Source organism: Serratia sp. TSA_198.1, assembly GCF_052686505.1.
In genome coordinates this window covers 1-56,038 of record NZ_JBQZFP010000005.1, presented here as the reverse complement: position 1 = coordinate 56,038, position 56,038 = coordinate 1, and the positions used below count along the sequence as shown (strand labels likewise).

Annotated in this window: 54 protein-coding genes (1 of these 54 cut by a window edge); 41 read left to right on the top strand and 13 right to left on the bottom strand. The window is 57.1% G+C overall.

The genetic code is table 11. The annotated features are described in order from the left end of the window. Nucleotides 1-537: the beginning of a zinc/cadmium/mercury/lead-transporting ATPase gene (locus tag ACUTSW_RS18980; protein WP_445585087.1), read on the bottom strand. Its footprint begins 1,779 nt before the window's first position; the window shows 537 of its 2,316 coding nt (coding positions 1-537); the start codon lies at nt 535-537; its stop codon lies beyond the left edge, outside the window. A 682-nt stretch (nt 538-1,219) separates the two neighbouring features. Between ACUTSW_RS18980 and ACUTSW_RS18975 the strand changes: the two genes are divergently transcribed. Both ACUTSW_RS18975 and ACUTSW_RS18970 read left to right on the top strand, forming a co-directional pair. Continuing rightward, nucleotides 1,220-2,683 carry a serralysin family metalloprotease gene (locus tag ACUTSW_RS18975; RefSeq protein WP_073440518.1) on the top strand — a complete coding sequence of 488 codons (1,464 nt, stop codon included), beginning with the start codon at nt 1,220-1,222 and terminating at the stop codon, nt 2,681-2,683. 55 nt (nt 2,684-2,738) lie between these two features. After that, on the top strand, nt 2,739-3,116 hold the full coding sequence (locus ACUTSW_RS18970; RefSeq protein ID WP_197928943.1) for an AprI/Inh family metalloprotease inhibitor: 378 nt from the start codon (nt 2,739-2,741) through the stop codon (nt 3,114-3,116). A gap of 37 nt (nt 3,117-3,153) precedes the next feature. Here ACUTSW_RS18970 and ACUTSW_RS18965 read toward each other — a convergent pair whose 3' ends face one another. After that, the gene (locus ACUTSW_RS18965) at nt 3,154-3,780 is read right to left on the bottom strand and encodes a lysoplasmalogenase (RefSeq protein ID WP_004950964.1); all 627 of its coding nucleotides are present in this window, start codon (nt 3,778-3,780) and stop codon (nt 3,154-3,156) included. Between the two features lie 161 nt (nt 3,781-3,941). On the opposite strand from ACUTSW_RS18965, the gene ACUTSW_RS18960 reads away from it, so the two are divergent. After that, the gene (locus tag ACUTSW_RS18960) at nt 3,942-4,295 is read left to right on the top strand and encodes a DUF2500 domain-containing protein (protein WP_445585086.1); all 354 of its coding nucleotides are present in this window, start codon (nt 3,942-3,944) and stop codon (nt 4,293-4,295) included. A 1-nt stretch (nt 4,296) separates the two neighbouring features. Here the strand turns inward: ACUTSW_RS18960 and ACUTSW_RS18955 are convergent, their stop codons facing one another. Together ACUTSW_RS18955 and rsmD are read right to left on the bottom strand one after the other, a co-directional pair. Then, entirely contained in the window at nt 4,297-4,569 is a 273-nt protein-coding gene (locus ACUTSW_RS18955) for a DUF1145 family protein (RefSeq protein WP_006323063.1), read from the bottom strand. Beyond that, nucleotides 4,559-5,179, bottom strand: a complete 621-nt coding sequence (rsmD, locus tag ACUTSW_RS18950; RefSeq protein ID WP_062791193.1) for a 16S rRNA (guanine(966)-N(2))-methyltransferase — start codon at nt 5,177-5,179, stop codon at nt 4,559-4,561. The genes ACUTSW_RS18955 and rsmD overlap by 11 nt, the downstream gene beginning before the upstream one ends. Before the next feature lie 221 nt (nt 5,180-5,400). Here rsmD and ftsY point away from each other — a divergent pair, with 221 nt between their 5' ends. From ftsY to rpoH, 4 genes are all read left to right on the top strand, one after another. Then, entirely contained in the window at nt 5,401-6,948 is a 1,548-nt protein-coding gene (gene ftsY, locus ACUTSW_RS18945) for a signal recognition particle-docking protein FtsY (protein ID WP_445585085.1), read from the top strand. Between the two features lie 5 nt (nt 6,949-6,953). Then, complete coding sequence (gene ftsE / locus ACUTSW_RS18940; RefSeq protein ID WP_004950974.1) at nt 6,954-7,625, top strand: cell division ATP-binding protein FtsE; 672 nt, start codon at nt 6,954-6,956, stop codon at nt 7,623-7,625. Further along, the gene (gene ftsX, locus ACUTSW_RS18935; protein WP_445585084.1) at nt 7,615-8,568 is read left to right on the top strand and encodes a permease-like cell division protein FtsX; all 954 of its coding nucleotides are present in this window, start codon (nt 7,615-7,617) and stop codon (nt 8,566-8,568) included. Before ftsE ends, ftsX begins: the two co-directional genes overlap by 11 nt. 315 nt (nt 8,569-8,883) lie before the next feature. Continuing rightward, the gene (gene rpoH / locus ACUTSW_RS18930) at nt 8,884-9,741 is read left to right on the top strand and encodes an RNA polymerase sigma factor RpoH (RefSeq protein WP_004950979.1); all 858 of its coding nucleotides are present in this window, start codon (nt 8,884-8,886) and stop codon (nt 9,739-9,741) included. Between the two features lie 65 nt (nt 9,742-9,806). Here the strand turns inward: rpoH and ACUTSW_RS18925 are convergent, their stop codons facing one another. The 3 genes from ACUTSW_RS18925 to panM are packed head-to-tail and all read right to left on the bottom strand — an operon-like array spanning nt 9,807 to nt 13,481. Next, the gene (locus tag ACUTSW_RS18925; protein WP_445585083.1) at nt 9,807-11,888 is read right to left on the bottom strand and encodes a hypothetical protein; all 2,082 of its coding nucleotides are present in this window, start codon (nt 11,886-11,888) and stop codon (nt 9,807-9,809) included. Further along, entirely contained in the window at nt 11,875-13,092 is a 1,218-nt protein-coding gene (locus tag ACUTSW_RS18920; protein WP_445585082.1) for a DUF3142 domain-containing protein, read from the bottom strand. The genes ACUTSW_RS18925 and ACUTSW_RS18920 overlap by 14 nt, the downstream gene beginning before the upstream one ends. Then, entirely contained in the window at nt 13,089-13,481 is a 393-nt protein-coding gene (panM, locus tag ACUTSW_RS18915) for an aspartate 1-decarboxylase autocleavage activator PanM (protein WP_445585081.1), read from the bottom strand. Before panM ends, ACUTSW_RS18920 begins: the two co-directional genes overlap by 4 nt. 407 nt (nt 13,482-13,888) lie before the next feature. Between panM and ACUTSW_RS18910 the strand changes: the two genes are divergently transcribed. The 12 genes from ACUTSW_RS18910 (at nt 13,889) to ACUTSW_RS18855 (ending at nt 26,515) form a co-directional block, all read left to right on the top strand. Further along, entirely contained in the window at nt 13,889-15,004 is a 1,116-nt protein-coding gene (locus ACUTSW_RS18910; protein WP_013811084.1) for a branched-chain amino acid ABC transporter substrate-binding protein, read from the top strand. 241 nt (nt 15,005-15,245) lie between these two features. Further along, nucleotides 15,246-16,172, top strand: a complete 927-nt coding sequence (gene livH / locus ACUTSW_RS18905; protein ID WP_004950984.1) for a high-affinity branched-chain amino acid ABC transporter permease LivH — start codon at nt 15,246-15,248, stop codon at nt 16,170-16,172. After that, nucleotides 16,169-17,440, top strand: a complete 1,272-nt coding sequence (locus tag ACUTSW_RS18900) for a high-affinity branched-chain amino acid ABC transporter permease LivM (RefSeq protein ID WP_004950987.1) — start codon at nt 16,169-16,171, stop codon at nt 17,438-17,440. Before livH ends, ACUTSW_RS18900 begins: the two co-directional genes overlap by 4 nt. Beyond that, nucleotides 17,437-18,204: a high-affinity branched-chain amino acid ABC transporter ATP-binding protein LivG gene (gene livG / locus ACUTSW_RS18895; protein ID WP_004950989.1), complete on the top strand. Its 768-nt coding sequence runs from the start codon at nt 17,437-17,439 to the stop codon at nt 18,202-18,204. Before ACUTSW_RS18900 ends, livG begins: the two co-directional genes overlap by 4 nt. Before the next feature lie 2 nt (nt 18,205-18,206). Beyond that, nucleotides 18,207-18,908 carry a high-affinity branched-chain amino acid ABC transporter ATP-binding protein LivF gene (gene livF / locus ACUTSW_RS18890; protein ID WP_004950991.1) on the top strand — a complete coding sequence of 234 codons (702 nt, stop codon included), beginning with the start codon at nt 18,207-18,209 and terminating at the stop codon, nt 18,906-18,908. 134 nt (nt 18,909-19,042) lie between these two features. Beyond that, nucleotides 19,043-20,230, top strand: coding sequence for an aminotransferase-like domain-containing protein (locus ACUTSW_RS18885; protein WP_445585080.1), 1,188 nt, complete (start codon nt 19,043-19,045; stop codon nt 20,228-20,230). A gap of 190 nt (nt 20,231-20,420) precedes the next feature. Continuing rightward, nucleotides 20,421-21,740, top strand: coding sequence for a sn-glycerol-3-phosphate ABC transporter substrate-binding protein UgpB (gene ugpB / locus ACUTSW_RS18880; RefSeq protein WP_445585079.1), 1,320 nt, complete (start codon nt 20,421-20,423; stop codon nt 21,738-21,740). 149 nt (nt 21,741-21,889) lie between these two features. Next, nucleotides 21,890-22,777, top strand: coding sequence for a sn-glycerol-3-phosphate ABC transporter permease UgpA (ugpA, locus tag ACUTSW_RS18875; protein WP_004950999.1), 888 nt, complete (start codon nt 21,890-21,892; stop codon nt 22,775-22,777). Further along, nucleotides 22,774-23,619 (top strand): sn-glycerol-3-phosphate ABC transporter permease UgpE, encoded by an 846-nt coding sequence (gene ugpE / locus ACUTSW_RS18870; protein ID WP_006323078.1) that lies wholly within the window; start codon nt 22,774-22,776, stop codon nt 23,617-23,619. Before ugpA ends, ugpE begins: the two co-directional genes overlap by 4 nt. 16 nt (nt 23,620-23,635) lie before the next feature. Beyond that, nucleotides 23,636-24,712, top strand: a complete 1,077-nt coding sequence (locus tag ACUTSW_RS18865; protein WP_445585078.1) for a sn-glycerol-3-phosphate import ATP-binding protein UgpC — start codon at nt 23,636-23,638, stop codon at nt 24,710-24,712. After that, nucleotides 24,709-25,455: a glycerophosphodiester phosphodiesterase gene (gene ugpQ / locus ACUTSW_RS18860; protein WP_004951006.1), complete on the top strand. Its 747-nt coding sequence runs from the start codon at nt 24,709-24,711 to the stop codon at nt 25,453-25,455. Before ACUTSW_RS18865 ends, ugpQ begins: the two co-directional genes overlap by 4 nt. A 103-nt stretch (nt 25,456-25,558) precedes the next feature. After that, on the top strand, nt 25,559-26,515 hold the full coding sequence (locus tag ACUTSW_RS18855) for an AEC family transporter (protein WP_445585077.1): 957 nt from the start codon (nt 25,559-25,561) through the stop codon (nt 26,513-26,515). Here ACUTSW_RS18855 and ACUTSW_RS18850 read toward each other — a convergent pair. Beyond that, entirely contained in the window at nt 26,496-26,825 is a 330-nt protein-coding gene (locus tag ACUTSW_RS18850) for a hypothetical protein (RefSeq protein ID WP_062869238.1), read from the bottom strand. The two genes, ACUTSW_RS18855 and ACUTSW_RS18850, sit on opposite strands and share 20 nt — an antisense overlap. Nucleotides 26,826-26,977: 152 nt before the next feature. Here ACUTSW_RS18850 and ACUTSW_RS18845 point away from each other — a divergent pair, with 152 nt between their 5' ends. Continuing rightward, nucleotides 26,978-27,838, top strand: a complete 861-nt coding sequence (locus ACUTSW_RS18845; protein WP_004951012.1) for a carboxylate/amino acid/amine transporter — start codon at nt 26,978-26,980, stop codon at nt 27,836-27,838. Nucleotides 27,839-27,874: 36 nt separating this feature from the next. On the opposite strand, the gene metR is transcribed toward ACUTSW_RS18845, so the two are convergent. Continuing rightward, the gene (metR, locus tag ACUTSW_RS18840) at nt 27,875-28,825 is read right to left on the bottom strand and encodes an HTH-type transcriptional regulator MetR (RefSeq protein WP_004951014.1); all 951 of its coding nucleotides are present in this window, start codon (nt 28,823-28,825) and stop codon (nt 27,875-27,877) included. 105 nt (nt 28,826-28,930) lie between these two features. Here metR and metE point away from each other — a divergent pair, with 105 nt between their 5' ends. Continuing rightward, nucleotides 28,931-31,207 carry a 5-methyltetrahydropteroyltriglutamate--homocysteine S-methyltransferase gene (metE, locus tag ACUTSW_RS18835; protein WP_445585076.1) on the top strand — a complete coding sequence of 759 codons (2,277 nt, stop codon included), beginning with the start codon at nt 28,931-28,933 and terminating at the stop codon, nt 31,205-31,207. Between the two features lie 132 nt (nt 31,208-31,339). Here metE and ACUTSW_RS18830 read toward each other — a convergent pair whose 3' ends face one another. Continuing rightward, on the bottom strand, nt 31,340-32,176 hold the full coding sequence (locus ACUTSW_RS18830) for a dienelactone hydrolase family protein (protein WP_004951018.1): 837 nt from the start codon (nt 32,174-32,176) through the stop codon (nt 31,340-31,342). A gap of 509 nt (nt 32,177-32,685) precedes the next feature. Between ACUTSW_RS18830 and udp the strand changes: the two genes are divergently transcribed. From udp to hemB, 12 genes are all read left to right on the top strand, one after another. Beyond that, a complete protein-coding gene (gene udp, locus ACUTSW_RS18825; RefSeq protein WP_004951021.1) occupies nt 32,686-33,447 on the top strand; it encodes a uridine phosphorylase in 762 nt (253 codons plus the stop codon). 210 nt (nt 33,448-33,657) lie between these two features. Next, nucleotides 33,658-33,801 (top strand): hypothetical protein, encoded by a 144-nt coding sequence (locus ACUTSW_RS18820; RefSeq protein ID WP_445585075.1) that lies wholly within the window; start codon nt 33,658-33,660, stop codon nt 33,799-33,801. A gap of 96 nt (nt 33,802-33,897) precedes the next feature. Continuing rightward, nucleotides 33,898-34,428: a DedA family protein gene (locus ACUTSW_RS18815; protein ID WP_037432064.1), complete on the top strand. Its 531-nt coding sequence runs from the start codon at nt 33,898-33,900 to the stop codon at nt 34,426-34,428. Between the two features lie 131 nt (nt 34,429-34,559). Further along, complete coding sequence (gene rmuC, locus ACUTSW_RS18810) at nt 34,560-36,107, top strand: DNA recombination protein RmuC (protein WP_445585074.1); 1,548 nt, start codon at nt 34,560-34,562, stop codon at nt 36,105-36,107. 79 nt (nt 36,108-36,186) lie between these two features. After that, the gene (gene ubiE, locus ACUTSW_RS18805) at nt 36,187-36,942 is read left to right on the top strand and encodes a bifunctional demethylmenaquinone methyltransferase/2-methoxy-6-polyprenyl-1,4-benzoquinol methylase UbiE (RefSeq protein ID WP_445585073.1); all 756 of its coding nucleotides are present in this window, start codon (nt 36,187-36,189) and stop codon (nt 36,940-36,942) included. 13 nt (nt 36,943-36,955) lie between these two features. Continuing rightward, entirely contained in the window at nt 36,956-37,564 is a 609-nt protein-coding gene (ubiJ, locus tag ACUTSW_RS18800; protein ID WP_062869752.1) for a ubiquinone biosynthesis protein UbiJ, read from the top strand. Beyond that, entirely contained in the window at nt 37,561-39,192 is a 1,632-nt protein-coding gene (ubiB, locus tag ACUTSW_RS18795) for a ubiquinone biosynthesis regulatory protein kinase UbiB (protein ID WP_445585072.1), read from the top strand. Before ubiJ ends, ubiB begins: the two co-directional genes overlap by 4 nt. A gap of 80 nt (nt 39,193-39,272) precedes the next feature. Continuing rightward, on the top strand, nt 39,273-39,536 hold the full coding sequence (gene tatA, locus ACUTSW_RS18790; protein WP_006323098.1) for a Sec-independent protein translocase subunit TatA: 264 nt from the start codon (nt 39,273-39,275) through the stop codon (nt 39,534-39,536). A 3-nt stretch (nt 39,537-39,539) separates the two neighbouring features. After that, on the top strand, nt 39,540-40,118 hold the full coding sequence (gene tatB / locus ACUTSW_RS18785; protein ID WP_062790056.1) for a Sec-independent protein translocase protein TatB: 579 nt from the start codon (nt 39,540-39,542) through the stop codon (nt 40,116-40,118). Nucleotides 40,119-40,121: 3 nt separating this feature from the next. Continuing rightward, nucleotides 40,122-40,892, top strand: coding sequence for a Sec-independent protein translocase subunit TatC (gene tatC, locus ACUTSW_RS18780; RefSeq protein WP_004951035.1), 771 nt, complete (start codon nt 40,122-40,124; stop codon nt 40,890-40,892). A gap of 204 nt (nt 40,893-41,096) precedes the next feature. Next, a complete protein-coding gene (tatD, locus tag ACUTSW_RS18775) occupies nt 41,097-41,879 on the top strand; it encodes a 3'-5' ssDNA/RNA exonuclease TatD (protein ID WP_445585071.1) in 783 nt (260 codons plus the stop codon). A gap of 14 nt (nt 41,880-41,893) precedes the next feature. Further along, nucleotides 41,894-42,916, top strand: coding sequence for a porphobilinogen synthase (gene hemB / locus ACUTSW_RS18770; protein ID WP_062869245.1), 1,023 nt, complete (start codon nt 41,894-41,896; stop codon nt 42,914-42,916). A gap of 47 nt (nt 42,917-42,963) precedes the next feature. Here the strand turns inward: hemB and rfaH are convergent, their stop codons facing one another. Further along, nucleotides 42,964-43,452 carry a transcription/translation regulatory transformer protein RfaH gene (gene rfaH, locus ACUTSW_RS18765; protein ID WP_004951038.1) on the bottom strand — a complete coding sequence of 163 codons (489 nt, stop codon included), beginning with the start codon at nt 43,450-43,452 and terminating at the stop codon, nt 42,964-42,966. A gap of 245 nt (nt 43,453-43,697) precedes the next feature. Here rfaH and pepE point away from each other — a divergent pair, with 245 nt between their 5' ends. The 3 genes from pepE (at nt 43,698) to fre (ending at nt 46,759) form a co-directional block, all read left to right on the top strand. Further along, a complete protein-coding gene (gene pepE / locus ACUTSW_RS18760; RefSeq protein ID WP_445585070.1) occupies nt 43,698-44,423 on the top strand; it encodes a dipeptidase PepE in 726 nt (241 codons plus the stop codon). An 88-nt stretch (nt 44,424-44,511) separates the two neighbouring features. Beyond that, nucleotides 44,512-46,008, top strand: a complete 1,497-nt coding sequence (gene ubiD / locus ACUTSW_RS18755; RefSeq protein ID WP_153034554.1) for a 4-hydroxy-3-polyprenylbenzoate decarboxylase — start codon at nt 44,512-44,514, stop codon at nt 46,006-46,008. Nucleotides 46,009-46,057: 49 nt separating this feature from the next. Continuing rightward, nucleotides 46,058-46,759, top strand: a complete 702-nt coding sequence (fre, locus tag ACUTSW_RS18750; protein ID WP_004951041.1) for an NAD(P)H-flavin reductase — start codon at nt 46,058-46,060, stop codon at nt 46,757-46,759. A 172-nt stretch (nt 46,760-46,931) separates the two neighbouring features. On the opposite strand, the gene fadA is transcribed toward fre, so the two are convergent. Both fadA and fadB read right to left on the bottom strand, forming a co-directional pair. Beyond that, a complete protein-coding gene (gene fadA / locus ACUTSW_RS18745; protein WP_445585069.1) occupies nt 46,932-48,095 on the bottom strand; it encodes an acetyl-CoA C-acyltransferase FadA in 1,164 nt (387 codons plus the stop codon). A gap of 10 nt (nt 48,096-48,105) precedes the next feature. After that, a complete protein-coding gene (gene fadB / locus ACUTSW_RS18740) occupies nt 48,106-50,295 on the bottom strand; it encodes a fatty acid oxidation complex subunit alpha FadB (protein WP_445585068.1) in 2,190 nt (729 codons plus the stop codon). Between the two features lie 234 nt (nt 50,296-50,529). Between fadB and ACUTSW_RS18735 the strand changes: the two genes are divergently transcribed. The 5 genes from ACUTSW_RS18735 (at nt 50,530) to hemG (ending at nt 55,827) form a co-directional block, all read left to right on the top strand. Beyond that, entirely contained in the window at nt 50,530-51,726 is a 1,197-nt protein-coding gene (locus ACUTSW_RS18735) for an MFS transporter (protein ID WP_445585067.1), read from the top strand. Nucleotides 51,727-51,839: 113 nt separating this feature from the next. Continuing rightward, entirely contained in the window at nt 51,840-53,171 is a 1,332-nt protein-coding gene (gene pepQ / locus ACUTSW_RS18730; RefSeq protein ID WP_445585066.1) for a Xaa-Pro dipeptidase, read from the top strand. After that, nucleotides 53,171-53,785: an IMPACT family protein gene (locus ACUTSW_RS18725; RefSeq protein ID WP_445585065.1), complete on the top strand. Its 615-nt coding sequence runs from the start codon at nt 53,171-53,173 to the stop codon at nt 53,783-53,785. The genes pepQ and ACUTSW_RS18725 overlap by 1 nt, the downstream gene beginning before the upstream one ends. Before the next feature lie 34 nt (nt 53,786-53,819). After that, entirely contained in the window at nt 53,820-55,271 is a 1,452-nt protein-coding gene (gene trkH, locus ACUTSW_RS18720; protein ID WP_004951050.1) for a Trk system potassium transporter TrkH, read from the top strand. A gap of 22 nt (nt 55,272-55,293) precedes the next feature. Continuing rightward, the gene (hemG, locus tag ACUTSW_RS18715) at nt 55,294-55,827 is read left to right on the top strand and encodes a menaquinone-dependent protoporphyrinogen IX dehydrogenase (RefSeq protein WP_063202411.1); all 534 of its coding nucleotides are present in this window, start codon (nt 55,294-55,296) and stop codon (nt 55,825-55,827) included. The last annotated feature ends 211 nt before the right edge of the window (nt 55,828-56,038 follow it).

Genomic DNA, 56,038 nt, shown 5'->3' with positions numbered 1-56,038 from the left:
ATCGAGCACCCAACTGACCACCATCAGCGTGGTAAGCAACAGCAGCGGGCCGAATTCCTTCAGGCGCGATGCCTGGGGCGACTCGGCTTTGGTTGTCTGGGTGCCGAGCAGAGTAAAGCCGGCCTGTTGCACCGCGTCCTGGATGCGCAGGCTGACATCGGATTGGGCGTCGACCACCAGTTTTTCAGTGGCGAACAGCACGCGTGCGTTTTCTACGCCGGGAATGCCCGTAACGGCGTTCTCTATTTTTTTTGCGCAGCTTGGGCAGTCCATGCCGGTGACTTTCCAACTGTAACGCTGGCTGCCGGAAGGAGGGGCTGTAGCCAGACTGTGGCTTTCCTCATCCGGATCCTCATGATCGTCCGTGCTGCAACAGCTGGCGCCATGATCGTGCGAATGAGCATGGCCGGTTTCAACGGTGCCGATTTTTTGTTCGCTGCTGCAACCGTGCTGGGTTTTACCGTGGCTGTGATTGCAGCCGCAGGTACCTTCTGCAGGGTTATGTTCCTGATGATTATGATTTTTATGGGTATGCATAACGTCCCCCTCCGGGCAGTTAATGATGTTCATTGCGCTGACTCTACACCCTGGAGTCAACTCCAGAGTCAAGCGCCGGATGAGAATTATTGTTAACTGTAAGGCTGAGGGGAAATCGGCCGTTTCTTTCTGCCAATCATGCCGATTTCACTTTATCGGCGTTGCCGGTGAGTGTTAATCGGCGGGGCGACGCAGGGGCCATTAGGCAAAAAAAGAAAATGTTACTCCCGCAGGGACTAAAAAGGCCGGCCAGCTAATAATAAAGAGTTATTAATCTATAACGGTGTGGTTAAATTTAATTATTTTTATAAAAACAGCCAGCATGATTCTCTTGTGTCTGCAGGCCGCATTCTTATTGAAGTTTGTGACTAACTTATGCGTACTTGATTGCCTTTGATTTGTAAATATGACCAAAAAATAGCACAAATATCTTTCGTTATAAAAATATATGGTTGATTATTTTGTGTTCAATTTTAAGAGCCTGCCTATAATTGGAATCGATTACCATTTCTGTTGGTAATATTATTTACTGATATATATGCATTAATTCTATCTAACACACTGCCGGTAACGGCGCATAAACCCCTTCCAGCAAGCCGGTGATTCGTCTGCCGTGGCTTTCTGGCAGGTTATGTCTATCTGCCTGATTGATAACAATCAGCTAATGAGTGGAATCGAACCAATGCAATCAACTAAAAAGGCAATTGAAGTTACTGAATCCAGCCTCGCCGCTACCGGCTCCGGCTATAATGCTGTAGAAGATCTGTTGCATTACCACGAGCGTGGCAACGGGATTCAGGTTAATGGCAAGGATTCATTTTCTACCGAACAAGCTGGGCTGTTTATTACCCGTGAGAATCAAACCTGGAACGGTTATAAGGTTTTTGGTCAACCGGCTAAATTAACTTTCTCTTTCCCGGATTATAAATTCTCTTCTACCAATGTCGCCGGCGATACCGGGCTGAGTAAGTTCAGCGCCGAACAGCAACAGCAAGCTAAACTGTCGCTGCAATCCTGGTCTGATGTGGCCAATATTACCTTCACCGAAGTCGCCCCCAGCCAGAAGGCCAATATCACCTTCGGCAATTACAGCCAGGATCGTCCCGGCCATTACGACTACGACACTCAGGCTTACGCTTTCCTGCCTAACACGATTTATCAGGGGCAGAACCTGGGCGGCCAAACCTGGTACAACGTCAATCAGTCCAATGTTCAACATCCGGCAAGCGAAGATTACGGTCGCCAGACGTTCACTCATGAAATTGGCCACGCGCTGGGCCTGAGCCACCCGGGCGATTACAACGCCGGGGAAGGCAACCCAACCTACAACGACGCCAGCTATGCCGAAGACACTCGCGAGTTCAGCCTGATGAGCTATTGGAGTGAAACCAATACCGGCGGTGACAACGGCGGCCACTATGCCGCGGCACCGTTGCTGGATGACATTTCCGCCATTCAGCATCTGTATGGCGCCAACCTGTCCACCCGCACCGGCGATACCGTGTATGGCTTCAACTCCAATACCGGCCGCGATTTCCTCAGCACCTCCGGCAACGCGCAGAAAGTGATCTTTGCGGCCTGGGATGCGGGCGGCAATGATACCTTCGATTTCTCCGGCTACACGGCCAACCAGCGCATCAATCTGAACGAGAAATCCTTCTCGGACGTAGGTGGGCTGAAAGGTAACGTGTCGATCGCTGCCGGCGTCACCATTGAGAACGCCATTGGCGGTTCAGGCAACGACGTTATCGTCGGTAATGCGGCCAACAACGTATTGAAAGGCGGCGCGGGCAGCGACATTCTGTTCGGCGGCGCAGGTGCCGATGAACTGTGGGGCGGCGTCGGCAAAGATACCTTTGTTTTCGCCGCCGTCAGCGATTCCAAGCCTGGCGCTGCTGACTGGATCCGCGACTTCCAGAAAGGTACCGATAAAATCGACCTGTCGTTCTTTAATCAAGGGGCGCAGGGCGGCGATGCGATCCACTTCGTCGATCATTTCAGCGGTGCGGCGGGTGAAGCATTGTTAACCTACGATAGCTCGAGCAACGTCAGCGATTTGGCGCTGAACATTGGCGGGCATCAGACGCCGGACTTCCTGGTGAAAATTGTCGGGCAGGCGGACGTCGCCACCGACTTTATCGTGTAACAGTGAACATCATAACGCCCGGCGCAGTCTGGCCGGGCGTTATGCAGGAGTTAACATGAAAGGCAGTTTAGCGCGCGCCGCCGTGGTGGCGGGGGGCATGATGGTGACGGGAGCCGTTATGGCCGGCAGTTTGGTTCTTCCCTCCGCGAAGTCGCTGGCGGGGCAATGGCTGATCGCCGATGCCGAACGACAGTGCCAGATTGAATTTTTGGCTAGCGAACAAAGCGAAATCAATGGTTATCAGTTGGTGGACAGTCAGCACTGTCTGAAAAAGGTGTTTACGGCGGAGGTGGTCGGCTGGCGCCCGGCGCCGGATGGCATCGCTCTGTTGCAGGCCGATGGCAGTACGCTGGCGTTCTTTTCGCGCGACGGCGAGAGTTACCGCAATCAACTTGGGGCGGATGACGGCCTGACTCTGAAAGCGCTGGCGTAATGAAACGGGTTCGGTCGCCCGAACCCGCTCTGGATATTTACAGGTACAACGAGCGTACGATCAGGAAATGGCCAGAGAAGTAGCAGAACGCCACCAGCGCATCCGCCGCCCGGAAACTAAAACGGTAGCGGTTAATCAGCCATACCACGTTGGCCAGCAGCAGCAATGAGGTGCCCGCCAACAGCGAGAAACTGAAATCGGTGCTGCGCATAAAGTAATGTTCACCCGCCAGCCACACCATCAGCAATGTCATCGCCACGTAGGTGGCAATTGGCCAGCGCATTTCTTCCAGCCGGGTCCAGATAGTCGCTAGCAGCAACGCGCCGATAATCAGCAGCGCCAGCGGCAGCGGCCAAAACAGGCTGAAGCTCATCTGGCTGGCGAAGCTCAGGGTATAAAGCAGGTGCGAAAGGAAAAATGCACCGATGGCGTACAGCACGCGCTCACGCGGCAGCAGCAGCAGGGCGTCGGCGATCAACGTCGCCACCAGGCCGAGGACGATCAGATACCCTGCGGCGCCCAGCACCGGCGCTTGCCAGGCCAGTAATAGCAGTAGCAGCAGAGTAAGCGGTTTAAACACCCAACGCTGCCAGCGTGGCCCGCGATAGGAGGCGTCTACGAACAACCAACCGGAAAAGAATACGGCAAGGAACGGCCAACTCATTGTGTCTTCCTTATTCATTATGGGAACCGCAGAGTCCGGCTCCAAATTGTCACCAGTGTCACTTCCTATGTGCAGTGTAGGCAGCGCACCTGCAATCGACAATGCTTTCTTGAGAATGCTATGTTTACGCTGATTTAGCCGCGAAGGGAATGGGAAGAAAGATGAGTAAGCCGCCGCTGTTTTTTGTCGCCGTGATTGCGTTGATCGCCGTGCTGGCGACGCACCGTTACTTCAACCAGCGCCGGGCTGAGGCGGAAAATGACCGCGCGCCGGTGAGCAGCTTGCAGGTCAAGGTTAGCGACAAGCGCGAATATCCCGTGGCGACCACCCGTTCGCGCCAGCGCGAACAGAGGGTCAATGAGCCGATGCATTATGAGGTGGTGTTCAGCCCGTTGCGCGGCGGCGAGGACATTCGGCTACGGCTGAAACAGTGGCAGTACAACCCGATCGAAAAGGGCGCGCAGGGCACGTTGAGCATGCAGGGCACGCGCTTCGTCTCCTTTACCGCCCAATAACCTATTTCCTTTTGATCGGCGGCTGTTTTTTCTGCCATGCCAGCAGCTCGAAGACGCCAAAGACGAAGATCTTGGCTTCCTGCCAGTAGCTTATCGGCTGATCTTTCGGCTGGGTAGACTTCAGCAACACCAGTTGCAGCCCGTGCATCACCACCATAAAGAACAGCGCCACGTCGATGAAATATTTCAGCGGCTTGGGAAAAGGGTGGAACAGATTGGAGAGCAGAAAGCCCCATACGCACAGCATCAGCAGGCGGCCCAGATTAATCAGCATTGTTGGTTTTCTCTTGCGAACGAACATAAAGCCGGTAAGCCACCTGACCGGCGACTTTTTCCCGGTGTAATTGCCAGTTGGCCGGCACGTCAGCCGCAGCGCTTTCCGCTTCGGCCTCTACGTAAATCCAGGCCTCATCGGCCAGCCAACCTTGCTGTTCCAGCAGGGTGACGGTTTCTGCCAGCAGCCCTTTGCGGAACGGCGGATCGAGAAACACCACGTCAAACGGCTGGCCGTTGCCTGCCAACCAGCTCAGCGTGTTGGTGTTGACCACCGTGCCTTTACCCTGCAGCAGTGCCAGGTTTTTCTCCAGTTGCTGCGCTACCGGGCGTTCAAACTCCAGCAGCGTGGCGCTGCCGGCATAGCGTGACAGCGCCTCCAGCCCCAATGCGCCGCTACCGGCAAAACAGTCCAGGCAGCGTGCGCCCTGAATGACTGGCGCCAGCCAGTTGAACAGGGTTTCGCGGACGCGATCGGTGGTCGGGCGAAGCCCTGGGCTGTTCGGCACCGGCAGTTTACGCCCGCGCCATTGGCCGCCGATAATGCGGATCTGCCCGGCTGCGGCCTGGGGCGGTTTTTTGGCCGACGCCCGTGGCGTTAGTCTTGTCATAGGTTTGCTTTGTTTCTTTCTCTGGCCGTGAGGCCGCACGAGTTAACGAAAAGTTGCACCTATTCTACCGGTGAGAGGCGCCGGGGGGAACGGTAAAACTTTGTTGCCTGATTTCACAGTGGAAAGCATACCGGATGCGTGTTGCTGCGCGAGGGAAAGTGATAGACTCGGCGGATTATTGTCAGCATAAGCAAGCCTTAGGTACGGAGTAGAGTCATCACATGGCAAAAGATAAGAAACGTGGGTTTTTCTCCTGGCTGGGCTTCGGCCAGAAGGAAGAAGAGCAACAGCAACCTGAACCGTCGGTAGAGCAGACGGAAAATCAGGCCGTGGAGACACCGGCTGAACCGGTTGCCGCCCCGCTGGACGACAAGCTCCCCGCCCAGGAATCTGAACCTGCCGCCTCCGTCGATACCCCAGGGGAATGGGACGGCAGCCTGACCGGCGAGCATATCGCCGAAAGCGTACCTGTCGTCGCTGAGCATTCCACCCCGGCGCAAGCGTTGGCGGAAGAGGTTGTCACCCTCACCGAGCAGGTGGCGGCGCAGCAGCAGCCGGTTATTGAAGCGATCGCCGAGCCGGTTGCGATCATGGTCCCTGAGCCAGCCGTTGAACCTGAACCCATCGCATCTGCGCCTGCTGTCGAGCCTGAGCCGATCGTTGAGCCTGAGCCGGAAGTGGTTGAAACTGCGGGTGAGCCAGAGCCAGAGCCTCTGCCGGCCAGCGTTGCGCTGGAGCCGGTTATCATCGCCCCGGCCGCGGTTGAAATAATAGAAGAGCAAGAGCCTGAATCGGCGGAAGCGGACCTGCCGGCCCCGGCGGTAACTCAAGAGCAGGAACGCCCGACCAAAGAAGGCTTCTTCGCCCGCCTGAAGCGCAGCCTGGTGAAAACCAAGCAGAACCTGGGTTCCGGTTTTATCGGCCTGTTCCGTGGCAAGAAAATCGACGACGATCTGTTTGAAGAGCTGGAAGAACAGCTGCTGATTGCCGACGTCGGCGTGGAAACCACCAGTAAAATCATTACCTCTCTGACCCAGCACGCCAGCCGTAAGCAGTTGAAAGACGCCGAGGCGTTGTACGGCAAGCTGAAGGAGGAAATGTCTGAAATTCTGACTAAAGTTGAACAACCTCTGGATGTTGGCGGTAAAAACCCCTATGTCATTCTGATGGTTGGGGTGAACGGCGTGGGTAAAACCACCACCATCGGCAAGCTGGCTCGTCAGTTCCAGGCGGAAGGCAAATCGGTGATGCTGGCGGCGGGGGATACCTTCCGTGCGGCGGCGGTGGAGCAACTGCAGGTGTGGGGCGAGCGCAACCGTATTCCGGTGGTGGCGCAGCATACCGGTGCAGACTCTGCTTCGGTGATCTACGACGCGGTGCAGGCCGCCAAGGCGCGTGGCATTGACGTGCTGCTCGCAGATACCGCCGGCCGCTTGCAGAACAAGGCGCACCTGATGGAAGAGCTGAAGAAGATCGTCCGCGTCATGAAAAAACTGGACGACCAGGCCCCCCATGAGGTTATGCTGACTCTGGATGCCAGCACCGGACAGAATGCTGTCAGCCAGGCGAAATTATTTAATGAAGCCGTGGGCTTAACCGGTATCACGCTGACTAAACTGGACGGTACCGCCAAGGGCGGGGTGATCTTCGCCATTGCCGATCAGTTCGAAATCCCGATTCGCTATATTGGCGTTGGGGAAGGTATCGAAGATTTGCGGCCATTTAAGGCTGACGATTTTATTGAGGCACTTTTTGCCCGAGAGGATTAATACGGATGATTCGCTTTGAACAGGTCAGTAAAGCTTATCTGGGCGGACGGCAAGCGCTGCAGGGGGTAGATTTCCATCTGCGCCCGGCGGAGATGGCGTTTCTGACCGGCCATTCCGGCGCGGGGAAGAGTACCCTGCTGAAACTGATTTGTGGTATCGAACGACCAAGCGCCGGCCATATCTGGTTTGGTGGCCACGACATCAGCCGGTTGAAAAACAGTGAGGTGCCGTTCCTGCGTCGTCAGATCGGCATGATTTTCCAGGATCACCATCTGCTGCTGGATCGCACGGTCTACGACAACGTGGCGATGCCGCTGATCATCGCCGGCGCCAGCACGGAAGACATCCGCCGCCGCGTATCCGCCGCGCTGGACAAGGTCGGGCTGCTGGATAAAGCGAAAAACTTCCCGATTCAGCTGTCCGGCGGTGAGCAGCAGCGCGTGGGCATCGCCCGGGCGGTGGTGAACAAACCGGCGGTACTGCTGGCGGACGAACCCACCGGTAACCTGGATGATGCGTTGTCGGAGGGCATTTTGCGCCTGTTCGAAGAATTTAACCGTGTTGGCGTTACCGTGCTGATGGCCACTCACGACACTGGGCTTATCGCCCGTCGCAATTACCGCATTCTGAGCCTGAGCCAGGGCCGTATGGCTGGAGGAGCGCATCATGGCGAATAATGCAAAAAACGCCAAGAGCAAGGCGCTGCGCGGCGGCTGGCGTGAACAATGGCGCTATGCCTGGATGAACGCCATCAAGGATATGCTGCGTCAACCGTTGGCGACGCTGCTGACGGTGATGGTGATCGCCATCTCCCTGACGCTGCCGAGCCTGTGTTATATCGTCTGGAAAAACGTCAGCACTGCGGCTACCCAGTGGTATCCGACGCCGCAGCTGACGGTGTATCTGGATAAATCTCTCGATGATGACGCCGCAGTGAAAGTGCTCGACGCCATCAAGGCGGAAGCCGGCGTAGAGAAGGTGAATTACCTGTCGCGCGAAGAGGCCCGGGGCGAATTCCGCAACTGGTCCGGCTTTGGCGGTGCGCTGGATATGCTGGAAGAGAACCCGTTGCCGGCCGTGGCCATCATCACGCCGAAGATGAGCTTCCAGAGTTCGGAAACCCTCAATACCCTGCGCGATCGCGTGGCGGCGGTTCAAGGGGTGGACGAAGTGCGGATGGATGACAGTTGGTTTGCCCGTCTGGCGGCGCTCACCGGGCTGGTTGGGCAGGTGGCGGCGATGATCGGCGTTCTGATGATTGTGGCGGTGTTCCTGGTGATCGGCAACAGCGTGCGTCTGAGCATTTTCAGCCGCCGTGACACCATCAATGTGATGAAGCTTATCGGCGCGACCGACGGCTTCATCCTGCGGCCGTTCCTGAACGGCGGGGCGATGCTCGGCTTTTTCGGCGCGCTGCTGTCGCTGCTGCTCTCCGGGGCGCTGGTGTGGAAACTGGAGTCGGTGGTGACCGGCGTGGCAAAAGTGTTCGGCACCACCTTTACCCTGCATGGGCTGGGGTGGGATGAGGCGCTGTTGCTGCTGATTATCTCCGCGATGATCGGCTGGATTGCCGCCTGGCTGGCGACGGTGCAACATTTACGCCGATTTACACCACAATAAAGTTTTTTTGGTATACTCTTCTTCTGCTGCTCCGAGCGTGTTGCGGGAGAAGAGTTACCGGCAGTAAAACAAGCACCATCCAGTCTCTTCTTAGCGCACAAATTCCCTATCGGTCTCAACCTTCGTCACGTATTGTCATGTGCAATGCTGTCGAAAAACAGTGAACTTATAGGGCGGAACACGGTCAAAATTTGCAGCAAAATGTTAGGGTGCCCGGCGTGTGGACCGCTTTTGCAACAGCAACTGCCGTAAAATCAATCTTTCCCCGCCGTGAATCATCACCTGCATGACCTGTTTTCTCAAGAGAGGGTTTGAATGACCAAAGAAATGCAAACTTTAGCTTTAGTGCCCCAGGGCAGTTTGGAAGCCTATATCCGGGCCGCCAACACCTATCCGATGCTGACGGCAGAGGAAGAGCGGGAGCTGGCTGAACGGCTGCATTATCAGGGCGATCTGGAAGCCGCTAAGCAGCTGATCCTGTCTCACCTGCGCTTTGTCGCTCATATCGCCCGTAATTACTCTGGTTACGGCCTGCCGCAGGCAGACCTGATTCAGGAAGGTAATATCGGCCTGATGAAAGCTGTACGCCGCTTCAATCCGGAAGTGGGTGTGCGTCTGGTGTCCTTTGCGGTGCATTGGATCAAGGCAGAAATTCACGAATACGTGCTGCGCAACTGGCGTATCGTCAAGGTTGCCACCACCAAAGCACAGCGCAAGCTGTTCTTTAACCTGCGTAAAACCAAGCAGCGTCTGGGCTGGTTCAATCAAGACGAGGTGGAGCTGGTGGCTCGCGAGTTGGGCGTGACCAGCAAAGACGTGCGTGAGATGGAGTCGCGTATGGCGGCGCAGGATATGACCTTCGATCCTACGCCGGACGACGATGCGCGCGACGGTCAGTCGATGGCGCCGGTTCTGTACCTGCAGGACAAAAGCTCGGACTTCGCCGAAGGCATCGAGGAAGATAACTGGGAAAGCAACGCCGCAGACAAACTGGCCTACGCGCTGGAAGGTCTGGACGAGCGCAGCCAGCATATCATTCGTGCCCGCTGGTTGGATGATGACAACAAATCCACCTTGCAGGAACTGGCCGATCAGTATGGCGTTTCCGCCGAGCGCGTACGCCAGTTGGAAAAGAACGCCATGAAGAAACTGAAAATGGCGATCGAAGCCTGATCCCGCGTCAGCGTTAAAAAACCCGTTCATTGCTGAACGGGTTTTTTTGTGCCTGAAATTCGGCGTTACTGGCCTGCCGCGGCAAAATCCGGTGCAGGGCAGTCGTAGCCAAACTTGCTGGCCCAGGAATAACGGGTGCCGGTGTTGATATAGCGCTGATACAGCGCCTGGCCGGTTTTCGCGTCGCGTTTAATAACCCAGCCGGCGGCATTGCACAGCACGGCAGCATACGCCTGGCTTTTGGGCGGCAACAAGTCGGCGGCCTGTTGGGCAAGGTCGACGGCCTGCCAGCGATAATGCAGGAAGCGATTGTCTTGTGCCGGTAGCGCCGCTTTGGCCCGCGCCGCCTCGGCGCTGCCGATCCAACTCTTGTGTTTCAGCTCGCGGGTATCAAAGGCATCCCCCAGGTACGAATAACCCGCGTCATAAATGGCGTAATCCGGCGTCATCTCATAGCCGGTGAACGCCAGCCCCTGCGTACGCAGCAGCGTCGCCGCCTGATAATAAGCTTTGGCCCGCACCAGTTTGTCGGCGGTTTTGTCCTTCGCGGTTTTCAGCGTATCGGCATACCCTTGCGCCACCTGGCGGTAGTTCGGAATATCAAAGTAACCCATCGCCTCCTGGGCCCGCCCGGCGCGCATCAGCCGCCGTGCCAGCAGTTCCCGCAATTGGATATCCGGCGTGATTTGCTGGCCGTTGTACTCATCGGGATTAACGGGTTTCAGCGGCGTTGCCGGCGCCGGCACATGTTTATCAACGAAGCCTTTCAGTTCGTCGATCGTCAGCACCCGCTCGGCCACGTCGGCGACATCTGCCCAATAAATCTCTTTGCCGCGATACAGAAAATCCATCGCCTGCAGGTAGTCGCCGCGATCCAAGGCAAGGATCGCCTGCTCCCCGGCTACCCGGCATTCGGGCACGATGGTTTCCGGCGTAAAGTCCGCATTGCGCTGCTCGCCCCAGCTTTCACTGGAGGGGAAGGCTGCCGCCGCTTTGGCATAGGCGGCGGTAGCGGCTTTAACATCCCCGTCGCGCAGCGCCATTTTGGCGCGCAGCCACCACGCCAGCCCGCTGTCACCGGCATGTTTTAACAGGCTGGCCGCCATGGGATATTGCCCGGCGCGATAAGCCAGTGCCGCTAGCCGATCGCTGCCGCTGAAACCGCTTTTCACCGAGGCGTTCAGCAGCGTCAGAATTTGGCTGACTATCTGTTTCGAACGGGTGCCGGTGGCATCGGTATCCGATATTTGCAAATTGCTGCCGCGCGCAAAGAGTTCGACGGTCACCAACTGTTGGATCACCGGATCGCTAATGGCCTGTTTCAGCGCTGCAAAGTGGTCAGGATTGACCAGATAGCTGGAGATGTACTGCAACGACAACCCACCGTTTTGATCGCCCTGCGCCGCCTGCTGGGCGTACAGTTGCGCTGCCGCGGCGATATTGCCCAGCCACAGTTGGATGCGCGCTTGCTGCCCGAGGCTGCTCAGCGCCAGTTGATCAGGATCGGCCGCGCCGGCTTTAACCCGGTCAATCACCTGCTGAAAAGCGGCCTGCGCCTGCTCTAACTGCGGTTTCGCAGGGCGTTTAACCGCCGTAGCCGGCGTATCGGACTCATTTTCCGGCGTGCCGTGGTCGTCCATCAGAACCCGTCCGAGCGAATACTGCGCCCGCAGTCCCCAGTCGCCCTGTTGTGCTGCGGGCAGGGCCAGGACCTGCTGGAAATACTCAGCGGCACGCGGATCAGAACCGGCAAAGGCCACTGCACCCAGTTGATAAAGGCGTGCGGCGTCTGACAACCCCTGAGAATTGACCGCATCGGCCTCCTCGACGGTCTTGGCGGCGCGCATTTTGCCGATAATGATCGTTTCCGGTGACAGCGGCATCGGTTTCGGCGGTGTCGCCGGTGGTGGCGCTTTCCACAACGGCAGTTGGTTATCTACCGCGACCAGGCGGCTGGCCTCAAAAGCAAAATTACCTTCCGGCATATACAGCAGGGTACCGTTGCGATCGGTCAGCAAACGGTTGGGAAAGTCCGGCCCGCAGGCGAAACCGTTAATGGGCATCGCCAGCGCTGAGCCGATCAGGGCGGCGAGTGGGAGATACCGGCCGTGGCGGTTGCGCACCGCGTGTGCATCAGGGTATGACAAGAGTGCCTCCTGGCGTCAATTGTTGGCAGCGCAACCAGCCCAGCGGCCGGGGTTGCCCGGCGCGCAGCTGATCGCCGCTGATGAGGACAAAGCGCTGCCGCTGAGGCCCGCTTTCCAGCCGATAGTTGCCCGCCGCGTCCGCCGCCAGACAGTCCGTGGCGGCGACGGTGATTTCACGAGGCAGCGGGGCATCAACCGGCCCGTTATTATGAATTATCAGATCATACAGCCCATTTTGCTGTGGCTGAGGGCTAAATTTTACCTGCCAACTGACGCTGAGCGGCTGTTGCTCGATCACCGCCCGCAGCGTATTGAGCGACCAGGCGCGGCGATCGCCCGCCAGCGGCAGCCGGAACCAGATAATGCCGCGCAGATGCGGTGTGGCTTGAACCCTCAACTGTTGCAGAAAATCGGCCACCTGTTGCGGCGCTACCGTCAGTTCGCGGGGATTGCCCACCACGCGCAGTGAAGCTTCGCTCTCGACCTGCGCGCCCTGCGCATCAACGCCCAGCAGGCCCATTCCGTAGGCCGGCAGCGCCACCCTGAAAGGTTTGGACGTGATGTTTGCGTACTGTTTTACCCAGCGCAGCGCCAGCGGGGCAGCGAACAGCCCCTGCTGCGGCGAGAGTACCGCGTGCACCTGCAACACCGAGCTGTCTGCCTGTTGCAACACGCCGGGCAGTGCCGGTGATCCGATCCAGGCCGGTAATGCGGTAATGCCGAGTTGTAAGGAGGAAGGCAGCTGTCGGCGCAGCTGTTGCAAGAAATGGTGATAGTCAGGCAGGCGAGCGGTGGCGGCGTCATGATCTATTTCGACGCCGATCACCTGCAACCCGGCGGCCTGCCATTGCTGAACCTGTTTTACCAGGCGTTGGCGAATAGCCGGTGCATCGAGTTGCGCCAGTTGCCCATCCAAACGGGCCACCAGCCATAGCGGGCGGCCATCCTTTTGCAACTGCGGCAGATTGACCGGGATTTCGCGCCAGCCTTCACGCGGATGCGCTTGCGCACCCAATACACGCAGGGTAGAGAACAGGTCACGGCTTTGCGCCAGCGCAGTGGCGTGTTGCGGCGTCCAGACCCGTTGCCAGATATAAACCTGGTTGTCCTGAGGCTGTGGTAGCCGCAGCGCCTGGTGACGGCCGCCGAACCAGGCCGTTAACGCCAGCGCCAACAGCAGCAACGCCATCAGCCCGCGTGTCATTTTTGCCAGAGATCGCCTTGCTGGGTGAAACCGCAGGCGCGCATAAAGTTATCCACTTCACCGCGTTCGCGCGGCGTCAGGCCGGCGGTAGAAAGCTGCCAGCGCGCGACTTGCGGCAGTTGGCGCTGCGTATCCTGTACCAGATACAGCCCGACGCCACGACGGCGCGTGACTTCACGCACCAGCAAATCCTGCAGTTGGGCGTTATCGCCATCCAGCGCAATTTTCACTGCACCCAGCAGCCGTTCGTTGAAGCGCGCGGCGAACAGGGCTTTATCGCCGTCCAGCCAGCTCTGCCATTGCTGCGGCTGTTGTTGCGGCCAGATTTTACCGAGGTCGATAAGGTCTTGCGGGGACAACGTGGTTAATCGCTCAATAGTCAGTTTCATGCAGAATTTCCGAACGGCTAATCGATGCCGACAGTGTAATAGATCTTGCACAGAGCGTTGTGTAAGTTTTTCTGTACGATTACTGCGCAAAATGTTTTTTGCAGGACGCATTTTCCGAGTAAATAGATTGTTAATGGATCAATAACCAGCATAACGCGCTGCGCCTGATGCAAAACGGCGCAGATTTAATCCGGATTTTATCCTGTTTACACCGCTTGTTTCTGATTGTTCGAGTTGATTTGCAGCAGAAAATTCCTGTTTAATGGTATGAAAAATAAAGTCTTATTAGAAAATATTGCCACGAAAACACCTAAATCATTATTACTTATGAATAAAAGCAGTAAATAAGGGTTCAGGTGCAGGCAAACACAACAGGTACGTTCACAACGACAGATGGGGATTTGCGAATGAAATTAACAAAAGGTAAGGCGCTATTGGCGGGTTGTATCGCGATGGCTATCGGTCATTCGGCAATGGCGAAAGACATCAAGGTGGCGATTGTGGGCGCGATGTCCGGCCCGGTCGCGCAGTATGGCGATATGGAGTTCACCGGTGCCCGTCAGGCGATTGCCGATATCAATGCCAAGGGCGGCATCAAGGGCGATAAGCTGGTCGGCGTGGAATACGATGACGCCTGTGACCCAAAACAGGCGGTTGCGGTTGCCAACAAGGTGATTAACGACGGTATTCGCTATGTGATCGGCCACCTGTGCTCGTCCTCGACTCAACCGGCCTCCGATATTTATGAAGACGAAGGCGTGATCATGATTACCCCGGCGGCCACCAACGCCGATCTGACCACCCGTGGTTACAAGATGATCATGCGCACCACCGGGCTGGATTCCGATCAGGGCCCGACCGCGGCGAAATACATCCTCAGCGAGATCAAGCCGAAACGCATTGCCGTGGTTCACGACAAGCAACAGTATGGCGAAGGCCTGGCGCGCTCGGTACGCGACAGCCTGAAAAAACAGGGTACCGACGTGGTGATGTTTGAAGGCATCACCGCCGGTGATAAAGATTTCTCCACTCTGGTGGCGCGCCTGAAGAAAGAAAACGTCGATTTCGTTTACTTCGGCGGCTACTACCCGGAAATGGGGCAGATCCTGCGCCAGGCGAAACAGGCCGGCCTGACCACCCGCTTTATGGGGCCAGAGGGCGTGGGCAACTCCTCGCTGTCCAACATTGCCGGTGCCGCCTCGGAAGGCATGCTGGTGACCTTGCCGAAACGCTATGACCAGGTACCTGCCAACAAACCTGTTGTGGATGCACTGAAAGCCAAGAAGCTGGATCCGACCGGGCCGTTCGTCTGGACCACTTACGCAGCGCTGCAATCTTTGACTACCGGAATGGAGCGTAGCGGCAGCCAGGAGCCGGCCGACATCGTCAAGGATCTGAAAACCGGCAAGCCGGTGGACACCGTGATGGGGCCGCTGAGCTGGGACGAGAAGGGCGATCTGAAAGGTTTCGAGTTCGGCGTGTTTGAGTGGCATGCGGACGGCACATCAACACCGATTAAATAATATACCCGTCATACTTGAAGCTGCCTCTGTGTTGGCTGCGCCCGTGCACCCCAGTCACTTAGTTTACTAAGCTCCTGGGGATTTACGGCCTTGCCGCCTTGATGCAACTCCAATTATTTAGGGTATACCCTTGTCTTTCACGTTGTCTCGTTGTTGGTTGCAGCGTGAAATTCATTGGGTATAAGCATCTTTAATGGTTTTCATTCCAGGTTGCGATAAACATGCAGCCAAGGGTTCGAGTATGTCAGAGCAGGTTCTCTATTTTCTGCAGCAGATGTTCAACGGCGTCACGTTGGGCAGCACCTATGCATTGATCGCCATCGGTTACACCATGGTCTACGGCATTATCGGCATGATCAACTTCGCCCACGGCGAGGTGTATATGATCGGCAGCTATGTCTCCTTTATTGTTATCGCCGCCCTGATGATGCTTGGCATCGATGTCGGCTGGCTGCTGATTGGCGCCGCGTTTTTGGTGTCGATCGTGATCGCCAGCGCCTACGGCTGGAGCATCGAGCGGGTGGCCTACAAGCCGGTGCGCAACTCCAAGCGCCTGATAGCGCTGATTTCCGCCATCGGCATGTCGATATTCCTGCAAAACTACGTCAGCCTGACGCAGGGCTCGCGCGATCTGGCGTTGCCAAGCCTGGTAACCGGCCAGTGGGTGCTGGGTGAAAGCAATGGCTTCGCCGCTACCATCAGTACCATGCAGCTGATTATCTGGGTCGTCACCTTCCTGGCGATGCTGGCGTTGACGCTGTTTATCCGTTATTCCCGCATGGGCCGTGCTTGCCGCGCCTGCGCGGAAGATTTGAAGATGGCCAGCTTGCTGGGCATCAATACCGACCGGGTGATTTCACTGACCTTCGTGATCGGCGCCGTGATGGCGGCGGTGGCCGGCGTGCTGTTGGGTCAGTTTTATGGCGTAATCAACCCGTACATCGGCTTTATGGCCGGCATGAAAGCCTTTACTGCGGCGGTGCTGGGCGGTATCGGCAGCATTCCCGGCGCGATGATCGGCGGCCTGGTGCTGGGGGTGGCAGAAGCGCTGACCTCGGCCTACCTGAGCACCGAATATAAGGACGTGGTGTCCTTCGCGCTGCTGATCGTGGTGTTGCTGATCATGCCAACCGGCATTCTTGGGCGCCCGGAGGTTGAGAAGGTATGAAACTCAATCTGCTTAACGCGCTGATAGCCTCGGTAGTGTTGTTTGTCATGGCGTCGTTCCTGATGGGGATGCAACTGAGCCTGGACGGTACCAAGCTGGTTGTCCACGGTGCGGCGGAAGTGCGCTGGATGTGGATCGGCATCGGCTGCGTCATCGTTTTCTTCTTCCAACTGTTGCGCCCGCTGATGCAGCAGGGGCTGAAAAAACTCTCCGGCCCCTCTTTTGTATTACCGAGCTTTGACGGCACCACCCCACGCCAGAAACTGCTGGCGGCGGCGATTATTGTTGCCGCGATCGCCTGGCCATTTCTGGTGTCGCGCGGTACGGTGGATATCGCCACCCTGACGTTGATCTACGTGATGCTCGGTCTGGGCCTGAACGTGGTGGTTGGGCTGTCCGGCCTGCTGGTACTGGGCTACGGCGGCTTCTACGCCATCGGCGCCTATACCTACGCGTTGCTGAATCACTATTACGGCCTCGGCTTCTGGGAAAGCCTGCCGCTGGCGGGCATCGTCACCGCCATCTTCGGTTTCCTGCTCGGTTTCCCGGTGCTGCGTTTGCGCGGTGATTATCTGGCGATTGTGACGCTGGGCTTCGGCGAGATCGTGCGTATCTTGTTGTTGAACAACACCGAGATCACCGGCGGGCCGAACGGTATCAGCCAGATCCCGAAACCGACCTTTTTCGGGCTGGAGTTCAACCGCAGCGCGCGTGACGGCGGTTGGGATACCTTCCATAACTTCTTTGGCCTGAAATACGATCCGAGCGATCGCATCGTGTTCCTGTATCTGGTGGCGCTGCTGCTGGTGGTGCTGACGCTGTTTGTGATCAATCGCCTGCTGCGCATGCCATTGGGCCGTGCCTGGGAAGCGCTGCGTGAAGATGAAATCGCTTGTCGCTCGCTGGGCCTGAGCCCGACCAAAATCAAACTGACCGCTTTTACCATCAGCGCCGCCTTCGCCGGTTTTGCCGGCACGCTGTTCGCCGCACGCCAGGGCTTCGTGAGCCCGGAGTCCTTCACCTTCGTCGAGTCGGCCTTCGTGCTGGCGATTGTGGTGTTGGGCGGCATGGGGTCGCAGTTCGCGGTGATCCTGGCGGCTATCCTGCTGGTGGTGTCGCGCGAGATGATGCGTGATCTGAACGAATACAGCATGCTGCTGCTCGGTGCGTTGATGGTGTTGATGATGATTTGGCGGCCGCAAGGGTTGCTGCCGATGAAGCGCCCGCAACTGAAGTTGAAAACGGCCGGCAAGGAGGAACAGGCATGAGCTCGCAACCTCTGTTGAAAGTTGAAGGGCTGTCGATGCGTTTCGGCGGCTTGCTGGCGGTGAATAATGTGGCGCTGGAGCTGAACGAAGGCGAAATTGTTTCGCTGATCGGCCCGAACGGCGCGGGAAAAACCACGGTATTTAATTGCCTGACCGGCTTCTACCGCCCCACTGGCGGCACCATCAAACTGCGCGATCGCCATCTGGAAGGGTTGCCTGGTCAGACGATTGCCCGCATGGGCGTGGTGCGCACTTTCCAGCATGTGCGGCTGTTCCGCGAAATGACGGTGATTGAGAACCTGCTGGTCGCCCAGCATCAGCACCTGAAAAGCGGCGTATTCGCCGGGCTGCTGAAAACCCCGGCCTTCCGCCGCGCCGAAGCCGATGCGCTGGAACGAGCCTCCGTGTGGCTGCAACGCGTTGGGCTGCTTGAGATGGCTAACCGTTCGGCGGGCAATCTGGCCTACGGCCAGCAGCGGCGGCTTGAGATTGCGCGCTGCATGGTGACCCGCCCCGAGCTGCTGATGCTGGACGAACCCGCGGCCGGCCTGAACCCGAAGGAAACCGACGAGCTGGACCACTTGATCGTCGAGCTGCGCAACCAGCATAAAGTGTCGGTGTTGCTGATCGAGCACGACATGAAGCTGGTGATGGGCATTTCCGATCGTATCTACGTGGTGAATCAGGGCACGCCGTTGGCGCAGGGCACCCCGGCAGAAATTCGTAACAACCCGGACGTTATCCGGGCCTATCTGGGCGAATAATTATGTTGTCATTTAATCAGGTTTCCGCCCATTACGGCAAAATCCAGGCGCTGCATCAGGTTAGCCTGAACATCAAGCAGGGCGAGATAGTCACCCTGATCGGCGCCAACGGTGCCGGTAAAACCACGCTGCTCGGCACGCTGTGCGGTGAGCCGCGCGCCACCGAAGGCAGCGTTACCTTCCTCGATCAAGACATTACCCAGTGGCAGACCTCGCGCATTATGCGTGAGGCGGTGGCGATAGTGCCGGAAGGGCGTCGGGTGTTCTCGCGCATGACGGTGGAAGAGAATCTGGCGATGGGCGGCTTTTTTGCCGATCGTCATCAGTACCAGCAGCGTATAGAGCGGGTGTTCGGCCTGTTCCCGCGCCTGCTGGAACGCCGCAACCAGCGCTCCGGCACCATGTCCGGCGGTGAACAGCAGATGCTGGCGATCGGCCGCGCGCTGATGAGCCAGCCGAAGCTGTTGTTGCTCGACGAGCCGTCCCTCGGGTTGGCGCCGATCATCATCCAGCAGATTTTCGACATTATTCAGCAGCTGCGTGAAGAGGGCATGACCATCTTCCTGGTGGAGCAAAACGCCAATCAGGCGCTGAAATTGGCGGATCGCGGTTATGTACTGGAAAACGGGCGCGTGGTGTTGGAAGATACGGGAGCCGCATTGTTAGCAAACGAAGCAGTAAGGTCGGCGTATCTGGGCGGCTAAATACCCGTCGTCTTTCAGGCTACAGCGTTGTTGGCTGCACTCACTTCCCTGTGGGGGCGAATAGGGGGGCCCGAGTCACTTGGTCGCCGCGTACCTTGCCCCTACAAAATTTATAACGATTACGAGAATAAGAAATGAAGACAGAAGGGTTACTCGCGCAGCGCATCGTCAACGTAAAAAGCTCGGCAATCCGTGAATTGCTCAAGCACAGTAAGATGGAAAACGTCATTTCGCTGGCGGGCGGCATCCCCTCTGATGCCCTGTTTGATTTCGAAGGGCTGAGCATTGCCACCCATCAGGCGATCACCGAACAGCCGAAAAGCGCCTTCCAGTATGGCCTGACCGAAGGCAGCCCGTTGCTGCGCGAACGCATTTGCGAGCTGTGCGCCGAGCGCGGCGTTATAGCCACGGCAGACGAAGTGATGGTGACCGCCGGTTCCCAGCAGGCGCTGGATCTGGTGATGCGCGCTATCGTCAATCCAGGCGACGTGTTTGTGGTGGAGCGTCCGACCTATCTGGCGGCGCTGCAGACGCTGGAACTGGCGGAAGCCAACATCATGTCGGTGTCATCCGACAGCGACGGCATGGTGGTTGAAGAGCTTGCCGAGCTGCTGAAAACCCAGCGCATCAAGGGCGTGTACGTAGTGCCGAACTTTGGCAACCCCAGCGGCCTCACGCTGAGCGCACCGCGCCGCGAACTGCTGGTGAAACTGGCGGCAGAGCACAACTTCCTGATTATCGAAGATGATCCGTACGGCGAACTGCGCTTTACCGAAGAGCGCAATGCCACGTTGCATCAGGTTTCGCAGCGGGTGCTGGGCCATACCGATAACATTATCTACACCTCGACCTTCTCCAAGATCCTGGCGCCGGGCTTGCGCCTGGGCTGGGCTATTCTGCCTGAGTTCCTGCTGCATAAAGTGGCGATCATCAAGCAGGCGGCGGATCTGCACGCCAGCGCGCTGTCGCAGAGCATCGTCGAATGTTACCTGGGCCTGGATCGTCTGCCGGGGCAGATCGAAAAGATCCGCGCCGCTTACAAGCAAAAGGGCGAGATCCTGGCTGCGCTGGTGGAGAAAGAGCTGGGTGATCACATCACCTTTGATATGCCGAAGGGGGGGATGTTCCTGTGGGCGCGTTTCCGCCAACCGTTCAACGCCACCGAATGGCTGAAAACGACCCTGCAACAGGGCGTGGTGTTCGTGCCGGGGGAATATTTCTTCTCCGATAACCCGGATCGTTCAACCTTCCGCCTGTCGTTCGCCACCGCCACTGAGCAACAGATGCAAGAAGCGGTCGCCCGCCTGCGTCGTTCCCTGTAATCCCCGCGGCGGCGGGGGAAATTTCCTCGTCGCCGACATCAAACCGCAACCTGCACTTCACCTTTTAGTCACATGGCTGTCATCTGACGGTTATTTTTCTGTCATCCGAGCATGGCATGTTAGCTTCCGAACAAAAAACTGATTCTTTTCGCTCACGCGCTTATTACACCAGCTTTTTCAGGAGTTAGGCATGCTCACCTACGCTATTCGCAAAACTACGCTGTGCGTCGCGTTGACCCTGGCGGTCAGCACTCAGGCACTGGCGGCGACCGAGATCCCGTTCTGGCATTCGATGGAAGGTGAACTGGGGAAAGAAGTGGACTCCCTGGCGGACCGCTTTAACCAGTCGCACAGCGACGTCAAAATCGTTCCGGTTTATAAAGGCAACTACGAACAGAGCCTGGCGGCGGGCATTGCGGCTTACCGCTCCGGCAAGGCGCCGGCGATTTTGCAAGTTTACGAAGTGGGCACCGCCACCATGATGGCGAGCAAAGCGATCAAACCGGTGTATCAGGTGTTTAAAGACGCCGGCATCAACTTTGACGAATCGGTGTTCGTGCCGACGGTGGCCGGTTACTACACCGACAACAAGAGCGGCCATCTGCTGTCCCAGCCGTTCAACAGCTCCACCCCGGTGCTGTATTACAACAAAGATGCCTTCAAAAAAGCCGGCCTGAACCCGGATCAGCCGCCAAAAACCTGGCAAGAGCTGGCGGCGAACACCGCCAAACTGCGTGAGGCCGGCATGAAGTGCGGCTACGCCAGCGGCTGGCAGGGCTGGATCCAACTCGAGAACTTCAGCGCCTGGCACGGTGTGCCGTTCGCTACCGAAAACAACGGTTTCGGCGGTGCGAATGCCAAGCTGGAGTTCAACAAAGCGTTGCAGGTCAAGCATATCCAACTGCTGGCGGACATGAACAAGAAGGGGGATTTCACCTATTTCGGTCGTAAGGACGAATCGACCGAGAAGTTCTACAGCGGTGACTGCGCCATCACTACCGCCTCTTCCGGTTCGCTGGCGGACATCAAACACTATGCCAAATTCAACTACGGCGTGGGTATGATGCCTTACGACGCCGACGCCAAGAATGCGCCGCAGAATGCCATCATCGGCGGTGCCAGCCTGTGGGTGATGAACGGCAAAGATACCGCCACCTACAAGGGCGTAGCCGAGTTCCTGCAATATCTGGCGCAGCCGGAAATTGCCGCCGAATGGCATCAGAAAACCGGTTACCTGCCCATTACCACCGCCGCGTACGATCTGACCAAGCAACAGGGCTTCTATGACAAGAACCCGGGTGCCGACGTTGCGACGCGTCAGATGCTGAACAAGCCGCCGTTGCCGTTCACCAAGGGCCTGCGCCTGGGCAATATGCCGCAGATCCGCAGCGTGGTGGATGAAGAACTGGAAGGCGTGTGGACCGGCAAGAAAACGCCACAGCAGGCGCTGGACGCTGCCGTACAACGCGGTGATGTGTTGCTGCGTCGCTTCGAGTCCCAGACCAAGTAATAACGGTTACTGCGCTTCGCCAGTCTGGGATTGGGCAGTGCTCGCTCTCCTCATGGACTTTGTGTCCGTTCCGGGAGCCGTGCGCTGTCCGTACCCAGGCTGGCTTTGTTCGCGAGCCCACCCGTCTTTTGTCTTCATGAGTCCCTATTATGAGCTCACATCGTCCCGGTTTCGGCTGTAGCTGGCTGCCCTATGCGCTGGTGCTGCCGCAGTTGCTGATAACCGCAATATTTTTCCTGTGGCCCGCCGGCGAGGCGCTGTGGTATTCGGTCCAGAGCCTCGATCCCTTTGGCCTGTCCAGCCAGTTCGTCGGGTTGGATAACTTTAGCCAACTGTTCCAGGATCCGTACTACCTCGATTCTTTTTACACCACGCTGGTTTTCAGCTTCCTGGTGGCGGGTATCGGGCTGGTGGTGTCGCTGTTCTTCGCCGCGTTGGTGGATTACGTGCTGCGCGGCAGCCGGATTTACCAGACGCTGATGATCTTGCCCTACGCCGTGGCCCCCGCTGTGGCGGCGGTATTGTGGATCTTCTTGTTTAACCCCGGCCTGGGGCTGATCACCCATTTCCTTGGCGGACTGGGCTACAACTGGAACCACGCGCAGAACAGCGGGCAGGCGATGTTCCTGGTGGTGCTGGCTTCGGTGTGGCAGCAAATCAGCTATAACTTCCTGTTTTTCCTGGCGGCGCTGCAATCGATCCCGCGTTCGCTGGTGGAAGCGGCGGCTATCGACGGCGCCGGCCCGGTGCGGCGTTTCTTCAACCTGGTGTTGCCGTTGATCACCCCGGTGAGCTTCTTCCTGCTGGTGGTTAATCTGGTGTACGCCTTCTTCGATACTTTCCCGGTGATTGATGCCGCCACCGGCGGTGGCCCGGTACAGTCCACCACCACGCTGATCTACAAGATCTACCGCGAAGGCTTTGCCGGTCTGGATCTGTCCAGCTCAGCGGCGCAGTCGGTGATCCTGATGCTGTTGGTGATTGGCCTGACGGTGATCCAGTTCCGCTTTGTCGAACGTAAGGTGCGCTACCAATGATTGAGAACCGACGCGGGCTGGATATCTTCAGCCACGTAATGCTGATTATCGGCGTGCTGGTGGTGCTGTTCCCGCTGTACGTGGCCTTTGTCGCCGCTACGCTGGACGATAAGCAGGTGTTTCAGGTGCCGATGACCCTGATACCGGGCGGCCATCTGTGGGAAAACATCCGCAATATCTGGCAGGGCGGCGTGGGCAACCTCAAGGTGCCGTTCTCGCTGCTGCTGCTGAACAGCGTGATCATGGCGCTGGCGATTACCTTCGGCAAAATTGTGGTGTCGGTGTTGTCGGCTTACGCCATCGTGTATTTCCGTTTCCCGTTGCGCAGCCTGTTTTTCTGGCTGATTTTCCTCACCCTGATGCTGCCGGTAGAAGTGCGTATTTTCCCGACGGTGGAGGTGATCTCCACCCTGAACCTGCTGGACAGCTACACCGGTCTGACGTTGCCGCTGATGGCCTCGGCGACCGCGACCTTCCTGCTGCGCCAGTTCTTCATGACGCTGCCGGATGAGTTGCTGGAGGCCGCGCGCATCGATGGTGCCGGGCCGATGCGCTTTTTCTGGGACATCGTGCTGCCGCTGTCGAAAACCAATCTGGCGGCGCTGTTTGTCATCACCTTTATCTACGGCTGGAACCAGTACCTGTGGCCGATCCTGATCACCAGCGACGCCTCGATGGGGACCGCGGTGGCGGGCATCAAGAGCATGATCTCCACCTCCGGCGCGCCGACCCAGTGGAATCAGGTAATGGCGGCGATGATTCTGACCTTAATTCCACCGCTGACGGTGGTTCTTCTGATGCAGCGCTGGTTTGTGCGCGGTCTCGTCGACAGCGAGAAGTAACGAGAGAAATGTCCACATGGCAGGTTTAAAACTACAGGCAGTCACCAAATCCTACGACGGTAAAACGCCGGTGATTAAGCAAATCGATCTCGACGTGGCGGACGGCGAGTTTATCGTGATGGTCGGCCCTTCAGGCTGCGGAAAATCGACGCTGCTGCGCATGGTGGCCGGGCTGGAACGCACCACCAGCGGCGATATCTATATCGACAGCCAGCGCGTGACGGATATGGAACCGAAAGATCGCGGCATCGCGATGGTGTTTCAGAACTACGCACTGTATCCGCATATGAGCGTGTACGACAACATGGCCTATGGCCTGAAAATTCGCGGTTTCGGCAAACAGCATATCCAGCAGCGGGTGGAAGAAGCCGCGCGCATTCTGGAGCTGGAGCCGCTGTTGCAGCGCAAACCGCGCGAGCTTTCCGGCGGGCAACGCCAGCGGGTGGCGATGGGGCGCGCCATCGTGCGTGAACCGGCGGTATTCCTGTTCGATGAACCTTTGTCCAACCTGGATGCCAAGCTGCGCGTGCAGATGCGCCTGGAATTGCAGCAGCTGCATCGCCGGCTGAAAACCACCAGCCTGTACGTCACGCACGATCAGGTTGAAGCGATGACGTTGGCGCAGCGGGTGATTGTGATGAACAAGGGCGTAGCGGAACAGATTGGCACCCCGAGCGAGGTTTACCAGCGCCCGGCGTCGCTGTTTGTCGCCAGCTTTATCGGCTCTCCGGCGATGAACCTGCTGCCCGGCACGTTGAGCGCCGACGGCAGCCAACTGTTGCTGGCCGGCGGGATGACGCTGAATTTACCTCAGGCCAAAACACAGTGGGGCGGTCGCTCGTTGACGCTCGGCATCCGTCCGGAGCATATTCAGCTGACCAGCCTTGAACAAGGCGGCGTGCCGCTGGAGCTGCAAACGCTGGAATTGCTGGGCGCAGATAATCTGGCGCACGGGCAATGGGGCGGCCACGGCGTAATTGCGCGGTTGTCGCATGAAACTATGCCGACGGCGGGCAGCACGCTATATTTGCAACTGCCTGCACAGGCGCTGCACTTTTTTGATTCAAACAGCGGATTACGGATGGAACAATGACCACAGCCTGGCCTTATCCTCATATCGTCGCCCACCGCGGCGGCGGTTCCCTGGCACCGGAAAATACCCTGGCGGCGATCGACGTTGGCGCGCGACACGGCCACAAAATGATTGAGTTCGACGTCAAGTTGGCGCAGGACGGACAGATCTTTTTGTTGCATGACGATACTCTCGATCGCACCAGCGACGGTTGGGGCGTGGCGGGTGAATTGCCCTGGGACAAACTGGTGCAGCTGGATGCCGGCAACTGGTACAACTCCGCCTACAAGGGCGAGCGTCTGCCGTTGTTGTTGGAGGTCGCAGAGCGCTGCCGGCAGCACGGCATGATGGCGAATATCGAAATCAAACCCACCACCGGCACTGACGATGAAACCGGCCGCGTGGTGGCGCTGGCAGCACGGCTGTTGTGGCAAGGCCAGACCGAACCGCTGCTTTCTTCGTTCTCGGTTGAAGCGCTTGAGGCGGCACAGCGTACGGTGCCGGACCTGCCGCGCGGCCTGTTGCTGGATGAATGGGATGACAACTGGCAGGCGCTGACAGAGCGGTTGGGCTGCGTGTCGTTGCATATCAACCACAAAGAGCTGACCGCTGAGCGGGTCGCGGCGCTGAAGGCGGCCGGCCTGCGCATTCTGGTGTATACCGTTAACCAGCCGGCGCGTGCGCGCCTGTTGTTGAACTGGGGCGTTGACTGTATTTGTACCGACCGGATAGATTTGATCGGCCCGGATTTTCCCAACGAATAATCTCCGTTGCTACGGGCGCAGTCTGCTGCGCCCGTGAATTCGCCGGCGCCTGTTGATTCTTGCGACGTCAGCCCCTTGCCGCCGCGCTAACGGAAGGGATGTGATGTCTGTTTTTATTGTTTCTCTGTGGCACCAGATAGCGCTGTCTTTGCCGCTATTTGTGCTGATCGTGCTGGGGTATGGCCTTATCCGCTGGGGTAAGTGGCCGGCCACCATCACCGACGGTTTGACCCGTTTCGTCTTCTCCCTGGCGCTGCCCGCCATGTTATTTCGCATGATGTGCGATTTCTCGCAACGCCCGGCGGTGGATGCCCGCTTGCTGATCGCTTTTTTCGGCAGTTGCCTGATCGTGTTCGTGATGGGCCGCATCACCGCGCGCCGGGTGTTTAAACTGGATGGGGTATCCGGTTCGGTGTTCGCGCTGGGGGGGATTTTCTCCAATAACGTGATGCTGGGCCTGCCGATCGCCAGCGTGATGCTGGGTGAGGCGGCGATCCCTTCGGTTGCCCTGGTGCTGGTATTCAACGGGCTGATCCTCTGGACGCTGGTAACCATCTCGATCGAATGGGCGCGCAACGGCTCGCCCACCCTGCACGGCTTTATCAAAACCGCGCGCAGTGTGCTCACCAATCCCCTGATCATCGGCATTCTCTCCGGCACACTGTTCAGCCTGACCGGGTTGCCGTTGCCGACGTTTGTCGATCAGCCGGTCAGTATGCTTGGCCAAGTGGCGGCGCCGCTGTCGCTGGTGGTGCTGGGAATGGGGTTGGCGGAATACCGTATCAGCGAGGGGTGGCAGCTGAGCAGCGCCATTTGTTTCTTCAAGCTGATCGTCCAGCCGCTGATCATCTGGCTGCTGGCCTGGATGATGGACCTGCCGCCAATGGAAACCCGTGTGGTGGTGCTGCTGGGTTCAATGGCGGTCGGGGTCAATGTTTACCTGATGTCACGCCAGTTCAACGTGCTTACCGGCCCGGCCGCCACCAGTCTGGTGATGTCCACCGCGCTGGCGGCGGTCACTACGCCGCTGATCCTCACCATTATGGGCGTGCGGGTGTAACCGGCATCTGCGTTTGCGGCACCGTCGGCGACGTGCGGTTAAACGGATTGCGCGGTTGGTTGCCGTTTGGCAGCAATTGCCCGCCGTTTGGCGCATTTCGCAGCAATTTTTGCTGATTGTCGTCGAATTGTCGCTGTTGTTGCCGGCTGCGCTGATCCAACTGCTGGTTATTCAGCATGCGTTGTTGCTGCATCTGCTGATTGCGCTGGTTAAGAAACTGCTGTTGCGAACTGAGCTCGGTTACGCCATTGGCCGCGGTTGCCAGCCCGGACAGCAACAGCAGGCCGTACAGAATGTGATAACTCTTCATGATATTTATCCTCGCTTTTAATTAAGCCTAACCCACCGGTGAAAAATTGCCGAAAAGTTTATATTTTGCACAGCTGTAAACCGCCTTTTCATCACGCGGCATTTCGCCTTCCGTTACAATCGCCTTTTCTGATTGTTTAGGGTGAACCCGACGTGCTGCTTCTGGTGATTACTACCGTCTTATGGGCGTTCTCTTTCAGCCTGATTGGCGAATATCTGGCGGGCCAGGTCGACAGCTGGTTCTCGGTGCTGATGCGTATCGGGCTGGCGGCGTTGGTCTTCCTGCCTTTCCTGCGCTGGCGCAATATCAAACCGAAAGTGATCCTGATGTACATGCTGGTGGGTGCCTGCCAACTGGGCATCATGTACCTGTTCAGCTTCCGTGCCTACATGTACCTGACGGTACCGGAATTCCTGCTGTTTACCGTGCTTACGCCGCTGTACGTCACGCTGATTTACGACCTGATCAGCGGTCAACGCCTGCGTTGGGCCTACGTGTTCAGCGCGTTGCTGGCGGTACTGGGTGCGGCGATCATCCGTTACCATCAATTGAGCGAGCATTTCTGGTGGGGGCTGTTGCTGGTGCAGGCGGCGAATATCAGCTTCGCCATCGGCATGGTCGGTTACAAGCGCCTGATGGAAGTGCACCCGCTGCCGCAACATACGGCGTTTTCCTGGTTCTACCTCGGAGCCTTGGTGGTCGCGGTGGTCGCCTGGTGCCTGTGGGGTAACCCGCAACAGTTGCCGACCACTAACCTGCAATGGGGCATTCTGGTGTGGCTGGGCGTGGTGGCTTCCGGGCTGGGCTATTTCATGTGGAACTACGGTGCAACGCAGGTGGATGCCGGGACGCTCGGCATCATGAATAACATGCACGTGCCCGCCGGGTTGCTGGTGAATTTGGCTATCTGGCAGCAGCAACCGCACTGGCCGAGTTTTATTATCGGCGGGGCGGTGATTGTCGCTTCGCTGTGGGTGCACCGCCGCTGGGTGGCGCCAAAGCCGACTAATTGAGACCACGGGCTACCCAAGCGCAGGCAGCCCGCAAAATCAGGCTTGTGAAGACAGCGGCTTGATGCTGGCGGCGAGGGTGCCCGGGCGCGCAGCGTCGCGTACGAATGGCAGGTGATTGCAGGCGTGTTGACGCGCTGAGCGGATAAAGGCTTCGGTCACCGCCTGGCGCTGCTCGCCGTCGCGTACCGCGGCATACAGGCGGCTCCACAGGCCATCGCCCAGGGTTTTTGTCACCACCAGCCCCTGGCGTTCGAAACTTTCGACTACCCAATGCGGCAGCGCCGCAATCCCCATCCGTGCCGACACCATCTGGATCAGCAGCAAGGTGTTATCGACGTTTTTCAGCGCCGGGCTGACGCCGGCCGGTTGCAGGAAATTCCGCCATATATCCAGCCGTTGGCGTTGCACCGGATAAATCATCAGCGTCTCATCGCTCAAATCTTCCGGCTCAATCTGCAGTTTGCCGGCCAGCGGGTGATCCGGCGCCAGCACCAGACGCACCTCGAAATCAAACATCGGCGAATAGTGCAGGCCGCTGCGCGGCAAAATGTCTGAGGTCAGCACCAGATCCAATTCCCCCTGCTGCAGTGCCGGTTGCGGATCAAAAGTGACGCCGGACTTAAAGTCCATCACCACCTGCGGGAAGCTCTGGCGGAAGTTGTCCAACGCGGGCGTCAGCCACTGAATGCAACTGTGGCATTCGATGGCGATGCGCAGCGTGGCCTGATGCGGTTCGTGGCACGCCTGCAACGCCTGCTGGATTTGCGGCAGTACTTGTTCTGCCAGCTGTAACAGGATTTCTCCCTGCACGGTAAAGCGCAGCGGTTGGCTTTTTCGAACGAACAGTTTGAAGCCCAGACGCTGCTCCAGATCGCTGAACTGATGCGACAGGGCCGATTGCGTCTGATGGAGTTGGGCCGCGGCGGCCGCCAGAGAGCCGGTGTTGCGCAGAGCCTGCAGCGTCCGTAAGTGTTTCAGTTCGATCATGAGAGTCCTTCACAGTGACAGTGAATAAATTGCGCTTGTGGTTAATACAGTACCTGCGGATTATGGATGTGTAAACATCTGGACGGCTAAATGGGGAATATGACGATGGCAATTCTAAATCACACACTGGGTTTTCCACGCGTTGGGCTGCGACGTGAACTGAAAAAAGCTCAGGAAAGTTACTGGGCAGGCAATTCAACGCAGGAAGAACTGCTGGCGGTTGGCCGCGAGCTGCGCGCTCGCCATTGGCAACAGCAACAGCAGGCCGGGGTGGATTTGGTGCCGGTCGGCGATTTCGCCTGGTACGACCATGTTTTGACCACCAGCTTGCTGCTGGGTAACGTGCCGGCACGTCATCAAAATGCGGATGGCTCAATCGATTTGGACCAGCTGTTCCGTCTGGGCCGTGGCCGCGCACCGACCGGTGAACCGGCGGCGGCGGCAGAAATGACCAAGTGGTTTAACACCAACTACCACTACATGGTGCCTGAATTCCAGAAGGGCCAGCAGTTCAAACTGGGTTGGACTCAATTGCTGGATGAAGTTGACGAAGCGCTGGCGCTGGGCCACAACATCAAGCCTGTGCTGCTGGGGCCGGTCACTTACCTGTGGTTGGGCAAAGTGAAGGGCGAGCAGTTTGATCGACTGTCGTTGCTGAAGGACATTCTGCCGGTTTACCGGCAGGTTCTGGCCGAACTGGCGAAGCGCGGCGTAGAGTGGGTGCAGATCGACGAACCTGCACTGGTGCTGGAGCTGCCGCAGGCATGGCTCGACGCTTTCAAACCGGCTTACGACGCGTTGCAGGGCCAGGTAAAACTGCTGTTGACCACCTATTTCGACAGCGTTGGTCACAACCTCGATACTATCCGCGCATTGCCGGTACAGGGTCTGCATGTCGATCTGGTGGCCGGTCACGACGATATCGCCGTATTGCACGAGGCATTGCCAAAAGAGTGGCTGCTGTCGCTGGGCGTCATCAATGGCCGTAACGTCTGGCGTGCCGACCTGAGCAGTTGGTTCGACCGCCTGCAACCGCTGGTTAACAGCCGTCCACTGTGGATTGGCACCTCTTGTTCCTTGCTGCACAGCCCCATCGATCTGAGCGTGGAAACCCGCCTGGATGAAGAAGTGAAGAGCTGGTTCGCCTTCGCTCTGCAAAAATGTGCCGAAGTGGCTTTGCTAAGCGCAGCGCTGAACGCGCCAGGGGCAGAAAAGCAGGCAGAACTGGACGCATACAGCGCGCCAATCCGCGCTCGTCGTCAGTCCAGCCGCGTACATAATGCGCAGGTAGGCCAACGCCTGGCCGCCATTACCGCACAAGACAGCGAGCGCCAGAGCCCTTACGTTCAGCGCGCTCAGGCGCAGCGCGATCGCTTCAACCTGCCGGCCTGGCCGACCACCACTATCGGCTCATTCCCGCAGACCACCGAAATCCGCGGCCTGCGCCTGGATTTCAAACAGGGGCGTCTGGATGGCAACAATTACCGAACCAGCATTAGCGAGCACATCAAACAGGCGATCGTTGAACAAGAACGTCTGGGTCTGGACGTGCTGGTGCACGGCGAAGCCGAGCGTAATGACATGGTGGAATACTTCGGCGAGAACCTCGACGGCTTCGTCTTCACCCAAAATGGCTGGGTACAGAGCTACGGTTCCCGCTGCGTAAAACCGCCGGTCATTATTGGCGACATCAGCCGTCCTGAAGCCATTACCGTGGAGTGGGCGAAGTATGCACAATCGCTGACCGACAAGCCGGTAAAAGGCATGTTGACCGGGCCGGTGACCATCCTTTGCTGGTCGTTCCCGCGCGAGGACGTAACCCGTGAAGTGATCGCCAGGCAGATCGCCCTGGCGCTGCGCGACGAAGTGGAAGATCTGGAAAAAGCCGGTATCGGCATCATCCAGATTGACGAACCGGCATTGCGTGAAGGGTTGCCGCTGCGTCAATCCGACTGGGCCGCTTATCTGGACTGGGCAGTGGATGCCTTCAAACTGAATGCCGCCGTGGCGCAGGACGATACGCAGATCCACACTCACATGTGTTACTGCGAATTCAACGACATCATGGATTCCATCGCGGCGCTGGATGCCGACGTGATCACCATCGAAACCTCGCGTTCCGATATGGATCTGCTGGAAGCCTTCAAAGAGTTCGAGTATCCAAACGAAATTGGCCCTGGCGTGTACGACATCCACTCGCCAAACGTGCCAAGCGTGGAATGGATCGAAGCGCTGCTGCGTAAAGCGGCGCAGAACATCCCGGCGGAACGCCTGTGGGTTAACCCGGATTGCGGTCTGAAAACCCGTGGCTGGCCGGAAACCCGTCAGTCGCTGGCCAACATGGTGTTGGCGGCTCAGCGCCTGCGCGAGCAGCAAGCCTGACCGGAGTGCGTTGCCCGGCCATTGATGCCGGCGTGCAATCAATAAGGTTCTGGTGTGATTATTTTGGGCGCTTCGGCGCCCTTTTTTACATTGCAGGCGGCCGCCGGTGAAGGCAAGCCGTGAGGGGAGAGGTTATTTGACGCCGACCACGCCGTGTTGAGCGAACCATGCCAGCATGCGTTGCCAGCCGTCCGTCGCCGCTTCGGCATCGTAACTTGGGCGATAATCGGCATTGAAAGCATGACCCGCTTCGGGGTAGACCACGATCTCGGCATCGGCGTTAGCTGCGCGAATCGCCTGGCGCATGGTCTCCACCGTTTCCAGTGGAATTCCGCTGTCCTGGCCGCCGTATAATCCCAGCACCGGCGCAGACAGCTGCGTAGCCACATCGACCGGGTGTTTTGGCGAGTTCAGCGTTTTTTCGCCCACTAACTTGCCGTACCAGGCTACCGCTGCCTTCAGTTGCGGGTTATGCGCGGCATACAGCCAGGTAATACGGCCGCCCCAGCAAAAACCGGTAATCGCCAGCTTGCCGGCGTCGCCGCCGTGGCGGCTGGCCCAATGGGCTGCGTGGTCGAGATCGGCCAGCACCTGACGGTCCGGCACCTTGCTCACCAGCTTTTGCAAGATGTCGCCAATCTCCTGGTAATCTTTGGCATCGCCCTGTCGGAAGTACAACTCTGGCGCTATCGCCAGGTAGCCCTGTTTCGCCAGGCGGCGGCACAGATCCTGAATATGCTCGTGAACGCCAAAAATCTCTTGTACCACCAGCACCACGGGGAAGGGGCCGTTGTGGTTCGCTGGTTTGGCAATATAGGCCGGCAGGTTGTCACCCTGCGAGGGAATGGTGGTTTCCCCGGCATGAATGCCCTGTTCGTCGGTAAATACAGTAGAAGCGGCCAACGGCGTTACGGCCGGGGCGAATCCCCCCTGAGCCTGTTTTAATGTCATCACATGGTCGGTTTTCATTGCGGTCTCCGTGCAATAGAAAAAAGCGCTGAGAATAACTATAGGAAAGATTACCCGTTATTGGCACCCGGTTGAGCATTTTCGGTCAAGTCTGTAAAAAACGATTAATTATCTGGCTTTAGTGCATTTTTGTTATCTTTTTATCAGGATATTGCGCATTTTGGCCTGCATTAGCGCCATAAGGTACGTTAGCCCCATTTTTTGTTGCTAAGTCGCCGATAAAATAAGGCTATTTTTCGGTGGCGACATAAGTGGCCTCGTGGTGGGAAAGGGGGCCTGTCACCAAGAGGAAAGGCGGTAAACGGCGGGCTGTTTTGTCGGCTAGACTTGTGGCAAGTGCGGCGTTTACAGCGCCTTTGGGTTATTTAATGTGACTTATGTCACAAAAATTATGTAGATTGATCTTTGTTTCTTTATTCATGGTGATGGCCATCACGAAATTGGATGGCGATTTTCAGTAGAGTACTTTTTTGTTCCTCCCAATAAACATGATCTATGAGGAGTCTCGTATGTCTCAATCTGATGTTTTTCATCTCGGCCTCACTAAAAACGATTTACAAGGGGCCCAGCTTGCCATCGTTCCGGGCGATCCGCAGCGCGTAGAGAAAATTGCCAAGCTGATGGAAAACCCGGTGCACCTGGCTTCCCATCGTGAATTTACTACCTGGCGCGCAGAGCTGGACGGCAAGGCGGTGATCGTCTGCTCCACCGGCATCGGCGGCCCGTCTACCTCGATCGCCGTTGAAGAATTGGCGCAACTGGGGATCCGTACCTTCCTGCGTATCGGCACCACCGGGGCTATTCAGTCGAACATCAACGTCGGCGACGTGCTGGTCACTACCGCGGCGGTTCGCCTTGACGGCGCCAGCCTGCACTTTGCGCCGATGGAATTCCCGGCCGTGGCCGACTTTGCCTGCACCACCGCACTGGTCGAGGCCGCCAAGGCCAGCGGCGCCACCACGCATATTGGCGTGACCGCGTCTTCTGATACCTTCTATCCGGGCCAGGAACGTTACGATACCTATTCCGGCCGCGTCGTCAGCCGCTTTAAGGGCTCGATGGCAGAATGGCAGGCGATGGGCGTGATGAACTATGAAATGGAATCCGCCACTCTGCTGACCATGTGCGCAAGCCAGGGCCTGCGTGCCGGTATGGTTGCCGGCGTGATCGTCAACCGCACCCAGCAGGAAATTCCAAACGCAGAAACCATGAAAAACACCGAAAGCAAAGCGGTGCAGATCGTGGTTGAAGCGGCGCGCCGCCTGCTGTAATCGCCTTCCTCCCTTCAACGGGCCGCCAACGCGGTCCGTTTTTCCATTCAGCCCTAATCTGTTACGGTGATACCCGTCGTCTTTCAAACTGCGGTTGGCAGCAACGTGAAAGCCAGGGTGTATCTAGCTATCAGCGCCCCCTTTTTACCTGTTGATTTCGGCTTTGCTGCCCAGGCGGCGATTTTTTAGACAATAACGGCGAGGACGTCTATGGCAGCCCAGATTCTGCTTCTTCCTTCACAAACTCTGCCTGATGGCGGCATTAACGTCCGCGATCAATACGGTTTACCGGCCGCTGGTTGGAAGCGCAATCCGGCCTGGGTCGACGTCAGCGCGAAGTGCAACTGGCGTTAACCTCGAGTAAACCGCTACGCGTTTAGCCGGAGTTTAACCTGCCCCGGCCGGCATTGCGTATCCTTGGCACAGGAAACCTCGTATCAGGAGCCCGTATTGAGCCTCAACGACATTATCAACTGGGTCAGCGATGCCGTGCGTCAGCACGAAGGCTGGGCCATCCCCATTATTTTCTTCCTGGCATTCGGCGAATCGCTGGCGTTCTTGTCCCTGCTGTTGCCGGCCACGGTTATCCTGCTGGCGTTGGGCGCGTTGATTGGCGAGAGCGGTATCGCTTTTTGGCCTATCTGGGCCGCCGCCGCCATAGGGGCATTTTTTGGCGACTGGCTTTCTTACTGGATCGGTTACCACTATCAAGACCGTGTGGCGCACATGTGGCCGTTATCGCGTAATCCGCAGTTGCTGGACCGCGGCCATGCGTTTTTTGAACGCTGGGGCGTGCTGGGCATTTTTATCGGCCGCTTCTTCGGGCCGCTGCGCGCGGTGGTGCCGCTGGTCGGCGGTATCTGCGGCATGCCCCAACGTTACTTCCAACTGGCGAATATCACTTCAGCGATGATCTGGGCGTTCGGCATTCTTGCGCCGGGAGCCTTTGGCATCAAGTGGTTAACCCAGTGGTTTGGCTAGTTTTTGCCTGACTTGCGCGGCGTTTCGCAATATTGCGTTGCCGGTGCAAAATCAGACTGGACATCCATACAGCATCCCCTTAACGTGACGGGCAACGGGCGCATAAACGGCAAGGCGTAACAGGAGGCAGGGTGGATACCAGTTTGGTTTACGGTGTGGGCGGGGTAGTGGTCGGCATACTGTTGGGGTGGTTGATCGCCAGCCTGCGCATGCAGCAGGCCCATGCGCAGCATGAAACCGAGCTGCGGCTGCTGGAACAGTCGTTGCAGCAGGCACAGCAGGAAACGGCGGCCCGGCAGGACGTTCTGCAACGCAATGAACAGCAAATGCGGCAAACCGATTTGGAACTGCGCAATTTGCACAGCCAATTGGCGGCCGGGCACGAAAAGCTGCAACAACTCAATCACTGGCGCACCGAATGCGAACTGCTTAATCAGGAGCTGCGCGCCCAGCGTGAGGTCAACAGCGCTCAGGAAGCCGAACTGCGGGAAGTGACCATCCGTCTGGAAGAGACCCGCATGGCGGCGGAAGAGAAGCAGCGTTTGCTGATCAACAGCGAACAACGGCTCACCACCCAGTTTGAAAACCTGGCCAACCGCATCTTCGAACACAGCGGGCGCAAGGTGAACGAACAGAACCAGCAAAGCCTGGATCGCCTGCTGCTGCCGTTGCGCGAACAACTGGACGGTTTCCGCCGTCAGGTGCAGGACAGCTTTGGCCAGGAAGCCCGCGAACGCCATACCCTGACCCATGAAATACGTAACCTTCAGCAACTCAACGCGCAGATGGCACGTGAGGCGATTAACCTGACCAAGGCGCTGAAAGGTGACAATAAAACCCAGGGCAATTGGGGCGAGGTGGTGCTGAGTCGGGTGCTGGAGGCCTCGGGTTTGCGCGAGGGGCACGAGTATGAAACTCAGGTTAATGTGCGGCTGGATCATCAGAGCCGTATGCAGCCTGACGTTATTGTGCGTCTGCCGCAGGGCAAGGATGTCGTGATCGATGCGAAAATGTCGCTGGTCGCCTACGAACGTTATTTCAACAGTGAAGACGACGCGGAACGCGAGGCGGCGCTTAGCGAGCATATCGCCTCGTTGCGCGGCCATATCCGCTTGCTGGGGCGCAAAGATTATCAACAGTTGCCCGGCCTGCGTTCACTGGACTATGTGTTGATGTTTATTCCGGTGGAGCCGGCTTTCCTGCTGGCCATCGACCGGGAGCCGGAATTGATAAGCGAAGCGCTTAAACACAATATTATGCTGGTCAGCCCGACCACGCTGTTGGTGGCGCTTCGCACCATCACCAACCTGTGGCGCTATGAGCACCAGAGCCAGAATGCTCAGCGCATTGCCGACCGGGCGGCACGGCTGTATGACAAGATGCGGCTGTTTGTCGACGACATGTCGGCGCTGGGGCAGAGCCTGGACAAGGCCCAGGGGAGTTATCGCCTGGCGATGAACAAACTGAGCGAAGGCCGTGGTAATCTTATCGGCCAAACCGAAGGGTTCCGCGCGCTGGGGGTTGAGGTGAAACGACCGATCAATCCGTTGCTGGCACAGCAAGCCGGCGCGCAGCATTATGATGAAGATGAGGCAGCGGATGACGATGACGTCAGCGCGTTGCCGCAGGCGGAAGACGATGATTCCGCCGAAGAACCACGCTCCGCTTCGCAGGCATGACAGCCGCCTTGAGGTGGGGTATTCCGTGGGGTTCTGGTACACTCGACCACACAAAATTGACTGAATAGCAGGCAGGACAATGGCAGATCAATCGCAGGAAACCACAGATTTCGGTTTTCGCACCGTAGCTAGAGACGAAAAACAGGCCATGGTGGCAGACGTTTTTCATTCGGTAGCGGCAAAGTATGACGTGATGAACGACCTGATGTCGTTTGGCATCCACCGTATCTGGAAGCAGTTTACCATTGACTGCAGCGGCGTGCGCCGTGGGCAGCGCGTACTGGATCTGGCCGGCGGCACCGGCGATCTGGCCGCCAAGTTCTCCCGCATGGTCGGTGAGCAAGGGCAGGTAGTGCTGGCGGACATTAACGACTCCATGCTGAAGATGGGCCGCGAGAAGCTGCGCGATCGCGGCATTATCGGCAACATCAGCTATGTGCAGGCTAATGCCGAAGCGCTGCCGTTCCCGGATAACTATTTTGATTGCATCACCATTTCCTTCGGCCTGCGCAACGTCACCGACAAAGACAAAGCGCTGCGTTCGATGTTCCGCGTGCTGAAGCCAGGCGGCCGCCTGTTGGTGCTGGAGTTCTCCAAACCGCTGCTGGCGCCGCTGAGCAAAGCCTATGATGCCTATTCGTTCCACGTGCTGCCGAAAATTGGCGAGCTGGTGGTGAAGGATCCGGAAAGCTACCGTTATCTGGCCGAGTCGATCCGTATGCATCCCGATCAGGAAACGCTGAAAGGTATGATGGGAGCCGCCGGTTTTGACAACGTGACCTATTTCAATCTTACAGGCGGTATTGTGGCCCTGCATCGTGGCTTCAAGTTCTGATATGGACATGCCGATGCTGCTAACCCCCTTGTTGACCGGCGCGCTGGAGACATCGCTCAATAGCCTGCTGTTCCGCGATCGCAGTATGAAGGCCGCCCGTCTGCGGTTGGCCGGGAAAATACTGCGTATTGAGTTGCAGGAGCTTGCTTCGCCGCTGGTGCTGATTTTCAGCGAACAGCGGGTGGACGTGCTTGGCCAGTCTGAAGATACCGCCGATTGCACGGTACGCAGCCGGATATCGGTGTTGTTGAAGCTGCGCGATCGTCAGCAGCTTTCGCCATTGATGCGCAGCGGCGAGTTGATCGTCGAGGGCGATATTCAGGTGGTGCAGCAACTGGTGGGGCTGCTTGATCTGGCAGAGTGGGATCCGGCGGAATGGCTGGCGCCCTATATCGGTGATATCGCCGCGCAGGGTATTACCCAGGTGCTCGGTAAAGGCGCAAGCCTGTTGAGATCGGGGTTGCAGCGTCAACAGCATTACGTGGCGGAAACCCTGACCGAAGAGTGGCGCGTGGCGCCGGGGCCGCTGGAAGTGGTGTGGTTCAACGAGGAAGTTGACGCCACCGTTCGCAGCGCCGAAGCGCTGATTGCCCGCATGGACAAGTTGGAGGGTAAACGATGACCCCTGGCGAACTACGCCGCCTGTATTTGATCGTCCGCGTTTTTCTCAGCTATGGCCTGGATGAACTGATCCCCAAGATGCGCCTGACGTTGCCGTTGCGTTTTGGCCGCCGTCTGCTGTTTTGGATGCCAAACCGCCATGCAGATAAGCCTCTGGGCGAGCGTTTGCGCCTGGCTCTGCAAGAGCTGGGGCCGGTATGGATCAAGTTCGGCCAGATGATGTCCACTCGCCGTGACCTGTTCCCGCCGCAGATTGCCGATCAACTGACCTTGCTGCAGGATCGGGTTGCGCCGTTTGACGGCGCGTTGGCGCGCAAGCATATCGAATTGGCGATGGGTGGCCCGCTGGAAACCTGGTTCGACGATTTTGACCAGCAGGCGCTGGCATCTGCATCGATAGCACAGGTGCATACTGCACGCCTGAAAACTACCGGGCAGGAAATTGTGCTGAAGGTCATTCGGCCGGATATTGGGCCTATCATCAAGGCCGATGTTCGCCTGATGTATCGTTTGGCCGGCTGGGTGCCGAAACTGATGCCGGATGGGCGTCGCTTGCGGCCGCGTGAAGTGGTGCGCGAGTACGAAAAAACCCTGCTGGACGAACTGAATCTGCTGCGTGAAGCGGCAAATGCCATCCAGCTGCGCCGTAATTTTGATGGCAGCCCGATGCTGTACGTACCGGAGGTTTACTCCGATTACTGCCGTGAAAGCGTGCTGGTGATGGAGCGCATCTACGGTATCCCGGTTTCGGATATCGCTACGCTGGAAAAACAGGGCACCAACATGAAATTGTTGGCGGAGCGTGGGGTGCAGGTGTTCTTTACCCAGGTATTTCGCGACAGCTTTTTCCATGCGGACATGCATCCCGGTAATATTTTTGTCAGCTACGATCACCCTGAAGATCCCTGTTATATCGGCATTGACTGCGGCATCGTCGGCTCGCTGAACAAAGACGACAAACGCTATCTGGCGGAAAACTTTATCGCCTTCTTCAACCGCGATTACCGCAAAGTGGCTGAGCTGCACGTCGATTCGGGCTGGGTACCGCGTGATACCAACGTAGAGGACTTCGAGTTCGCCATCCGCACCGTGTGCGAGCCGATCTTCGAGAAGCCGTTGGAGGAAATTTCGTTCGGCAACGTGCTGTTGAACCTGTTCAATACCGCACGCCGCTTCAATATGGAAGTGCAGCCGCAACTGGTGTTATTGCAGAAGACCTTGCTGTATGTTGAAGGCCTGGGGCGGCAGCTCTATCCGAAGTTGGATTTATGGACCACTGCCAAGCCGTTTCTTGAAAGTTGGATGCACGATCAGGTCGGCATACCGGCGGTGATTCGCGCTCTGAAGGAAAAAGCGCCGTTTTGGGCGGAGAAGCTGCCTGAACTGCCTGAATTATTTTACGATAGTTTGCAGCAGCATAAACGGTTGCAACAAAGCGTTGATAAGCTGACCCATCAGATGCAGGGCCAGCGCGTTCGTCAGGGGCAATCGCGTTATTTGTTCGGCGTTGGCGCTACACTGTTAGTAAGCGGTACGATTTTGCTGTTAGGGAAGGTCGAGATTTTCCCTGCGTGGCTGATGGCTGCCGGCATCGTATCCTGGGTGATTGGCTGGAAGCGAACCACCTGAATTGATTCAAAACTCTGGTAAAAACTGCCGTATAATGCGGTAGATTTTGAAAAAAACCTGTAAAAATAGAGGTAACTGCAATGGGCGGTATTAGTATTACGCAATTGTTGATCATCGCGGTGATCGTGGTGCTGCTGTTTGGTACCAAAAAACTCCGTACGCTGGGTTCCGATCTCGGCGCATCCATCAAGGGTTTTAAAAAGGCGATCGGCGACGACAATACGCCTCCGACCAACACGGCTGAGAAAAGCAGCCTGGATGACGCTGACTTCACGGCAAAGCCTATTACCGATAAGCAGCCGGAAGTGAAAACGGAAGAGTCGAAGAACAAAGAGCAGGTATAAACCGTGTTTGACATAGGGTTTAGTGAACTGTTGCTGGTTCTGGTCATTGGCCTGGTGGTACTTGGGCCAGAACGGTTGCCGGTAGCGGTTAGAACAGTTTCGGGTTGGATCCGCGCCCTCCGTTCGTTGGCGGCTTCGGTGCAGAATGAACTCTCTCAGGAACTGAAGCTGCAGGAACTGCAAGACAGCCTGAAAAAGGTTGAGAAGGCGGGCCTGCAGAATTTGTCGCCAGAGTTGAAGGCGTCAATGGATGAACTGAAAGACGCGGCGGAATCGCTGAAGCGCTCCTATCATGGCGAAGACAAAGACGAACCTGCGCACACCATTCATAACCCTCTGGTCACAGACCCGGAAGCCATTCATGACGGTGTGACCCCGGCGGAGGCTGCGACCACCGCCGCTTCACCGGCCGCCGTACCGAAACCGGTAGCGCCGGAGCCTGTCGTTGCGGCAACGCCGCAGGCAGTGCAAGCGCCGGCCGCGCAGCCGGTTAAGCAACCTGCTGCGGTGACCGTGGAGGCAACCCCAGAACCTGTTGCGGATAAAACCCCAGCGTCTCACCAACCTAGTGGCGATCGTTAAAACATGGCTGTTGAAGATACCCAACCCCTTATCAGTCATCTGATAGAACTGCGTAAGCGGTTGTTAAACTCGATTATCAGTGTGCTGGTGATCTTCCTGGTGCTGGTTTATTTCGCCAATGACATTTATCAACTGGTGTCTGCGCCACTGATCAAACAGCTGCCTGCCGGGGCGAGCATGATCGCCACCGACGTGGCGTCACCGTTCTTTACCCCCATCAAGCTGACCATGATCGTCTCGGTGTTTGTTTCTGCGCCGGTGATCCTGTATCAGGTCTGGGCCTTTATCGCCCCGGCGCTGTACAAGCATGAACGTCGCCTGATGATGCCTTTGCTGGTCTCCAGCAGCCTGCTGTTTTATCTCGGCATGGCGTTTGCCTATTTTATCGTGTTCCCGTTGGCGTTCGGTTTTTTTGCCAAGACCGCGCCGGCTGGGGTCATGATAGCCACCGACATCAATAACTACCTCGATTTTGTCATGGCGCTGTTTATGGCGTTTGGCGTGGCGTTTGAGGTGCCGGTTGCCATTATTCTGCTGTGCTGGAGTGGCGTCACTTCGCCGGAAGACCTGAAAAAGAAACGTCCTTACGTCCTGGTCGGGGCTTTTGTGGTTGGCATGTTGTTAACGCCGCCGGATGTCTTCTCGCAGACCTTGCTGGCGATTCCGATGTATCTGCTGTTTGAAGTGGGCGTGTTCTTTGCCCGGTTCTACACCGGCAAACGCCGCCCGCGACCGGAAGAAGAAGACGAGGGTGACGAACCCCCGGCGGCTTAATCTACGTTTTGTCTCTAAAGCCGCCCGATGGGCGGCTTTAGATTGATGGCAAACACCCGAAAAACGTGGTTTTCGGATGTTTGGGGTAACCCGTAAAACATAATCCTTTGTTTTTAATTGCACCAAGATCATTACTTTTAAGCGCAGAGGACTTTGTCGGCCGTATCAAGCCGCCCGATGGGCGGCTTTTGCTTTGGAAAAACCATGTTTGATATCGGTGTTAATCTTACCAGCTCACAGTTTGCCAAAGACCGCCCAGCGGTGGTGGAGCGCGCACGCGCCGCAGGGGTGAAGGGGGTGCTGATTACCGGTACCGACCTGCAGGAGAGCCAGGCCGCCAGTGAACTGGCGCAGTCACATGCCGGCTACTGTTGGTCTACTGCCGGTGTGCATCCGCATCAGGCCAGCAGTTGGAACGATCGGGTTGCGGAGCAAATTCACGCCTTGGCCTCCCGGCCAGAGGTGGTCGCTATCGGTGAATGCGGGTTGGATTTCAACCGCAACTTCTCCACCCCGGCGCAGCAGGAAGAGGCTTTCAGCGCCCAGTTGGCGCTGGCCGCAGAGCTGGGGATGCCGGTATTTCTTCATTGCCGCGATGCGCACGCACGTTTTGCCGCGCTGTTGGTGCCGTGGTTGGATAAACTGCCTGCGGCTGTGGTGCACTGCTTTACCGGCACCGCCCAGGAATTAGACAGCTGTCTGTCGCTGGGTCTTTCGATCGGCATTACCGGTTGGGTCTGTGATGAACGGCGTGGCCTGGAGCTGCGAGCGCTGTTGCCGCAGATCCCGGCGGACCGTTTATTGCTGGAAACTGACGCACCCTATCTGTTGCCCCGGGATTTACACCCTAAACCCGCATCTCGCCGCAACGAACCCTGTTTTTTGCCCCATATCGTCCGGCAGGTGGCTGCCTGGCGGCAAGAAGATCCTGAATGGTTGGGACAGAAAACCGATGAGAACGCCCGCCGGCTGTTCCGGCTGGTATGAGTTAGGAGAAAACTATGAGCTATGCATTTCCGGGCACCTTTCCAGGCCGCCGTATGCGCCGTGTGCGCCGTCATGATTTCAGCCGTCGTCTGGTGGCGGAGAATCAACTGACGGTTAACGACCTGATTTATCCGGTATTTGTCATGGAAGGCAGTAACCGTCAGGAAGCGGTAGCATCCATGCCCGGCGTATCGCGCATGAGCATCGATTTGTTGATTAAGGAAGCGGAAGCCATCGCCAAGCTTGGCGTGCCGGTGATCTCCCTGTTCCCGGTGATTGAACCTGGCCTGAAGTCATTGCATGCGGAAGAAGCTTATAATCCGGACGGTTTGGTGCAGCGTACGGTGCGTGCGTTGAAAGACGCGGTGCCAGAGCTGGGGGTTCTGACTGACGTGGCGCTGGATCCTTACACCACTCATGGCCAGGATGGCGTGATTGATGAGCACGGCTACGTCATTAACGATATCAGCAAAGATATTCTGGTGCGTCAGGCGTTATCCCATGCGGAAGCCGGAGCGGAAATCGTGGCGCCGAGCGATATGATGGACGGCCGTATCGGCGCGATCCGCGATCGTCTGGAGCATCAGGGGCTGATTAATACCCAGATCATGGCGTACTCCGCCAAATATGCCTCCTGCTACTATGGCCCGTTCCGCGATGCGCTCGGTTCCAGCGGCAATCTGAAAGGCGGCAACAAGAAAACCTATCAGATGGACCCTGCCAACAGTGACGAAGCGCTGCAGGAAATTGCGCAAGATCTCCAGGAAGGCGCGGATATGGTGATGGTGAAACCCGGTATGCCTTATCTCGATGTGGTGCGTCGGGTGAAAGACACCTTTGGCGTGCCGACCTTTGCCTATCAGGTTTCTGGTGAATATGCGATGCACATGGCGGCGATTCAGAACGGTTGGTTGCAGGAGCAACCGGCGGTGATGGAGTCGCTGATGTGCTTTAAGCGCGCCGGGGCTGATGGCGTGTTGACCTACTTCGCCAAACGGGTAGCCCAGTGGATGCACGATGAAGCGATGCAGCGCTAAGGCGTGAGTATCCAATAACAAAGGCGCCATTTGGGCGCCTTTTCGCTTTATAACTTTTGGAACTGCCGATTATCGACGCTTTGGCTGACCTGCTTGTTAATCAGGTTCAGCAGCAACATCGAGCGCGCTTCCCCGTCCGGCTCGGTGTAAATCGCCTTCAGCCCTTCGAACATGCCGTCGACGATCAGCACGGTATCGCCCGGCTGAGGGGTTTCCGGGTCGAAGTAGGTTTCACAGGTATGAGTCTGCAGCTCTTCGATAACCTTCTGCGGGATGGTCGTCGGCAGCGAGCCAAAGCGCACGAAATGGCTGACACCACGCGTTGCACTGATGGTCGTGGTGTGAATGCGCTCCGGGTCGAACTCCACAAACAGGTAGTTGGGGAACAGAGGCTCGCTGACCGCAATGCGTTTGCCGCGCACGACTTTTTCCAGCGTGATGATCGGGCTCAGGCAGTTCACTTCCTGTCGCACCAGATGTTCCTGCGCCCGTAAAAGTTGGCCGCGTTTGCAATACAGTAAGTACCAAGATTCCATAATTTCACATGCCTTTCTGTCAGCCGGTAAGCATATCAAAAGCCGGTACGGATACATAGTGATGCAAGTTTCCGCTTGTAACAGCCGCTATCTGCATGAATCGACGGTAATTAGCGGAGAGTCACACACTTATTCGCATGGCTTGGGTATAACAGAGGGCTGAAAATTTGTTACCGTCGCAAGTATGCCTTGGCCTGATGCGGCCTGATGTGACGTTATTCATCGTTTTTGATTGAGGGGAAGACATGGAGTTATTTCTGTTGAGCAACGGCAAGCTGTCCGGCGAGGATGAATTGTTGGGTTATGCCAAAAGCCGACTGCTGGCGATGATCGAGCGCCACGGGATTACGTCTGCCGTATTCGTCCCTTATGCCTTGATCCGCACTGACTACGATCAGCGTGCGCAGGAACTGGCGCAGACCCTGGGTATCCAGGTGACCAGCATTCATCACGCCGAATCTCCGGCGGCGGCGATTGATCAGGCGCAATGCATTTTGGTCAGCGGCGGCAACACCTGGATGCTGAACCAGATGCTGCATGAAAAGGGCCTGATCGTCCCCATCCAGCGGGCGGTTCGTGAACGTGGTGTACCTTATGTTGGTTGGAGCGCCGGCTGCAACGTCGCTACGCCAAGCATTCGCACCACTAATGATATGCCGGTGCGCAACAGCGTAGTGTTGCCGGCATTGGGTTTGTTCCCGGTACAGATTAACCCGCACTATATTGATGCGCATATCAGCGGCCACATGGGCGAAACCCGCGATGAACGTTTGGCGGAGTTCTGCGCGGTCAATCCGAGCGAATCGGTTGTGGCGCTGCGCGAGGGCAGCCTGCTGCACGTTGAGGGCAATGATTTGCGCTATTTCAGCGCCAGAGATCAAGGCTTCAAGGTTTTCCGCCACGGCGAGGAGGCCCGGGAGTATGACAATACGCAGGCGCTACGCCCGCTGGTGCCATTCACGTGCCACTGAGAACCGGCGATGTCTTTACCGGTGTTTAACAAAAGTGCAGCAACAACCGTGAAGAGGGCTTATAATGCCCTCCTCACTGGCCGTTATAATGATCAGCATGAAATACCGTGACTTACGCGATTTCCTCTCGTTGCTGGAAAAGAGAGGAGAACTAAAACGCATCAGCCAGCCGATTGATCCCTATCTGGAAATGACAGAAATTGCCGATCGTACTTTACGTGCGGGCGGCCCGGCGTTGCTGTTCGAAAACCCGAAAGGGTATGACATGCCGGTGCTGTGCAATCTGTTCGGCACGGCCAATCGCGTGGCGATGGGCATGGGCCAGGAGGATGTCAGTTCCTTGCGCGAGGTCGGCAAACTGCTGGCGTTTCTTAAAGAGCCGGAGCCGCCGAAGGGGTTTCGCGATCTGTTCGACAAGCTGCCGAAGTTCAAGCAAGTGCTGAATATGCCGACCAAGGTGCTGGGCTCCGCACCTTGCCAGGAGCAGGTATGGCAGGGCGATGACGTCGATCTCGGCCGCATTCCGGTGATGCACTGCTGGCCTGAAGACGCCGCACCGCTCATCACCTGGGGGTTGACCGTTACCCGCGGGCCGCAAAAAGAGCGGCAGAACCTGGGCATTTACCGTCAGCAGGTGCTGGGCAGGAATAAAGTGATCATGCGTTGGCTGTCGCACCGCGGCGGCGCGTTGGATTACCAGGAATGGTGCCAGGCGCATCCCGGTGAGCGTTTCCCGGTTGCGGTCGCATTGGGTGCAGATCCCGCCACTATCCTCGGTGCCGTCACGCCGGTGCCGGACAACCTGTCTGAATATGCCTTTGCCGGGTTGTTGCGCGGCAATAAAACTGAAGTGGTCAAGTGCATTTCCTGCGATCTGGAAGTGCCCGCCAGTGCGGAAATCGTGTTGGAAGGCTACATTGAGCCGGGTGAAATGGCGCCAGAAGGTCCGTATGGCGATCACACCGGTTACTACAACGAGATAGATCACTTCCCGGTATTCACCATTACCCACATCACCCAGCGTCGCGACGCAATTTATCACTCGACCTACACCGGCCGTCCGCCGGATGAGCCGGCGGTCTTGGGTGTGGCGCTGAACGAAGTCTTTGTTCCCATCTTGCAAAAGCAGTTCCCGGAAATCGTAGATTTCTATCTGCCGCCAGAAGGCTGCTCTTACCGCCTGGCGGTGGTGACTATCAAGAAACAGTATGCCGGTCACGCCAAGCGCGTGATGATGGGCGTCTGGTCGTTCCTGCGTCAGTTTATGTACACCAAGTTTGTTATCGTCTGTGATGATGACATTAACGCACGTGACTGGAATGATGTGATTTGGGCGATCACCACCAGAATGGATCCGGCAAGGGATACCGTAATGGTGGAGAACACGCCGATCGATTATCTGGACTTCGCCTCCCCGGTTTCCGGATTGGGATCGAAGATGGGGCTGGATGCCACCAATAAATGGCCGGGTGAAACCCAGCGCGAATGGGGCCGTCCAATTCAGATGGATGAAAAGGTGCGTGCGCGCGTCGATGAAATCTGGGATGAGCTCGCAATTTTCAGTGACAGAGAACCGACGCTGTAGCGCAGGCTCTGTTCTCAGTTTTGCATTGATGACCCGACAGAGGGAACGCATGACAATATTGAGCTGTAAAGTGACCTCCGTAGAGGCCATTACCGATACGGTTTATCGGGTACGTTTGGTGCCAGAAGCGCCGTTTTCTTTCAAGGCAGGACAGTATCTGATGGTGGTGATGGATGAGCGCGACAAGCGTCCTTTCTCACTGGCATCGACGCCTTCACAGCAAGAATATATCGAGCTGCATATCGGCGCTTCGGAGCTGAATCTGTACGCTATGGCGGTGATGGATCGCATCCTGAAAGAGCAGGCGATTACCGTCGATATCCCGCACGGCGATGCCTGGCTACGTGAAAACGGTAGCCGTCCGTTGGTGTTGATCGCCGGCGGTACCGGTTTCTCCTATGCACGCTCAATTCTGCTGACTGCGCTGGAGCAACAACCGGACCGCGATATCTCTATCTATTGGGGCGGGCGCGAACTGAAGCACCTGTATGATTTGAGTGAGCTGGAAGCGCTGTCGTTGCAGCACCCGAACCTGAAGGTGATCCCGGTGGTCGAACAGCCGGAAGACGAGTGGCGTGGCCGCAGCGGCACGGTGCTCAGTGCGGTATTGCAGGATTTCGGCACGCTGGCGGAGCACGATATTTATATTGCCGGCCGGTTCGAGATGGCCAAAATTGCCCGCGAGCGTTTCTGCGTTGAACGCGGTGCGCAGGAAGCGCATATGTTTGGCGATGCCTTCTCGTTCATCTGAGGCGTAAGGTTGACATAAAGTGGGGTGGCCGGTGGCTGCCCTTTTTTATTGGCGCGCCTGTAGATTTCAGGCATAAAAAAACCCGCCCCTGACAGGCGGGAAGTACGGCAACTAAACTTGTCGGGATGCTGCGGTTTGAATGAGTTACGCAGTCATCCCAAGATAGACACAGCTAAACGCGTTCAAATACGGTGGCAATCCCCTGACCTAGGCCGATACACATGGTCGCCAGACCAAATTGCACGTCACGGCGTTCCATGTTGTTCAACAGCGTGGTGGAGATACGTGAACCCGAGCAGCCCAGCGGGTGGCCCAAGGCAATGGCACCGCCGTTCAGGTTAATTTTATCGTCGATGCTGTCCAACAGCCCCAGATCCTTGATGCAGGGCAGTGACTGGGCGGCAAAGGCTTCATTCAATTCAAACAGATCGATGTCCTGTATGCTCAGGCCGGCGCGCTTCAGCGCCAGTTTGCTGGCCGGTACCGGGCCATAACCCATAATGGACGGATCGCAACCGACCACCGCCATAGAACGAATGCGGGCGCGGGCTTTCAGGCCGAGCGCTTTGGCGCGTGACTCGCTCATCAGCAACATGGCGGATGCGCCGTCGGATAAGGCCGAAGAGGTGCCGGCGGTTACGGTGCCATTGACCGGATCGAACGCCGGGCGCAGCGCCGCCAGGCTGGCAACGGTGGTTTCCGGGCGAATGACTTCGTCGTAGTCATAACGAGTCAGCACGCCATCGGCGTCATGGCCGGTGGTGGGAATGATTTCATTTTTGAAGTAACCGGCCAGGGTGGCGGCGTGCGCACGTTGGTGCGAGCGTGCCGCGAATTCATCCTGCATCTGGCGGCTGATATTGTGCATCTTGGCCAGCATTTCGGCGGTCAGGCCCATCATACCGGCGGCTTTCGCTACGCTGCGGCTCAGGCCAGGGTGGAAGTCGACGCCGTGATTCATCGGCACGTGGCCCATGTGCTCAACGCCGCCAATCAGGCTAACCTGCGCATCGCCGACCATAATGGTACGTGCTGCGTCGTGCAGAGCCTGCATGGACGAGCCGCACAGTCGGTTGACGGTAACGGCCGGTACGCTATGCGGAATTTCGGCCAGCAGCGAGGCATTACGGGCAATGTTAAACCCCTGTTCCAGCGTTTGTTGCACGCAGCCCCAGTAAATATCGTCAATTTCGGCGGCGTCCAGAGCCGGATTACGGCTCAGCACGGCACGCATCAGGTGAGCGGAAAGATCTTCAGCGCGTACCTGGCGGAAAGCGCCGCCCTTGGAGCGGCCCATCGGCGTGCGTACGGCGTCAACAATAACTACGTTTTCCATCTTTATGACCTCATGCCGGTTGGCCAGTGGCGATATCGGACAATGGCGTCGCCACCGGGTAGTAGCTTTCATTGCGTTCAGCTTTGGCGCGCAGGCCGGCAGGCACTTGATATAGAGCGCCAAGATGCGCGTAACGCTGGGCCAGTTCGACATAGTTTGCGGTGCCAAGCGTATCCAGGTAACGGAATGCTCCACCGTGGAACGGAGGGAACCCGATGCCGTAAACCAACGCCATATCGGCTTCAGCCGGGCTGGCGATGATATTCTCTTCCAGGCAGCGCACCACTTCGTTGATCATCGGGATCATCATTCGGGCGATAATTTCTTCGTCGCTGATGGTTTGGCGCGGTTGGGAGACGGCGGCCAACAGCGCATCGGTTTGCTCATCGTTGTCTTTACGCGGCTTGCCTTTGTTGTCCTGGCTGTAACGGTAGAAGCCCAACTGGTTTTTCTGACCAAAGCGCTGGTTGTCGAACATCACGTCGATGGCGTCGCGATAATCTTTGCCCATACGCTCAGGGAAACCGGCCGCCATTACCGCCTGGGCATGGTGCGCGGTATCGATCCCCACCACGTCGAGCAGGTAAGCCGGGCCCATTGGCCAGCCAAACTGTTTTTCCATTACCTTATCGATTTGGCGGAAATCCACCCCATCGCGCAGCAGCATGCTGAAGCCGGCAAAATAGGGGAACAGTACGCGGTTGACGAAGAACCCCGGGCAGTCGTTGACCACGATCGGCGTTTTGCCCATGCGGGTGGCGTAGGCCACTACGGCGGCGATGGTGTTGTCGCTGGTCTGCTCGCCACGGATGATTTCCACCAGCGGCATGCGATGCACCGGGTTAAAGAAGTGCATGCCGCAGAAGTTTTGCGGGCGCTTCAGTGATTTTGCCAGGTGATTAATCGGAATGGTCGAGGTATTGGATGCCAGCACTGTGTCTTCACCGATCAGACCTTCCACCTCGGACAACACTGCTGCTTTGATCTTCGGATTCTCGACCACGGCTTCAACGATCACTTGTGCGCGTTCGATACCGGCATAATCCAGCGTCGGCTGAATGGTCGACAGCACCTGCGCCATCTTCATGCCGTCCAGCTTGCCGCGCTCCAGCTGTTTGTTCAGCAGTTTGGCGGCTTCGTTCATGCCGAGCGCCAGGGATTTGTCGCTGATGTCTTTCATTATCACCGGCACGCCTTTCAGCGCTGACTGGTAAGCGATGCCGCCGCCCATAATGCCTGCGCCCAATACCGCAGCCTGCTTCGGCGCTTCCGCGTTTTTGGCCAGCTTTTTCGCCTGGCTTTTCACAAACTGATCGTTGAGGAAGATACCGACCAGTGCGCGCGCTTCGTTGGAACGCGCCAAAGGCACAAAGCTGGCGGTTTCCAATTTCAAGGCTTCATCGCGGCCCAATTTGGCGGCGGCTTCGATGGTTTTCACCGCGGTCATCGGCGCTGGATAATGTTTGCCTGCGGTTTGCAGCACCATGCCTTTGGCGGTGGTGAAGCTCATGGCCGCTTCGATTGGGCTGAGTTTCAACGGATCGAGTTTCGGTTGACGATAGGCTCGCCAGTCCAAGTGACCGTCAATAGCCTGTTGCAGCATTTTCAGCGCGGCTTCTACCAATTTCTCCGGTGCGACCACCGCATCCACCAGACCGACCTTCAGTGCGTCTTTGGCGCTGACGTCTTTACCGGCGGCGATAATCTCCAGCGCGCTGTCGTTACCCAACAGGCGTGGCAAGCGAACGGAACCGCCGAAGCCCGGCATAATGCCCAGCTTGGTTTCCGGCAGGCCAATGCGCGCATCGGGAGAGGCGACCCTGAAGTCGGTTGCCAGAATGCATTCGCAGCCGCCACCGAGCGCATAGCTGTTAATGGCCGAAATGGTCGGTACCGGCAGATCTTCCAGTCGGTTAAAGGTCGCGTTGGCGAAGGCCAGCCATTGGTGCAGTTTTTCAGCCGGAGCCGCGAACAGCGAAAGGAATTCGGTGATATCGGCACCGACAATAAATGCGGCCTTGCTGGAACGCACCAGCAGCCCTTTCAGCCCGGTCTGTTTTTCCAGTACGTCGAGCGCTTCGCCCAGGCTGGCAACGGTGCGGGTATCCAGCTTGTTTATCGAGCCTGGGGCATTGAACACCAACTCGGCGATGCCGTTATCGAGCCAGTGCAGTTGTAATGTTTCGCCTTGGTAGAGCATGTCTATCTCCTGAATCAGCGTTTGATCTGGTATGACCAGATGATGAGGAGTGTGGTTTTTATGTTAACAATATGCAAATAAGAGATTGCGTTTTTGCAAAGCGGATCACATGAGTTAAATTTAACATATTGATTTTATATGAAATTATATTTTTGGCGTTCTTGTCATTTGCCGGGAGCCAAAAGGCTCAATACACTTGCCCGAGATAGAGCGCTACCCACGCAGAGGTGCTGGATGACTAAAGCGATATGTGCAAGACAGAGCAGATTTTGGAGTATTCCCGCCAGAACCATGACGCTGTCGTGTTTGTTGGTCTTTATGGCGCAGATGGCGACAACGGTGTATTTGCCTTCTTTGCCGACGGTGATGCAGGAACTGGCGATGACGCGCCACGCCACTGAGCTCTCCATATCCCTGTTCGTGATTGGCGCTGCATTGCCAGTGCTGTTCTGGGGGGCCGCGGCCGATCGTTTTGGCCGCCGTCTGCCGCTGACGCTTTCTCTGGTGTTGTTTATCGGCTGCAGCGCGCTGTTGGCGTTTTGTCACAATGGCATCCAATTGTTGGTGCTGCGCACTCTGCAGGGCGCTGCTGCCGGTGGGGCGGCGATCATCGCGCGCATTATTGTGCGCGACAACTGGAGCGGGGATGAGCTGGCGCGGCGTCTCTCGGTGCTGTCGATAGCCTTCATCACTGCACTGGGCGGCGGGCAGTTTATTGGCGGGCTGCTCAGCCGGTATTCGCACTGGCAAATGGGTTTTGTGTTAATGGGGCTAACCGGGCTGGCGATCCTGCTGTTAATGGCGACGTTGCCGTTGGAGGCGGGCCGTGCGGTGGGCCAACGGCCTGCAATGGCGGCGACCTATTGGCGTATCCTGCTTCGTCCGGGCTTTTTCTGGCCGGCCTGCGTGGGCGGGGTGGGGTTTGCTACGACGGTAACCTTGCAGGAGGTGAGCCCGTTTGTGATGCAGCAGGGCTTTGGCCTCAACGTTACCGCCTTTGGTGCGTTGGGGCTGGTGATCGGCGTGGCTTACTTTACCGGAGCGATGGCGGTGAACCGCACGGTGGCCCGTTTGGGAGGCAAACGGCTGATGCAGGTGGGAACGAGCATGGTCGCATTGGCGACCGTCACGATTATGCTGTTGTGGTGGAGCGGCATGTTGGTGGGAGTTTCCGGCATGACGATATTTATTACCTTGTATTGCCTGGCGATTTTTGGCCAGGCGGTGCTGTTCCCGAATAGCATGGCGATGGCCGTCAGCGACGCTAAAGAACAGGGTGCTTATGCCATGGCGTTATGCGGTTTTCTGCAGCAATGCCTGGCGGGCGTGGCCGCTGCCGGTGCTGCTTTGTTGGAGCATGGTGGTCTGTGGACGATGGCAATTGCACTGCTTGGTTTACTTGGTTGGTTGATTGTTCAGCGGCGGATGTAACGACGTTTACGCTGATTTGCGAACTGCCCCGCATGCCAGAAGTGATGGGGTTGGTGCGCCAGAGCGGTGTGTTAAGATGGCGCATTCCGTTTTAAGGGTATAAGGGTATTGTGATGGAAACGCTGGCTTCATTGTATAACGACCACTTGGCAGAGCTGCAAAAACGGGCGCGTGAGGTATTGGCGCGCAACAAACTGGATGCTCTGTTGATTCATTCCGGAGAACTGCAACGGGTTTTTCTGGACGACCATAGCTATCCGTTCAAAGTGAATGCGCACTTCAAGGCTTGGGTGCCCGTCACATCGGTACCGAACTGCTGGTTGTGGGTGGATGGCGTTAACAAACCGAAGCTGTGGTTCTATTCGCCGGTTGATTACTGGCACAGCGTTGAGCCGCTGCCGGACAGCTTCTGGACCAAGTCTATCGATCTGTTGCCGCTGGCCAATGCGGATGATATCGCTCAGCAGCTTCCTGCTCAGCGTGAGCGCGTGGGCTATATCGGTTACGGGCAGCAACGCGCCCGCGATCTCGGTATCCCAGCGGAAAACGTGAACCCGAAAGCGGTGCTGAACTACCTGGATTTCCATCGTTCAATCAAAACCGGTTACGAGCAGGCCTGCATGCGCGAAGCGCAAAAGACGGCCGTTATGGGGCACCGTGCGGCCCATGAAGCCTTCCTGTCCGGCATGAGCGAGTTTGACATCAATCAGGCCTACCTCACTGCTACAGGTCACCGCGATACCGATGTGCCTTATGACAATATTGTGGCGCTGAATGAACATGCGGCAGTGTTGCATTACACCAAGCTGAACCATCGGCCGCCAGCCGAATCGCTGAGCTTCCTGCTTGACGCCGGTGCGGAATACAACGGCTATGCCGCCGATTTGACGCGTACCTATGCAGGCCAGAGCGGCAGTGATTTCGCACAGTTGGTGAAGGATCTCAATACCGAGATGTTGGCGCTGGTGGGTACCATCAAAACGGGAGTGCGCTACACCGACTACCATGTGCAGATGCATCAACGTATCGCCAAATTGCTCAAGAACCACAAGCTGGTGAGCGGTATCAGCGAAGAAGCCATGGTGGAACAGGGGATCACCACCCCATTCCTGCCGCATGGCCTTGGCCATCCTCTGGGCTTGCAGGTGCATGACGCCGCCGGCTTTATGCAGGACGAGCAGGGTACGCATCTGGCAGCGCCGTCCAAATATCCGTTCCTGCGTTGTACCCGAGTGTTGCAGCCCGGCATGGTGCTGACTATCGAACCTGGCCTGTATTTTATTGAGTCATTGTTGGCGCCGTGGCGTAGTGGTGAGTTTAGCAAGCACTTTGCCTGGGATCGCATTGATGCGCTGAAACCTTATGGGGGAATGCGTATTGAAGACAATATCGTGATCCACGAGAAGCGTATCGAGAACATGACGCGCGATCTGAATCTGGCCTGATGCAGCCTTATCCGATCCCTGCGGGGCCCGTCAGCGTCAGCGAAGAGATAAAGAAGAGTCGTTTTATCACCTTGTTGGCGCCGACGTGCGGGCCGGATGCAGCAAAGGCATTTATCCAACAGACCCGTGATGAGCACCCGGCGGCACGGCATCATTGTTGGGCGTTTATCGCCGGGCCACCGAATGATTCACAGCAGTTGGGTTTCTCCGACGACGGTGAGCCTTCCGGCACCGCGGGTAAACCGATCCTCGCGCAGCTTATGGGCAGCGGCATAGGTGAGATCACCGCCGTAGTGGTACGTTATTACGGCGGCATCAAGTTGGGCACCGGTGGCTTGGTGCGAGCCTATGGCAGCGGCGTGCAGCAGGCGCTAAAGCAGTTGATTGTGAGCAACAAGGTTCCGCAGGCCGAATATACTTTGCAATGTGACTATGCGCAGCTGGCGCTGGTCGAGAATCTGTTACAGCAAACTGAGGGGCGGATCGTTCAGGGTGAATATGGCGTTTGCGTCATGCTGCACCTGGCTTTGCCGGTAACCGTCGTTGAGACCTTTGGGAAAAAATTACGTGATCTCAGTCGCGGTAATTTGCAATTGATCCCTGTTTCGCAATAATTCCCCCAACTGAATTGCTAAGGATCGTGCTGAAATGCATTTTCGCGCCATAACCCGTATCGTAGGTTTGCTGGTCATCTTATTCTCCGGGACGATGTTTATTCCTGGTCTGGTGGCGTTGATATATCGCGATGGGGCAGGCAGGGCTTTCAGCCAGACCTTCTTTGTGGCGGTGACGATTGGCCTGATCCTGTGGTGGCCTAATCGCAAACAAAAACATGAGCTGAAGCCACGTGAAGGTTTCCTGATTGTAGTGCTGTTCTGGACGGTACTGGGTAGCGTGGGGGCCCTCCCATTTTTATTCTCTGAACGTCCTAATCTGTCGCTTACTGATGCTTTTTTTGAGTCGTTTTCCGGCTTGACTACCACCGGCGCGACGACGCTGGTGGGGTTGGATTCGTTGCCTAAAGCCATTTTGTTCTACCGGCAGATGCTGCAGTGGATGGGCGGGATGGGGATCATCGTGTTGGCGGTAGCAATATTGCCGATCCTCGGCGTCGGCGGCATGCAGCTGTATCGCGCGGAAATGCCCGGCCCACTGAAAGATAACAAAATGCGCCCGCGTATTGCCGAAACGGCCAAAACCTTGTGGCTGATCTATGTTCTGTTGACGATTGCCTGTGCGCTGGCGTTATGGGGGGCGGGGATGTCAGTCTTTGACGCTATTGGCCACAGCTTCTCAACCATCGCCATCGGTGGTTTCTCTACCCACGATGCCAGCATTGGTTATTACGCCAGTCCGACCATCAACACCATAATTGCTATTTTCCTGTTGATCTCTGGTTGTAACTACGGCTTGCACTTCGCCCTGTTAAGCGGTCGCAATCTGAAAGTGTACTGGCGCGATCCTGAGTTCCGCATGTTCATTGCCGTGCAATTTACGCTGGTTGTGGTCTGTACTGCGGTCCTGTGGGGCCATGGCGTCTATAAAACCGGCATGGAGACACTTAATCAGGCTTTCTTCCAGGTGGTGTCTATGGCGACGACGGCGGGTTTTACCACTGACAGCATTTCCAAGTGGCCGCTATTCCTGCCTATGTTGCTGTTGTGTTCTGCTTTTATTGGCGGCTGTGCAGGCTCGACCGGCGGCGGTCTGAAGGTTATCCGTATTCTGTTGCTGTATCTGCAAGGCTCGCGTGAGCTGAAAAGGTTGGTGCATCCTAATGCGGTTTATACCATTAAGCTGGGTAACCGTGCGCTGCCGGAAAGGATCCTGGAGGCGGTGTGGGGGTTCTTCTCGGCTTACGCCCTGGTCTTTATCGTCAGCATGTTGGCGATTATCGCCACCGGCGTTGATGACTTCTCCGCCTTTGCCGCCGTAACGGCAACGCTGAATAACCTCGGGCCGGGACTGGGCGTGGTAGCGGATAACTTTACGACTATGCCTGCGGCGGCGAAGTGGATTCTGGTTTTGACCATGCTGTTCGGACGACTGGAAGTCTTTACGTTGCTGGTTCTCTTTACGCCAACGTTCTGGCGTGAATGATCCTGATAGAAGGAGTAACGCCGTGAAGGCACTGATTCTTTATTCGAGCCGTGATGGGCAAACGCGTTCTATCGCTTCTTATATAGCAAGTAAATTGCAGGATACATTGGGCTGTGACGTGATTGACTTGTTGCAGGCAGAGAATATCGATCTCAGCCAGTATCAACAGGTGTTGATTGGCGCTTCGGTGCGTTACGGCCATTTCCATCCGGTGCTGGAAAAGTTCGTTAAGCAGCATGCCGACCAGTTGAACCGGATGCCGAGTGCGTTCTTTTCCGTTAACTTGACCGCCCGCAAGGCGGACAAACGTTCGCCGCAGACCAATGCCTATACCCGTAAGTTCCTGCTTTCCTCTCCGTGGCAGCCAAAACAGTGCGTGGTGTTTGCCGGCGCGTTGCGCTACCCGCGTTATCGTTGGTTTGATCGCGTCATGATTCAATTTATTATGCGTATGACGGGAGGAGAAACGGATACCAGTAAAGAAGTGGAGTATACCGATTGGCATCAGGTGGACCGTTTTACTCAAGAGTTTGGTCAAATTCAGTATGAAAAGTGACGGAATCGCTGGCTTGTGCAGCGTTTTGCCGAAAAAATCCGCGCTTGAAAAGTTTTTTGCATTTAGGGGTTGCGGCCTTCTGAGAACTCCCTATAATGCGCCTCCACTGACCGGGAACAACGACTCCTCTAACGAGAACCAGTCGCCAGGTCGGTAAGAGAAAAGCGAAATAAACGCTTGACTCTTCGGGTGAAAAGCGTAGTATACGCCA

What these genes read in the sequence shown, in the direction of transcription:
- ACUTSW_RS18975 (WP_073440518.1), top strand. Translation starts at nt 1,220, where the DNA reads ATGCAATCAACTAAAAAGGCAATTGAAGTTACTGAATCCAGCCTCGCC.
- ACUTSW_RS18970 (WP_197928943.1), top strand. Translation starts at nt 2,739, where the DNA reads ATGAAAGGCAGTTTAGCGCGCGCCGCCGTGGTGGCGGGGGGCATGATG.
- ACUTSW_RS18965 (WP_004950964.1), bottom strand. Translation starts at nt 3,780, where the DNA reads ATGAGTTGGCCGTTCCTTGCCGTATTCTTTTCCGGTTGGTTGTTCGTA.
- ACUTSW_RS18960 (WP_445585086.1), top strand. Translation starts at nt 3,942, where the DNA reads ATGAGTAAGCCGCCGCTGTTTTTTGTCGCCGTGATTGCGTTGATCGCC.
- ACUTSW_RS18955 (WP_006323063.1), bottom strand. Translation starts at nt 4,569, where the DNA reads ATGCTGATTAATCTGGGCCGCCTGCTGATGCTGTGCGTATGGGGCTTT.
- rsmD (WP_062791193.1), bottom strand. Translation starts at nt 5,179, where the DNA reads ATGACAAGACTAACGCCACGGGCGTCGGCCAAAAAACCGCCCCAGGCC.
- ftsY (WP_445585085.1), top strand. Translation starts at nt 5,401, where the DNA reads ATGGCAAAAGATAAGAAACGTGGGTTTTTCTCCTGGCTGGGCTTCGGC.
- ftsE (WP_004950974.1), top strand. Translation starts at nt 6,954, where the DNA reads ATGATTCGCTTTGAACAGGTCAGTAAAGCTTATCTGGGCGGACGGCAA.
- ftsX (WP_445585084.1), top strand. Translation starts at nt 7,615, where the DNA reads ATGGCGAATAATGCAAAAAACGCCAAGAGCAAGGCGCTGCGCGGCGGC.
- rpoH (WP_004950979.1), top strand. Translation starts at nt 8,884, where the DNA reads ATGACCAAAGAAATGCAAACTTTAGCTTTAGTGCCCCAGGGCAGTTTG.
- ACUTSW_RS18920 (WP_445585082.1), bottom strand. Translation starts at nt 13,092, where the DNA reads ATGACACGCGGGCTGATGGCGTTGCTGCTGTTGGCGCTGGCGTTAACG.
- panM (WP_445585081.1), bottom strand. Translation starts at nt 13,481, where the DNA reads ATGAAACTGACTATTGAGCGATTAACCACGTTGTCCCCGCAAGACCTT.
- ACUTSW_RS18910 (WP_013811084.1), top strand. Translation starts at nt 13,889, where the DNA reads ATGAAATTAACAAAAGGTAAGGCGCTATTGGCGGGTTGTATCGCGATG.
- livH (WP_004950984.1), top strand. Translation starts at nt 15,246, where the DNA reads ATGTCAGAGCAGGTTCTCTATTTTCTGCAGCAGATGTTCAACGGCGTC.
- ACUTSW_RS18900 (WP_004950987.1), top strand. Translation starts at nt 16,169, where the DNA reads ATGAAACTCAATCTGCTTAACGCGCTGATAGCCTCGGTAGTGTTGTTT.
- livG (WP_004950989.1), top strand. Translation starts at nt 17,437, where the DNA reads ATGAGCTCGCAACCTCTGTTGAAAGTTGAAGGGCTGTCGATGCGTTTC.
- livF (WP_004950991.1), top strand. Translation starts at nt 18,207, where the DNA reads ATGTTGTCATTTAATCAGGTTTCCGCCCATTACGGCAAAATCCAGGCG.
- ACUTSW_RS18885 (WP_445585080.1), top strand. Translation starts at nt 19,043, where the DNA reads ATGAAGACAGAAGGGTTACTCGCGCAGCGCATCGTCAACGTAAAAAGC.
- ugpB (WP_445585079.1), top strand. Translation starts at nt 20,421, where the DNA reads ATGCTCACCTACGCTATTCGCAAAACTACGCTGTGCGTCGCGTTGACC.
- ugpA (WP_004950999.1), top strand. Translation starts at nt 21,890, where the DNA reads ATGAGCTCACATCGTCCCGGTTTCGGCTGTAGCTGGCTGCCCTATGCG.
- ugpE (WP_006323078.1), top strand. Translation starts at nt 22,774, where the DNA reads ATGATTGAGAACCGACGCGGGCTGGATATCTTCAGCCACGTAATGCTG.
- ACUTSW_RS18865 (WP_445585078.1), top strand. Translation starts at nt 23,636, where the DNA reads ATGGCAGGTTTAAAACTACAGGCAGTCACCAAATCCTACGACGGTAAA.
- ugpQ (WP_004951006.1), top strand. Translation starts at nt 24,709, where the DNA reads ATGACCACAGCCTGGCCTTATCCTCATATCGTCGCCCACCGCGGCGGC.
- ACUTSW_RS18855 (WP_445585077.1), top strand. Translation starts at nt 25,559, where the DNA reads ATGTCTGTTTTTATTGTTTCTCTGTGGCACCAGATAGCGCTGTCTTTG.
- ACUTSW_RS18850 (WP_062869238.1), bottom strand. Translation starts at nt 26,825, where the DNA reads ATGAAGAGTTATCACATTCTGTACGGCCTGCTGTTGCTGTCCGGGCTG.
- metR (WP_004951014.1), bottom strand. Translation starts at nt 28,825, where the DNA reads ATGATCGAACTGAAACACTTACGGACGCTGCAGGCTCTGCGCAACACC.
- metE (WP_445585076.1), top strand. Translation starts at nt 28,931, where the DNA reads ATGGCAATTCTAAATCACACACTGGGTTTTCCACGCGTTGGGCTGCGA.
- ACUTSW_RS18830 (WP_004951018.1), bottom strand. Translation starts at nt 32,176, where the DNA reads ATGAAAACCGACCATGTGATGACATTAAAACAGGCTCAGGGGGGATTC.
- udp (WP_004951021.1), top strand. Translation starts at nt 32,686, where the DNA reads ATGTCTCAATCTGATGTTTTTCATCTCGGCCTCACTAAAAACGATTTA.
- ACUTSW_RS18820 (WP_445585075.1), top strand. Translation starts at nt 33,658, where the DNA reads ATGGCAGCCCAGATTCTGCTTCTTCCTTCACAAACTCTGCCTGATGGC.
- ubiE (WP_445585073.1), top strand. Translation starts at nt 36,187, where the DNA reads ATGGCAGATCAATCGCAGGAAACCACAGATTTCGGTTTTCGCACCGTA.
- ubiJ (WP_062869752.1), top strand. Translation starts at nt 36,956, where the DNA reads ATGCTGCTAACCCCCTTGTTGACCGGCGCGCTGGAGACATCGCTCAAT.
- ubiB (WP_445585072.1), top strand. Translation starts at nt 37,561, where the DNA reads ATGACCCCTGGCGAACTACGCCGCCTGTATTTGATCGTCCGCGTTTTT.
- tatA (WP_006323098.1), top strand. Translation starts at nt 39,273, where the DNA reads ATGGGCGGTATTAGTATTACGCAATTGTTGATCATCGCGGTGATCGTG.
- tatC (WP_004951035.1), top strand. Translation starts at nt 40,122, where the DNA reads ATGGCTGTTGAAGATACCCAACCCCTTATCAGTCATCTGATAGAACTG.
- tatD (WP_445585071.1), top strand. Translation starts at nt 41,097, where the DNA reads ATGTTTGATATCGGTGTTAATCTTACCAGCTCACAGTTTGCCAAAGAC.
- hemB (WP_062869245.1), top strand. Translation starts at nt 41,894, where the DNA reads ATGAGCTATGCATTTCCGGGCACCTTTCCAGGCCGCCGTATGCGCCGT.
- rfaH (WP_004951038.1), bottom strand. Translation starts at nt 43,452, where the DNA reads ATGGAATCTTGGTACTTACTGTATTGCAAACGCGGCCAACTTTTACGG.
- pepE (WP_445585070.1), top strand. Translation starts at nt 43,698, where the DNA reads ATGGAGTTATTTCTGTTGAGCAACGGCAAGCTGTCCGGCGAGGATGAA.
- ubiD (WP_153034554.1), top strand. Translation starts at nt 44,512, where the DNA reads ATGATCAGCATGAAATACCGTGACTTACGCGATTTCCTCTCGTTGCTG.
- fre (WP_004951041.1), top strand. Translation starts at nt 46,058, where the DNA reads ATGACAATATTGAGCTGTAAAGTGACCTCCGTAGAGGCCATTACCGAT.
- fadA (WP_445585069.1), bottom strand. Translation starts at nt 48,095, where the DNA reads ATGGAAAACGTAGTTATTGTTGACGCCGTACGCACGCCGATGGGCCGC.
- fadB (WP_445585068.1), bottom strand. Translation starts at nt 50,295, where the DNA reads ATGCTCTACCAAGGCGAAACATTACAACTGCACTGGCTCGATAACGGC.
- ACUTSW_RS18735 (WP_445585067.1), top strand. Translation starts at nt 50,530, where the DNA reads ATGACTAAAGCGATATGTGCAAGACAGAGCAGATTTTGGAGTATTCCC.
- pepQ (WP_445585066.1), top strand. Translation starts at nt 51,840, where the DNA reads ATGGAAACGCTGGCTTCATTGTATAACGACCACTTGGCAGAGCTGCAA.
- ACUTSW_RS18725 (WP_445585065.1), top strand. Translation starts at nt 53,171, where the DNA reads ATGCAGCCTTATCCGATCCCTGCGGGGCCCGTCAGCGTCAGCGAAGAG.
- trkH (WP_004951050.1), top strand. Translation starts at nt 53,820, where the DNA reads ATGCATTTTCGCGCCATAACCCGTATCGTAGGTTTGCTGGTCATCTTA.